The organism is Pseudoduganella sp. jia 9, assembly GCF_055502615.1.
Genome location: NZ_JBUPWE010000015.1, coordinates 1 through 57671, shown reverse-complemented (window position 1 = coordinate 57671; position 57671 = coordinate 1). Strand labels below are relative to the sequence as shown.

Below are 57671 nucleotides of genomic sequence, written 5' to 3'. Positions count from 1 at the left end.
CGATCGCCGCTTTGCGGACGAAGTGTTCCTGCCCTCGATGACGGCGCCGAAAGGATTGCCCCGGCTGGTCATGCAGGTCAACCTGTGGCTGAAAAAAGGCTGCGACGAGGCTCCCCGTGGCGCCTGCCTGTACACCGCCGGCGCCTTTGAATTCGACGACCTGGCGGGCCCGCTGCGCGACCGGCTGGAGCAGGGAGTAGCGCGCTGGCGCGCATCGCTGCGCAAGACCGTGCTGCAAGCCATGGAGGCAGGCCACCTGCGCCCCGATACCGATCCCGAACAGCTGGTATTCGAGATCTACAGCCTGATCATCGGCGTGATGCACGACGTGCGTTTCCTGCGTGACGCAACGGCGCCGCGCCGCATGGGGCGCGCGTTCAACCGCCTGATTTCAACCTATAAAAGTTTCAGCGAAGTGGAATAGCACCATGGGTGGACGGGCTGTGCCCCGCCTTTTTTCGATTTATTTTCGCACACGTGTGCGAAATATCCTGCGCAAGGAGGCTGTCATGGCCGCGTTATGGTTGCTGGTGCTGCCCGTCGCCGGGCTGGTGTGGTATGTCGTGGCCGATGCCGTGCGTGCAGTCCCCGCATGCAACGAAGACTTCATGTTTTACTGAACGGTAGCCCCGGGTCATCCGGCCGGCGATATTGCCTGGAGAACAGGCGGTCCGGCGTCCCGGTCCGTGTCCATTTTGTATTGCCTGGAAAACAGGGTCCGTCCCCATTTTTGGGGTCCGTCCCCATTTTTGTCCCCATTTTTCCAGCCGTCGTACCGCTCCGTTTTCGGGCAATAAAAAGCCGGCTGGAAGCCGGCTTTTCGGGGACGATGTGCTTATTTCTTCTTCAGCAACGGCACCAGGTATTTCCCGGTCACGCTGTCGGGATTGGCCGCAACGTCTTCCGGCGTGCCGGTGGCGATGATGCGCCCGCCGCCGGCGCCGCCTTCGGGGCCGAGGTCGACGAGCCAGTCGGCCGTTTTGATCACGTCCAGGTTGTGCTCGATGATCACGAGCGTGTTGCCCTGGTCGCGCAGGCGGTGGATCACCTTCAGCAGCAGGTCGATGTCGTGGAAGTGCAGGCCCGTCGTCGGTTCATCGAGGATGTACAGCGTGCGCCCCGTATCGCGTTTCGACAGTTCCAGCGACAGTTTCACCCGCTGCGCTTCGCCGCCGGACAGCGTGGTGGCGCTCTGCCCCAGCTTGATGTAGCCGAGGCCCACGTCCAGCAGTGTCTGCAGCTTGCGGGCAATGGTCGGCACGGGCTTGAAGAACGTGTGCGCGTCTTCCACCGTCATGTCCAGCACTTCGGTGATGCTCTTGCCCTTGTAGTGCACTTCGAGCGTTTCGCGGTTGTAGCGCTTGCCGTGGCAGACGTCGCACGGCACGTACACGTCCGGCAGGAAGTGCATCTCCACTTTCAGCACGCCATCGCCCTGGCACGCTTCGCAGCGGCCACCCTTGACGTTGAACGAGAAGCGCCCGGCGCTGTAGCCCCGTTCCTTCGAAGTCGGCACCGTGGCGAACAGGTCGCGGATCGGCGTGAACAGGCCGGTGTAGGTGGCGGGATTCGAGCGCGGCGTGCGGCCGATCGGTGCCTGGTCAACGGAAATCACCTTGTCGAAGTGTTCCAGGCCGCTGATCGATTCGTGTTCCGCCGGCTCGGTCTGCGAACCGTACAGGTGGCGCGACAGGGCAGGGTACAGCGTATCGTTGACCAGCGTCGACTTGCCGGAGCCGGAAACGCCCGTCACGCAGGTCAGCAGGCCGACCGGCACCGACAGGGTCTGGTTCTTCAGGTTGTTGCCCTTGGCACCCGTGATCACCAGCTGGCGGTTCGGGTCCGCGGCCTGGCGCTTCTTCGGTACCTCGATTCTCAGCGAGCCGTTCAGGTATTGCGCGGTCAGCGACTCCTTGTTCTTCAGGATATCTTTCAGCGAACCGGCCGCGATCACGTCGCCGCCATGCACGCCGGCGCCCTTGCCCATGTCGACGATGTAGTCGGCGGTGCGGATCGCATCTTCGTCGTGCTCCACCACCAGCACGCTGTTGCCGATGTCGCGCAGGTGCTTCAGGGTGTCGATCAGGCGGTCGTTGTCGCGCTGGTGCAGGCCGATCGACGGCTCGTCGAGCACGTACATCACGCCCGTCAGCCCGGAACCGATCTGCGACGCCAGGCGGATGCGCTGCGCTTCGCCGCCGGACAGCGTATCGGCCGAACGGTCGAGCGACAGGTAATCCAGGCCCACGTTGTTCAGGAAGGAAAGACGCGCCACGATTTCCTTGATGATGCGGTCGGCGATGTCGCGCTTGGCACCTTTCAGTTTCAGCTGTTCGAAGAACGACAGCGTGTCGCGCAGCGGCTTTTCGGCAATCTCGTAGATCGCTTTTTCCTGCTTGCCGGTGCCCACCTTTACATGGCGCGCTTCCACGCGCAGGCGCGCGCCTTCGCATGTCGGGCACTTCTTTTCGTTGATGAACTTCGCCAGCTCTTCCTTCACGGCCATCGAATCCGTTTCGCGGTAGCGGCGCGCCAGATTGTTCACCACGCCTTCGAACGTGTGTTCCTTGATCACGGCGCGGCCGCGCTCGTTGACATACGAGAACGGGATCGCGGTCTTGCCCGAGCCGTGCAGCACGGCGTTCTGCGCGCTGGCGTTCAGTTTTTCAAACGGCGCATCGAGGTCGAAACCGTAATGGTTCGCCAGGCTTTGCAGCATCGAGAAATAAAACTGGTTGCGGCGGTCCCAGCCCTTCACGGCGCCGGAAGCGAGGGAAAGGTTGGGGAAGGCCACGATCCGTTTCGGATCGAAGAACTCGATGTGGCCGAGGCCGTCGCACTCGGGGCAGGCGCCCATCGGGTTATTGAACGAGAACAGGCGCGGCTCCAGTTCCTGCAGCGAATAGCCGCAGCTGGTGCAGGCGAACTTGTTCGAGTACACATGTTCCGTGCCGGCATCCATGTCGTAGGCGATCGCGCGGCCGTCGGCCAGGCGCAGCGCCGTCTCGAAACTTTCGGCGAGACGCTGCTTGATCTCGGGATTCACCTTGACGCGGTCGATGACCACGTCGATCGAGTGCTTTTCCGTCTTCTTGAGCTTGGGCAGGTCGTCTACTTCATAGATTTTTGCATCATGCGTGCCGCTCTGCACGCGGAAGCGCACGAAGCCCTGGGCCTGCATCTGCTCGAACAGGTCCGCGTGCTCGCCCTTGCGGTTCGCCACCACGGGCGCCATGATCATCAGCTTCGTGCCTTCCGGCATGGCCAGCACGGCATCGACCATCTGCGACACCGACTGCGCCGACAGCGCGTGGTCCGGATGGTTGATGCAATACGGCGTGCCCACGCGGGCATACAGCAGGCGCAGGTAATCGTGGATTTCCGTCACGGTGCCGACGGTGGAGCGCGGATTGTGGGATGTGGCCTTCTGCTCGATCGAGATGGCCGGCGACAGGCCTTCGATCAGGTCCACGTCCGGCTTCTCCATCAATTGCAGGAACTGGCGCGCATACGCCGACAGCGATTCGACATAGCGGCGCTGGCCTTCGGCGTACAGCGTGTCGAACGCCAGCGACGACTTGCCGGAGCCGGACAACCCGGTGATCACGATCAGCTTGTTGCGGGGCAGGTCGAGGTTGATGTTCTTCAGGTTATGGGTACGCGCGCCGCGAATGCGGATTTCTTCCATGTATGTATGTGCCTTGAGTATGCGAGGAAACGACGAGAGACGGCCAGCCTGGAACGATCGCCGCCTCCACGGCTGGCGATCAACGCGATAAAGTGCGGCGTCCGGAAATCAAACCTAGCCACTATGCTGGCGTTCGATTCGATTTCAAGGCCCCGCCCCATCGAAAAGGCTTCATGCCACTTTGATGGCAGTCAGGACAAGAACGAGCCGCAGCCGGCAAATACTGTATATAATACCAGTATTCAAAATCCGCTGCGCATCGCACGCGGTAAACCTCTCCAACTTGCATTGAAAAATTCATCCGGCGCGTGGTGTCTCGTCCACAGGCGCTGTCTTATAATGATCGTTTGGTAAATATTCACGCAGGAGTACTACATGGCATCTGTCAATAAAGTCATCATCGTCGGCAATCTGGGCCGCGATCCGGAGATCCGCTACATGCCTAGCGGCGATGCCATCGCCAATATTGCCGTTGCCACGTCCTTCAAGTCGAAGGATCGCAACACGGGCGAGCAGAAGGAAATCACCGAGTGGCACCGCATCTCGTTCTTCGGCCGTCTGGCGGAAATCGTCGGCCAGTACCTGAAGAAGGGTTCGTCGGTCTACGTCGAAGGGCGCCTCCAGACCCGCAAATACACCGACAAGGATGGCGTTGAAAAATACGCAACCGACATCATCGCCCAGGAGATGCAGATGCTCGGCGGCCGCCAGGGCATGGGCGGTGGCGACGCAATGGGTGGGGACGACATGGGCGGCTACGATGCGCCGCCGAGCCGTCCGGCGCCGCGTCCGCAGGCTGCCGCTCCGGCACCACGGCCGGCACCGAAGCCGGCGCCGAACTTCTCGGACATGGATGACGACATTCCATTCTGATACCGGCCGGCGCGGCGGTGCAGCAGCAAGGCGGGACTGATTTTCAGTCCCGCTTTTTTTGGGGGGCGTGCGCACGGCCCGGACCGGTGCTACGGCGCGACGGCCCGCACCACGTACTGGTGGGGCAGTGCATCCTGTTCGGCCAGCAGCGGGTCGCCACCGGTTGCCATGGCCAGCTGGCGGATCGCGGCCAGTACTTCAGGCGGTGGCTGGTGGGCGTTGACGACCGTGATGCCGGCGATTTCAAAGCCGCATTCGCTCAGCATGGCCGTCAGCGAGGTACGCGTGAACAAGTGCAGGTTGCGGCGCTCCGGCAAGCCGGCGGGCTGATAGTGAAGGTTGCCAGTGGCAAGCAGCGACTGCATGAGCCAGTTCTGCCCGTTATTCACGCATGCAACGATCTCCACCGCGCCCAGCGCTTCGCGGCGCAGCCGTTTCAGGAAAGCCCATGGATCGCGCAGCCGCTCCAGTGTTTCCGGGAACAGCCAGCATTGCGCCGACGCGGCCTGCCGCCACTGTGCGGTGTCCATCGATTCCGGCTCGGCGGCAATCCTGGCCGTGTCCCAGCCTTGCGCTTCGGTATCGGTGGCGATCGCGATGAAATGCGATTTCGGCTGGCGTGCGCGCCACGCCTGCGCCAGCGTGGCACCGCCAATTTCGACAACACTGTGCATGCCGGGCCGCATCAGTTCCAGCATGCTGTCCTGCTGCGCGCTGAGCTGTCCCGGCGAGGGATGCGGCACCGCATGGGCGCGAATCGGATCCGGTTCGTCCGACAGCGGCACGCCGGCCGGGCGCTTGACCACCGAGGCCAGCAATTCTTCGAAATCGCGCACGAAACGGGGCGTGTCGAACAGCGGGCTGGCATCGCGGTTGGCGGCCAGGCGGGCGCGCAGCCCGGCCATGCGCTCCCGGTCCGTGGCCAACGCCACGGCGGTTTCCTCGTAGTCGGCCAGCGTGTGCGTGACCAGTTCCGGCAGGCCTACCGCATGCAGCAGGCTGCCCGCCATCCGCGCGCCGAACGCCTGGCCGGCGCGGGTCAATACGGGCAGGCCGGCCCACAAGGCGTCGCTGGCGGTGGTGCCGCCATTGAACGGATGCGTGTCCAGGAACAGGTCGGCGAGCCGGAAGCGCGCCAGGTACTCGGCTGGCGGCACGCGGGCCGAGAACAGCAGGCGGGCGCCATCGATGCCGCGCGCTTGCGCCTCGCGCAACAGGTTTGCGCGCGTGGCGTCGGCATCGGCCACGATCCACAGCACACTGTCCGGCACCCGATGCAGGATGCGCATCCAGGCGTCGAACATGTCCGGCGTGATCTTGAAAATGCTGTTGAACGAACAAAAGACGAATCGGTCATCCGGCAAGCCATTCGCCGCACGGCTGTCCGTGACGCCGATGGCGCGCTGGCGATCGTTGACCTGGAACGTATGCGGCATGCGCAGCGGCTTCTCGGTGAAGTGCGGTTCCAGCCCGGGCGGCAGCACGAAGGCGTCCGCCACCACGTAGTCGACGCCGGGGATCGCCGTCGGCCCGGGAAAGCCCAGCCACGTCAGTTGCACGGGTGCCGGCCGCCAGCCAAGGATTGCCGGGCGTGCGCCCGGCGTCAGGCCGTGCAGGTCGACCAGCACGTCGATCTCGTGTGAACGGATGCAGCGGGCCGCTTCCTCGTCGGTCATGCGATCGATGCGGATATAGTGGTCCATCGCGCCGACCACGCGGGCGCGCAGCGGCGAATTGTCTTCGCGGCTCCAGGAAAAGGCGTAGACCTCGACGCGCGAGCGGTCGTGCAGCTCGTACAGTTCAGCGGTGAGGAACGATACCGCGTGCGAACACAGGTCGGAGGACAGGTAGCCGATGCGTATGCGCTTGTGCGGATAGCCCGCAGGCGCGGCCAGCGCGGCGCCGGCTTCGGCTACCTTTTCATCGATGAAGTGCCGCGACGCGGCCAGCTGTTCTGCCGGGTCGGGCGACGCGCCCAGCATCGCCAGCGGCGACGCGTGGCGCCGCATTGCATCGGCCGTGACGCCGGCAAAGGGCTGGAACACCGGCCAGTGGCACAGCTTCTGACGCAGGTGTACCCAGTGCGCGAGCACGCCCGGCTGTTCCGGATGCAGTTCCAGGCTGCGCGTCAGGATTTCCTCGGCTTCTGCCAGGCGCTGGCGGATTTCAAGCAGGCGGCCCAGGTTGTTCAACGCCTGCACGTGCAGCTTCGGCTGCGCGGCCAGATCGGGGACCTCCGTCAGGATCGCATGCCACGTGGCCAGCGCATCGTCCGGCCGGCCCAGGCGTTCGTACAGCGTGCCCAGGCTCAGGCGCGCCTCGATGAAGCGGGGATTGACGGAAATGGCCTTGACGTAGCCTCGTTCCGCACTGGTGTCGTTGCCGATGCCGCTGTATGCAATCGCGAGGTTGAACCAGACTGCATAGTCCAGCGGTGAGCGAGCGTGTTCCAGCCACGTCTCGTACAGCCGGATAGCCGCGTGCGGCGCGCCTTCGTCGATCAGCGTTTGCGCCCCTTGGAACAGTTCACCGAGCGGCAGCACGCCCCGTTCGGCCTGGCTGAACAATATGTCGGGAGTCGCGGGTTCGCTCATTGGTGGTATTGCCTCTCGAGTCGACTGTCAGTGCAGCGTAATCATATTCTCGCGACGCTGGCGCCAGCGTGGATTCGATAGCCCTTCAGCAATTGTGACGCACCGGCGACGGGGCCGAACCCGGTAAGATGAGCCCTTCAATGGACAACCGACACTGACATGCTCCAGACGCCCTCGGCCTTCACACCCCTGATCGATCCGCCCGCGGGAGACCCGGGCCATGAACCACCCCTGACATTCATCTTTTATCGCGGCAAGCTGCTGTTGCGTGGTGTGGAGCCGGGTCCGTCACCCGAGCTGGCGCTGCCTTCCAATCCTGCGATCCTGCGCATCCCACCCGACCGCCTGCATCCGGTCGGTCTCTGGCAAGGACGTTACTGCCAGGCCGCCTGGGTCGACGACGAAGAACTGCCCGACCCGGAGCATGCCTGGCATCACCTGCGCACGCTGTTCGGCGTCCTCGACGACGGCTTCCTCGGCCTGGCGGGCCGCGCCAGCCAGATCGCCGAGTGGGCGCGCACCCACCAGCATTGCGGCGTGTGCGCCGCGCCGATGCGGCGTGCCACCGGCGAGCGCGCCTACAAGTGCGCCGCCTGCGGCTTGACCGCCTATCCGCAGATCTGCCCGGCGATGATGGTGCTGATCCGCAAAGGCGACCAGGTGCTGCTGGCACTGCATACGAACTCGCCGGTGCGGCGCTACACGGCGCTGGCCGGTTTCCTGGAAGCGGGCGAATCGATCGAGGAGGCGGTGCACCGCGAGGTGTACGAGGAGGTGGGGTTGCGCGTGCACAAGCTGCAATACTTCCACAGCCAGTCCTGGCCCTTCCCCAATTCCTTGATGATCGCGTTCACCGCCGAGTACCTGGACGGCGAGATCCGCGTCGATCCGGCCGAGATCGAGGATGCGCGCTGGTTCGGGCCGGGCGACGCGTGGCCCGAGACGCCGCACAGCGTATCGATCGCCAGCGCGCTGCTGGCGGCGAACCGTCCGGGCAGGTTCGGCCGGTGAAGAGCGGCTATTTTATGTATACTGGCGGATACCCTTTTATTTGAGCAGCATTCATCATGTCCAAAGACTCATTTTCCGACCATGACTGGCGCCGATTCCTGACCTCGCTGGGCGAGGATCCAGACCGCCCGGGCCTGGCGGAAACCCCGCACCGCGTGGCCAAGGCCTGGAAGCACTGGACTTCCGGCTATGACCAGGATCCGGTCGAACTGCTGAAGGCGTTCGAGGACGGCGCGGAGGAATACAACGAGCTGATCGTCGTGCGCAACATTCCCGTCTACAGCCATTGCGAACACCACCTGGCGCCGTTCTTCGGCAAGGCCACCGTCGGCTATCTGCCAAACGGCAAGATCGTCGGCCTGTCGAAGCTGACTCGCCTGGTCGACTGCTTCGCCAAGCGGCTGCAGGTGCAGGAACGCATGACGGTGCAGATCGCCAATACGCTGATGGAAGTGCTGGAGCCGAAGGCGGTCGGCGTGGTGGTGAAATGCCGCCACATGTGCATGGAGAGCCGCGGCATCCGCACGCCGGGCGAAGAGACGATCACGTCGGCCATGCTGGGCGAACTGCAGCCGAACCTGGCCTTGCGCACCGAATTCCTGGCCTTGGCCCGCGACTGAAAATCCGGGACGGACCGGGGCGCCGGACCGCCTGTTTTTAGGAAGTTTCCCAGAAAACAGGGTCCGTCCCTATTTTTCGCCGGCCTCGGTGAAGGTGATCTGATCGATTTCCGCCCGGAAGTCGCCCACCTTGGTTCCCGTCGCCGGCCCGTCCGTCGATATCAGCGAACATGTCTGTGTTTCCACGTGCCACACCTGGCTGCCGGCGCGCAGCGCCCACTGGTTGTCACCCTCGCTGAACAGTTCCACGGTCGTATCTTCCAGCGGCAGTTCGGCCAGGTCGATGCGCCGCTGGCAATCGGGCTGCCGGGTGGCCATCAGCACGAAACGGCCGTCGCCGCTCCAGAAATGGTCTTGCTGGCGCCGCACCGTCAGCGTGTGCTCCTGGGTGCTGTCCGCGTAATACGTGGCGGAATCGTTGTAGCAGCCGACCAGCAGCAGCGGGGTCAGCAGAATCAGCTTGCGCATGGGTTCAGTCCTGGCGGTGGTCGTGCGGCCGATTATAACGATGCGCGCACAATTGCCCAACTGGGCAGCATTCGTTGCAATTAGGATAAACTTTACCTTTTCCCGTCCAGTTCGCGCATATGCCTCAAACCCGCATCGACGACCAAAGTTTCCGCCGCATCCTGTTCCGCAATATCACGCTGCCGCTGGGCGCGGGTATCGTCAGCGCCGCCGTTTTCATCGCCGTATTCGCCTACCTGCTGAATGCGCTGACCCTGGTCGAGCATTCCGAGCGCGTGGTCGGCAATGCCCAGGAAATGCGCAAGCTGGCCGTGGACATGGAAACCGGCATGCGTGGCTACCTGCTCACCGGCGAGGAATCGTTCCTGGCGCCCTACAAGCTGGCCCGGCCGAAATTCGACACTGCCCTGAACACGCTGAACGAACTGGTCGCGGACAACCCTACCCAGATCGACCGGCTGCGCAATATCCGCGCCCAGCAGTTGCAATGGGAGCGCGCGGCGCAGGAAATGATCGACCTGCGCAAAACCGGCGGCGATTACCTGTCGACCGTGCGGGCGCAGCGTGGCAAGGTCGAATTCGACGAATTACGCTCACTGTTCATTGCCTTCATCTCCTCCGAGGAGCGGCTGCGGATGGACCGCAACCGGGACGCCAAGAGCGTTACCTACGTCACCGTGGTCGGCTTCCTCACCGTCAGCCTGGTGCTCAGCGGCTTCCTGGCCTGGTTCGGCCGCAAGGAACTGATGCGGCTGTCCGAGGCGTATAACGTGGCGTTGAAAGAGCAGGGCACGCATGCGGAACGCGTGCAGCGGCAATCGTGGATGCGCGCCGGCCAGAGCCAGATGGCCGAGCAGGGCATCGGCCAGATGTCGGCGCCGGCGCTGTCGACGGCGATGCTGCACTTCCTGGCGCGCTACCTCGATGTGGTGGTTGGCGCGATGTACGTGCGCGAGCCGGATGGCCTGCTGCGCCGCACCGCCGCCTTCGGTTTCTCGGCCGAGGACGAAGAGCGCGGCCGCCTGCTGGCGCCGGACGAAGGCGTGGTCGGCCAGGCTGCACAGATGCGCCGCCTGATCCACCTGGAAAACCTGCCGCCCGATTACCTGAAGCTGTCCTCGGCGCTGGGCAGCGCCACGCCGTCCCAGGTACTGGTGCTGCCGGTGAGCAGCGATGGCCGCGTCAATGGCGTGATCGAGTTGGGTTTCCTGCACCCGGTGGGCGAGAAGGAAACGGAATTCCTGAACCTGGTGGCGGACAATATCGGCACCGCGATCGAATCGACCATGGCGCGCCAGCGGATGCAGGAACTGCTGGTGGAAACGCAGCAGTTGAACGAAGAATTGCAGGTGCAGCAGGAAGAGCTGCGCACCGCCAACGAAGAGCTGGAAGAGCAGTCGCGCGTGCTGGAAGAATCGCAGGCCAGCCTGGAAAACCAGAAGGCGGAGCTGGAGCAGACCAACGAGCAGCTGGCCGAGCAGGCCGTGACGCTCGACCAGAAGAACACCGCGCTGAACGATGCCCAGTCCCAGCTGGAGGAACGGGCGCGCGACCTGGAGCGCGCCAGCCAGTACAAGTCGCAGTTCCTGGCCAATATGTCGCATGAACTGCGCACCCCGCTGAACAGCTCGCTGATCCTGGCCAAGCTGCTGGCCGACAATACCCACGGCAACCTGGACGAGGAGCAGGTGCGCTTCGCGCAAACCATCTACTCGGCCGGCAACGACCTGCTGAACCTGATCAACGACATCCTCGACATCTCGAAGGTCGAGGCGGGCAAGCTGGAACTGAATCCGGAAGAGCTGCGCCTGCAGCAGGTGATGGAAGGCCTGCGCCGCACGTTCGAACCGCTGGCGCAGCAAAAGGGTCTCGGCTTCTCGCTGGTGCTGGCGGCGGGGCTGCCGGAAACCGTGTACACCGATTGCCAGCGCCTCGAGCAGATCCTGAAGAACCTGCTGTCCAACGCACTGAAGTTCACCGACCAGGGAACCGTCATGCTGCGGGTGGAGCCGGGGCCGAACGGCCAGGTGCGCTTCGCGGTCTCGGACACCGGCATCGGCATCCGCGTCGACCAGCACGAAGCGATCTTCGGCGCATTCCAGCAGGCCGATGGCACCACCAGCCGCAAGTATGGCGGAACGGGCCTGGGCCTGTCGATCTCGCGCGACCTGGCCACGCTGCTGGGCGGCTCGATCACGCTGGACAGCACGGTTGGCAAGGGCAGTACTTTTACGCTGACGCTGCCGCTGCAGTGGTCGGCGGCGCCGCATCGCGTGGAATCGTCGCTGGCGCCGGTAGCCGCGCCGGCCGCCCTGCCGGCAACGCCGCCGGCCATGCAGATCGCTTCCGCGCCGGCTGCCGCGCCAGCGCCCGCCCAGGCGCCGGTGCCGCGGGCGTTCGAGGACGACCGCGACCAGGAGGCGCCGCCCGAGCGCAGGCTGCTCGTCATCGAGGACGAGCCGGCGTTTGCCCGCATCCTGTACGACCTGGCGCATGAAATGGATTACCGCTGCCTGGTGGCGTTCGCGGCGGACGAAGGCTTGCAGATGGCCGAGCAATACCAGCCGACGGCGATCCTGCTCGATATCCGCCTGCCGGACCGTTCCGGCCTCTCGGTACTGCAGCTGCTGAAGGACAATCCACGTACGCGCCACATTCCGGTGCACGTGGTATCGGCCTCCGATGCCGGCGAGGCGGCGCTGCATATGGGCGCGGTGGGCTTCGCGCTGAAACCGACCACGCGCGAGGAGCTGCAGGAAGTGTTCGCGCGCCTGGAGCAGAAGTTCACGCAGAAGATCAAGCGCATCCTGCTGGTCGAGGATGACGCACGCCAGCGCGACAGCGTGGTGCAGCTGATCTCGGACGAGGATATCGAGATCGAGGCGGTGGCTTCCGGCGAGGAGGCGCTCGCCCTGCTTGAGACGACGGTCTTCGACTGCATGATCATCGACCTGAAGCTGCCCGACATGCAGGGCAACGAACTGCTGCAGCGCATGTCGCGCGAAGAGATCGCATCGTTCCCGCCGGTGATCGTGTACACCGGCCGCAACCTCACGCGCGCCGAGGAAGCGGACCTGCACAAGTATTCCCGTTCCATCATCATCAAGGGCGCCCGTTCGCCGGAGCGCCTGCTCGACGAAGTGACGCTGTTCCTGCACAAGGTGGAATCCGAGCTGTCCTCCGAGCGGCAGACAATGCTGAAAACGGTGCGCTCGCGCGACCGGGTGTTCGAAGGCCGCCGCATCCTGCTGGTCGACGACGACGTGCGCAACATCTTCGCGCTGACTTCGGCGCTGGAGCACAAGGGCGCGATCGTGGAGATCGGCCGCAACGGCTTCGAGGCGCTGGAAAAACTCGAGCAGGTGCAGGAGATCGACCTGGTGCTGATGGACGTGATGATGCCGGGCATGGACGGGCTGGAAGCCACGCGCCGCATCCGCGCGGACGGCCGCTGGAACCGCCTGCCGATCATCGCGATCACCGCCAAGGCGATGAAGGACGACCAGGAGCAGTGCCTGGCCGCCGGCGCCAACGACTACCTGGCCAAGCCGATCGACCTGTCGCGCCTGTACTCGCTGCTGCGCGTGTGGATGCCGCCGCTGGACCGCATCTGAGGACGAGCCATGATCGACCGAACGAGAGAGATGCAGCCGATCCGCCCGCAGCAGAGCGATACCGACATCGAGCTGAGAATGCTGGTGGAATCGATCTACCTGAAGTACAGCTACGACTTCCGCGACTACACCGGGGCATCGCAGAAGCGGCGCGTGCTGCATGCGATGCGCGAGATGGGCTGCGCCACGATCTCGCAGCTGCAATCGCGCGTGCTGCACGAGCCGGCGGCGTTTTCCGAGCTGCTGCAGTACCTGACGATCCCCGTCACCGAGATGTTCCGCGACCCCACCTATTACGCGGCGCTGCGCGAGCACGTGATGCCGGTGCTGTCCACCTATCCTTCGCTGAAGATCTGGGTAGCCGGCTGCAGCACGGGCGAGGAAGTGTTTTCGCTGGCGATCCTGCTGAAGGAAGAAGGGCTGCTGGAACGCAGTATCATCTACGCCACCGACATCAATCCGCAGTCGCTGGAAAAGGCCAAGAAAGGGGTTTTCCCGCTGGAGAACATGCGGGCCTACACGGAAAACTACCAGGCCGCCGGCGGCCGGCGCGCGTTTTCGGATTACTACACGGCGGCGTACAATGCCGCGTTGTTCGACCGTTCGCTGGCCGAGAACGTGACCTTCGCGGACCACAGCCTGGCGACCGATGCCGTGTTCGCGGAAACGCAGTTCATCAGTTGCCGCAACGTGATGATCTACTTCAAGAAGAAGCTGCAGGAGCGCGCGCTGGGACTGTTCCACGAATCGCTGTGCCACCGCGGCTTCCTGGGCCTGGGCAGCAAGGAGAGCATCGACTTTTCGCCCTATGGCCCGCTGTTCGAACCGATCGTCAAGCGCGAACGGCTGTTCAGGAAACTGTAATGGATGACGCCACCCTCGCTCAGGCCCTGGCGGGGCGCCGCATCGCAGCGATCGTCATCGGTGCTTCCGCCGGCGGCGTCAACGCGCTGATCGAGATCCTGCCCGGGCTGCCGCGCGAGTTTCCATACCCGGTGGTGACGGTGCTGCACGTGATGCGGGCGCGCCAGAACCAGCTGGTGGACGTGTTCAGCCAGCGCCTCGACCTGCGCGTGGAGGAAGCGGCGGACAAGGGGCAGCCCGCGCCCGGCACGCTGTATTTCGCCCCGGCGGACTACCACCTGTCGCTCGAGGAGGACGGCACGTTTTCGCTGAGCCTGGAACCGCCGGTGCATTTTGCCCGCCCGGCGATCGACATCACGATGGAATCGGCGGCCGACGTGTATGGGCCGGAACTGATCGGAATCCTGCTGACCGGCGCCAACCACGACGGCGCCGCCGGCATGGCCGCCATCGGCGCCGCCGGCGGTCTGACGGTGGTTCAGGACCCCGCGGAGGCTCAGGTGAACGTGATGCCGAATGAAGCGATCCGGCTGCGCACGCCGGACCTGGTGCTGCCGCTGCGCGGTATCCGCAGGCTGCTGCAACTGTCGATGGAGAACTTGCAATGAATAGTGTGCCCAACAAGGAATGCAGCATGGGATTGACAGGCGGCCCCGTTGGAAGCCCCGCCGGCAACGTCACGAAACTGCTGATCGTCGACGATCTGCCGGAAAACCTGCGCGCGCTGAACGCCATCATCCGCGACGACAACCGCGCCGTGTACCAGGCCATGTCCGGCGAGGAAGCGCTGGCGCTGCTGCTCGAACACGATTTCGCGCTGGCGATCCTGGACGTGCAGATGCCGGGCATGGATGGTTTCGAGCTGGCAGAGCTGATGCGCGGCACGGACAAGACGCGCCATATCCCGATCGTGTTCGTCAGCGCGGCCGGCAAGGAACTGAACTACGCGTTCAAGGGCTATGAAACGGGTGCCGTCGATTTCCTCTACAAGCCGCTCGATCCGGACGCGGTGCGCAGCAAGGTCAACGTATTCGTCGACCTGCATTGCCAGCGCATGGAGATCCGCCGCCGCGTCGAGGAACAGCATGCCATGATGAACGAGCTGCGCGGCGCGCAGGAAGAGCTGCGCTACGCGCTGCGCATGCGTGACGAATTCATGTCGATGGTGGCGCACGAACTGAGGACGCCGCTGAACACGCTGTTCCTGGGCACGCAGATGCGCAGGATGCAGCTCGAACGCGGCAACCTCGAAGCGTTCGGCAAGGAAGCGCTGGAAAAGATGGTGGAAGGCGATGGCCGCCAGATCCAGGCGATGATCCGGCTGATCGACGACATGCTGGACGTCTCGCGCATCCGTAGCGGTGTGCTGTCGATCCGCCCCGCCTGGACCGAGCTGCAGGCCATGCTGCACCGGCTGACGGACGACCTGGCGCGCCAGGCGCAGGATGCCGGCACCACGTTCGAGCTCGAAGCACCGGATACCGTGAGCGGCTGGTGGGACGAATTCCGCATCGAGCAGGTGATCGTCAACCTGCTGACGAACGGGCTGCGCTACGGCGGCGGCAAGCCGGTGCGCATCCGGCTCTCGGCCACCGAGACCACGGCCCGCATCGACGTGATCGACCAGGGCGCCGGCATCGACGAAGCGATGCAGGCACGCATCTTCCTGCCCTATGAGCGGGGCGCCGGCAATGGCGTGCCTTCCGGGCTGGGCCTGGGGCTGTACATCTCGCGCCAGCTGGCCGAGGCGCACCGCGGCACGCTGACGGTGGCCAGCCGGCCGGGCGAGGGTTCCGTGTTCACGCTGGTGCTGCCGCGCGAGGAGCAGCCGGCCTGAGGGCTGCCCCGCCACGCGCATGCCGTGCGTGGCCTTTCGTTCTTTCGTTATTCTTTCTTTCGTTATTCGTTCTTTCGTGCTGACGGCTTTTGCCGCCTTTCGTACAATGCCGGGAAGGAGGGCGCACGGTGAAACGCGATTTGCCCATCGACGGTGGCAGGCGGGAATGGCTGGTGCGGCGCAACTGTTCGCTGACGCCACGGCAGACCGTGGCCGTGTGGGCTGCGCTGCTCGCGCTGTCGCTGGCCGTCGGGCTGTTCTTTGCCGTGCAGGGCGCCTGGTATGTGCTGGCCTTCTCGGTGCTGGAAATGGCCGCCGTGACCGCCGCCTTCGTCGTCTACAGCCGGCATGCCACCGATTCCGACCGCATCGTCCACGAGAACGGCATGCTGTTCGTGGAAAAGATGCGCGGCGGCCGAAGCTCCACCATCCGCCTCGACACCTGCTGGCTGCGCATCGTGCCACCGGCGCGGCGGCGCGACCCGATCCAGCTCATCGCACGCGGCATCACCGTCGAGATCGGCACCTGGCTGCCCGAGGAGCCACGGCGCGCGCTGGCCCGGGAACTGCGCAAGGAACTCGCCCAGTAAAATGCGTACCCCAAAACTGGGGACGTACCCCTGTTTGCAGGCAATAACGCAAGAGTGCAGGAGTTTCCTGAAAACCAGGGTACGTCCCCAGTTTTTCCTGTTTGCGTAAAAAAACCTGCCGCCGGCGAACCGGGGGCAGGCAAAAGGCTTGGAGATACTCCAGGTTGAAACGCTGTCTTCGCTCCCTCAGAAGCGGTATCCGATGCCGGCGCCGAGCAGTACCGGGTCGACCTTGACCTTGCTGGCCTTCGCGCCGCCGATCAGCACATCGCTGCGCAGTTGTATCTTCTTCACATCCACGTTCAGCGACCAGTGCCGGTCCAGTTTGAAATCGATGCCGGCCTGCGCGGCCAGGCCGACGCTGTCATGCTCCAGGCTGCCCTGGCCGTCCAGCAGCCTGTTCTTTGAAAATGTCGTCCAGTTGACGCCCAGGCCCACGTAGGGGCTCACCGTTTTACCGGGTGTGAAGTGGTACTGCGCGAGCAGCGTCGGCGGCAGATGCCGGAAGCTGCCGATGCCCTGCCCGTCGAGATAGACCTCGTGCTTTTGCGGGTAGGTGAGCACCAGCTCGGCGGCGATATGCGGGGTGAAGAAATAGGCGATGTCGATTTCCGGAATCGTCCGGCTTTCGACGCCGATGCGGTCGGCCGCGCCGCTGCCGGCAAGCGGCGTGGACTTGTCGGCCGGGTCGATATGCACTGCGCGGGCGCGCACCAGCCAGTTCCCGCCGTTGTCCTGTGGTTGCGCAATGGCCGGGCTTGCGAGCATGGCGGCCGTGATGGCGATGACTGCTAAGACTGCTTTTTTCATGATGATTCCTCTTCTCTGTTCACTGTGTCAGCGGCGCCAGTGTAAAAAAGCTCATCCGTAAAAACATTGATCCAAATCAAAATTGCCGGAACGAATACAGATAGGCAAAAAACACGTAATATATTTGCGCGAAGCACCCAACCTCTTCAGGAGACAAGGCATGAAGCTGAACGTAAACGGACAGGTCCGCGAGTTCCAGGCGGAAGACGATACCCCGCTGCTCTGGGTGCTGCGCGAGCAGCTTGGCCTGACCGGCACCAAGTACGGTTGCGGCATCGCCCAGTGCGGCGCCTGCACCGTGCATATCGACGGCGAGGCGATGCGCAGCTGCGTGCGCCCTGTCTCCACCGTGACGGAGCAGATGAAGATCGTCACCATCGAAGGCCTGTCGCCGGACGGCTCGCACCCGGTGCAGAAAGCCTGGGCCGCGCTGGACGTGCCCCAATGCGGTTTCTGCCAGAGCGGCATGATCATGGCCGCCACCGCGCTGCTGAAGGAAAAACCCAGGCCCACCGACGCCGACATCGACATGGCGATGACCAACATCTGCCGCTGCGGCACCTATAACCGCGTGCGCAAGGCGATCCACGTGGTGGCGCGCGGCGGCGATGCGAAGAGCGCCGGCCTGGCGATCGAACACCGCGAAGGGAGCAAGGCATGAGCACTGTCACCAGCCCGGCCGACGCCCCCGTCGCCAGCCCCGCACGCCGCCGCTTCCTCGGCCAGTCGGCGGGCCTCGTCGTGGCCTTCCACATCCCGTTCGCCGCGCAGGCACAGGCCGCGCAGCCGCCCGAGATCAATGCCTGGGTCGTCGTGAAGCCGGACGACACGATCGTCATCCGCATCGCGCGTTCCGAGATGGGCCAGGGCACGCTGACCGGCCTGGCGCAGCTGGTGGCCGAAGAGCTGGATGCGGACTGGAGCAAGGTGACCACGGAATACCCCACGCCGGGAACCAACCTGGCGCGCAAGCGCGTATGGGGCAGCTTCTCGACCGGCGGCAGCAATGGCGTGCGCGGCTCGCATGAATATGTGCGCAAGGGCGGTGCCGCCGCGCGCGCGATGCTGGTGCAGGCCGCGGCCACGCAGTGGGGCGTGCCGGCCAGCGAATGCAGCGCGGCGAAGAGCGTGATCACGCACGCGCCCAGCGGCCGTACCGTCACGTACGGCAAGGTGGCCGAGGCGGCCGGCAAGCTGGAAGCGCCCAAGGACGTCACCGTCAAGGATCCCAAAGACTGGCAGATCGCCGGCAAGCGCCTGGCCCGGCTCGACACCGTCGACAAGACCACCGGCAAGCAGGTCTACGGCATGGACCTGGCGATGCCCGGCATGCTGAACGCTGCGATCAAGGATTGCCCCGTGTTCGGCGGCAAGGTGAAAAGCTTCAATGCCGACGCGATCAAGGACAAGCCGGGCGTGAAGAAGGTGCTGCAGGTAGGCGACTCCGCCGTGGCCGTGGTGGCCGATACCTGGTGGCGCGCCAAGACCGCGCTCGACGCGCTGCCGATCGAATGGGACAAGGGCCCGAACGCGAACCTGTCCAGCAAGGACGTGGCAGCCACGCTGAAGGCCGGGCTGGATGCGCCGGAGGCGGCTGTCGGCAACGCGAACGGCGATGTGAAGGCCGCACTGGCCGGCGCGGCGCGGCGTATCGAGGCCGTGTATTCGTATCCGCACCAGAACCACGCGACGATGGAGACGATGAACGCCACCGCGCGCTGGACGCCGGAACGCTGCGAGGTATGGACGCCAACCCAGAACGGCGAAGCGGCACTGGCCGCCGCATCGGAAGCGGCCGGCCTGCCGCAGGAGCGCTGCGACGTCCATAAAATCCACCTGGGCGGCGGCTTCGGCCGGCGCGGCGCGGTACACGACTGGGTGCGCCAGACGGTGCAGATCGCCAAGGAAATGCCGGGCACGCCGATCAAGCTGATCTGGACCCGCGAGGAGGACATGCTGCACGGCCGCTACCACCCGGTCACGCAGTGCAAGCTGACGGCCGGGCTGGACAAGGCCGGCAACGTGACAGCGCTGCACATGCGCATCTCGGGCCAGTCGATCGTGGCGGCGCTATTCCCCGGCAATATCAAGAACGGCAAGGATGGCGCCGTGTTCCAGGGGCTGAATGCGCCCGGCACGGATGCGTCGATCGGCTACACGGTGCCGAACCTGCTGGTCGACCACGCGATGCGCAATCCGCCGGTGCCGCCGGGCTTCTGGCGCGGCGTGAACCTGAACCAGAACGCCATCTACCTGGAATGCTTCATCGACGAGATCGCCCATGCGACGAAGCAGGATCCGCTGGCGCTGCGCCGCAAGCTGATGAAGGACAGCCCGAAGCACCTGGCCGTGCTGAATGCGGTGGCCGAACGGATCGGCTGGAGCAAGAAGCCCAGGAAGGGTGTCTATCGCGGCCTGGCGCAGACGATGGGCTTCGGCAGCTACGTGGCCGCGTGCGCCGAAGTCTCGGTGGACAAGGAAGGCAAGCTGAAGATCCACCGCATCGTGGCAGCCACCGATCCGGGCCATGCCGTGAATCCGCAGCAGATCGAGGCGCAGGTGGAAGGCTCGTTCGTCTATGGCCTGTCTGCCGCGCTGTACGGCGAGTGCACCGTCAAGGACGGCCAGATGGAGCAGACCAACTTCGATAGTTATCCGGTGATGAAGATGGACGAGATGCCGGCGGTGGAGACGATCATCGTTCCGTCCGGCGGTTTCTGGGGCGGCGTCGGCGAGCCGACGATCGCCGTGGCCGCACCGGCCGTGCTGAACGCGATCTTCGCGGCCACCGGCAAGCGCATCCGCGACCTGCCGCTGAAGAACCACAGTCTCAAGAAGGCGTAGCGGGCGATGGCCCGCGGCCAGGGGGGAGCATGACATCTATGGCCAAGGTGGCCGAGGGGACTGACCCCGCTATTGTTGCCGCTTCCCCGTGGCTACTAACGGTGGCCAGGGGTCTGTCCCCGGTGGTGTTGGCGCTGGCATCCCATGCCCATGCGTTCGACGGCATCCCCAACCCGCTGCCCGGCGCCACGACCGGCGACCCGCAGCGCGGCCGCGCCATCGTGGCCGACCGCCATGTCGGCCTGTGCCTGCTGTGCCACTCGGCGCCGATTGCCGAGGAACGCTTCCAGGGCGACCTGGCGCCCAGCCTGGCCGGCGCCGGCGCGCGCTGGACAGTCCCGCAACTGCGCCTGCGCATCTCGGACTCCTCGCGCCTGAATCCGCAAACGATCATGCCGTCCTACTTTCGCACCGAAGGGCTGGCGCGCGTGGCACCCGCCCATGCGGGCAAGACGATCCTGAGCGCCCAGCAAATCGAGGATGTCGTAGCCTACCTGTCCACGCTGAAGGATGCTGCGCCATGAATTCGACAAATGAGCCGCGGAACAAGCTTCCGAGCCGCCACCGCCGCCAGCTGCTTGCCGCCGGCACGCTGCTGGCACTGGTGCGCCCGGCTGCCGCTACGCCGCAGCAGATGGCGTCCGCGATCTCGGCCTACACCGGCAACAAATTGCCGCAGGCCGGCCGCGTGACCTTCGAGATCGCCCAGCTGATCGACAACGGCAACGCGGTACCGGTGACGATCCGCGTCGACAGCCCTGTGACGCCGCAGGATCACGTGATTGGCATCGCCATCTTCAACGAGAAAAACCCGGAAACCGATGTGGTGAAATTCACGCTCGGTCCGCGCGCCGGCAAGGCGGAGGTGTCGACCCGCATCCGCCTGGCCACATCGCAAAAGCTGGTGGCCGTGGCGAAGATGAGCGATGGCAGCTGCTGGCAGCAAACGGTGGACGTGATCGTCACGCTGGCCGCCTGCATCGAAGGCGAGGTGATGTAGTGGCGCGCGCCTTGATCCATATGCCGAAGACGGCGAAGGCGGGCGAGGTGATCGAGATCCGCGCGCTGATCGCGCATCCGATGGAGTCGGGCTATCGCCCGGGCGCCGACGGCAAGACGGTAGCGCAGGACATCATCCGCCAGTTCACCTGCCGGTACGACGGCGAGCAGGTATTTGCCGCCGAGCTGCATCCGGCGATTTCCGCCAATCCGTACATCGCGTTCTTCACGGTGGCGACAACGACCGGCACGCTGGAATTCACCTGGTCCGGCGACAACGGTTTTTCCCAGGTGGAGCGCATGGCGCTCGCCGTCGCGCCATGAAAGCGCTGCTTGGCGCCATGGCATTCGTGACCTTGGCCGCGGCTGGACAGGATGCACGCAAGTCCGGTTCGGAGTTCATGGGCGAGTCCACCCGCGCGATGCAGCGCGACGATACGCAGAATCCTGCCATGCTATGGGTAGCGAACGGGGAGGCTGCCTGGCAAACGGGCGCGAAAAACAGCTGCGCCTCCTGCCATGGCGATGCGAAGACGAGCATGCGCGGCGTGGCGGCGCGCTTCCCCGCGTTCGACAAGGGTGCCGGCCGGGTGATCACGCTGGGCCAGCGCATCGAACAGTGCCGCGTCGGCAAGCAGGGCAAGCCGGCATCGGCACCTGATGCGGACGAACTGCTGGCGCTGCAATCGTATATCGCGCTGCAATCGCGCGGCATGCCCGTTGCGCCGCCACGCGATGCCGGTACCCGCGCGGCGGCCGAACGGGGCAGGCAACTGTTCGGCCAGCGCATCGGCCAGCTGAACATGTCCTGCGCCCAGTGCCACGACGCCAACTGGGGCCGCAAGCTGGCCGGCGCCACGATCCCGCAGGGCCACGCCAACGCCTACCCGATCTACCGGCTGGAATGGCAGGGCATGGGCAGCCTGCAGCGGCGGCTGCGCAACTGCATGACCGGCGTGCGCGCCGCCGTGCCGCGGCCCGATGCGCAAGAGCTGGTCGACCTGGAAGCGTGGCTGGCCTTGCGCGCGGAAGGCATGCCGATGGAATCCCCGGGAGTACGCCCATGAAGATGATGACGCTGATGGTGCCGATGCTGCTATGCGCTCCGGCGCTTGCCGCCGAACCGGTGAGCGCTGGCGAGCGGCTGGCCGCCACGTGCACCGCCTGCCACGGCACGCGCAGCAACACCGCGGGCTCGGCGCTGCCACCACTGGCCGGCCAGCCGAAGGAAACGCTGCTGGCCAGCCTGAAGGCATTCAAGGATGGCAGCCGCCCCGCCACGATCATGACGCAGCTGGCCACGGGGTACACGGACGAACAGCTGGAACAGATCGCCGCCTGGTTCGCCGCGCAGAAGGGAGGCCGGCCATGAAGCGCCGCGACCTGCTGCAGGCGGCCGGCGCGGCCGTGGTGCTGGCCGGCTGCGCGACCGTGGCGCCGCGCGCGAAAGCGCACGTGGTCGTCATCGGTGGCGGCTATGGCGGCGCGGCCGCGGCGCGCTACGTGCGGATGTGGAGCGCTGGCGAAGTGGACGTGACGCTGGTGGAGCCGAATCCGGCTTTTGTCTCCTGCCCGTTGTCGAACCTGGTGCTGGGCGGCTCGCGCCGCATCGGCGACCTGACCCATGGCTACGATGCACTGGCCAGCCGCCACGGCATCCGCATCGTGCGGGACAGCGCCACCGGCATCGATACCGGCAAGCGCACGGTGGCGCTGGCCGCCGGCAGCCGGTTGACGTACGACCGCCTGATCCTCTCGCCCGGCATCGAATTCCTGTTCGGCGAACTGCCGGGCATGACGGCCGACGGCCCGATCCTGCATGCGTGGAAGGCCGGCGCACAGACCGTCGCGCTGCGCGCGCAACTGGAAGCGGTGCCCGATGGCGGCGTGTATGCGCTGACGGTGCCGCCCGCGCCCTATCGCTGCCCGCCCGGCCCCTACGAGCGGGCCTGCCAGGTGGCGCATTACTTTAGCCGCCATAAACCGCGCGCGAAGGTGCTGCTGCTCGACGCGAACGAAGACGTGGTGTCGAAGGGGGCACTGTTCAAGCGAATCTGGAAGGAACGCTATGGCGGCATCGTCGAATATCGGCCCGGCTTCCGCACGGTGGAAATCGATGCGGCCGGCAGCACTGCCATCTCGGAACTCGGCGAGAAAGTTCGGGCCGATGTGCTGAATGTGATTCCGCCGCACCGCGCCGGCGAGATCGCCTCCGGTGCCGGCCTGGCCAACGTCAACGGGCGCTGGTGCGAAGTCGATTTCCTCACGTTCGAATCGGCGCGGGCGCCAAACGTGCACGTGATCGGCGACGCGATCCAGACTGCGCCGCTGATGCCCAAGTCCGCCCACATGGCGAACCAGCACGCGAAGGTCTGTGCCGCCGCGGTGATCGATCTGCTGGCCGGCCGCGCACCGAATCCGGCACCGATGCTGACCAACACCTGCTACAGCTTCGTGTCGGACCGCGACGTGATCCATGTCGCGTCCGTGCATGCCTACGATACGGCGAAGAAGACGCTGCTGGTAGTGCCGGGGTCCGGCGGGCTGTCGAAAGAGGCCAGTGCGCTGGAAGGAGCATACGCTGAGAACTGGGCGGCCAGTATCTGGGCCGATACTCTGGGCCGATACGCTGGGGTGAACACTTCGCTATAATCGCCGGCCCGCCTGTTACCGCAGTTTTTTCATGTCCATCGACTGGTTCTCGCCGGCGCAATGCGTCGGCTACGTTGCGTTCGTGCTCGGCGTCGGCTCCTTCCTGCAGACCGACGACCGCCGCTTCAAATTGTTCATGGCCGGCGAATGCCTGGCCTACGTGGTGCACTTCGCGCTGCTCGGCAACCCGACTGCGGTGGCCAGTTCCACCATGTCCCTGCTGCGCTCCTTGCTGGCGCTGCGTACCCGCTCCGTGTGGGTCGCGCTGGCGGTGGTGGCGATCAATATCTGCCTCGGGCTGTACTTCGCCAAACAGCCCAGCGACTGGCTGCCGCTCGGTGCATCGTGCCTGGGTACGCTGGCGCTGTTCCTGTTGCAGGGAATTCCGATGCGGCTGGTGATGCTGGTAGGGACCTGCTTCTGGATTGCCAATAACGTCATTTCCGGCTCGGTCGGCGGAACGGCGCTGGAGGTGGTAGTGGCCATCGTCAATCTGGTGACCATTGCGCGGATGGTGCGGCGAAGGAATGCAGCGGTCGCCTGATGTCCATCTGATAGCCACTTGATGTTGCTCGGCGTCAACGGGCGCCAGATTTTGCTGTGTAAATATTGCCTCTCGTCATTAACGGGAGGCAAGGATGGGCAAGCTCCTTCAACTGAAATTCGACCTGGCCGACGCACCGGTATCCACGCTGGATCCGGTGGTCAGGTTGCCGCAACATTCTTCCCCCTCTCTGCCTTTCTGCTCCGTGGTACAGGTGGAAAACGCAGCCAGCGGCGCGCCCTCCACCATCCCGCGTGGCACGGCGCTGACGACGAAGGCACAACCGGCCTGCCGCTTCCGTACCGTATACGAGGTGGCGCTCGCACCGCTCGCGATCGCGTCCGCGCGCTTCGTTCCACACCTCAAGGTGCCGCCCGTGCTGGGCGTACCCGACGAAACGGCTTGCGCGATCGTCATCGCCATCGAAAGCACCGACCCTGCCATTGCTCTCGATGCAGCCGTTGCCGGCCCGGTGCGGCTGTTCATCGACGCCGATCCCGCCACGCGCGCAGCCCTGCACGATGCACTGTTCATGCGCGCGCTGTACACCTGCGTGAATGTTGGCCGCGAGTGGTTCGAGCTGGCCGCGCTGCCGTTCGCGCCGGTGGGCTATGCCGAAGATGAAACACTGCTTCCCGCGCCGGTGGGCGACCCGCAAACAGTTGAACCGCAGGGTCTCACCGAGTACTTTGCATTCCCCGAAAAATTCGATTTCTTCGATATCGACCTTGCGCCTGCACTGGCCCGCTGCCCGGCCGGCACGCGCCGGCTGGCGCTGCATGTGGCGTTGCCCGAGCTGCCCAACGCCAGTGCGCTGCGTCCGCTGGCGCCTTCGATGCTGAGACCAGGCTGTACGCCGGTCATCAACCTGTTTTCCTCCGCAGCGAAACCGATGCCGGTTGCAGCGGAGCGCGAGCTGAGCAGCACAGATGGCGATACTCCCGCAAGCCTGCCGATCGGGCACCCCGATGGCGACCTGGCCATGGATGGCGCGGCGGCCGGTTATCCGGTGCGCTTCCTGCGGCGGCCGTCCATGTTACGGCCGGCTGCCTGCCTTGATGACCATTCCCGCTTTTCGAATGAACGTGGCCTGCCTGCGCTGCTGGAACTGCTGCGGCGCCATGCCCCCGCCGACAACCCGTCGGTGCAGCGGCAGCTGGCCGGCATCGTCGGACTCGATCAGCGCGCTGTGGAGGATTGGGTGTGCTTCCCGCAAGGCGCCGCCTGGATGCAGGGCACCGAGATCAGGCTGACGATCAATGAGGCGGCGTTCGGCCGGTCCAGCATATTCGTGTTTGCGCAGGTGATGACGGAGTTGTTCGCCAGCCATGCGCAGGAGGAAGGTTTTGCGCGGCTGGTGGTGCTGACGCTCGATGGCGAAGAGCGGGTGCGGTGTTACGCGCGGACGGGTTGCGCGCTGCCCTTCTAAACGTCCGCGGCAGGAGCCTTGCGTGACTCTGCAACCTGCATTCTTTTTTGTGAGACCGATCCATGGACAAACTTCTTCCGTACTTCGAGCGCGAGATGGGAATCTTGCGCCGCAACTTCAAGGAAATGATCTCGCGCAATCTCTCGCTGGCTTCAAGGCTTGGGGTATCGGCCGGGCAGGATGCCGATCCCGTGACCGAGCGCGTAATGCAGGGCACTGCCTTGCTGTGCGCGAAGAATGCGTGGAATCTCGACTATTACCACACGCGCCTGACCAACGACCTGCTGGCCATCCTCAGCCCGTTCTACCTGAACCCTGTGCCTTCCTGTTCGGTGGCGCACTTTGACGCGGGCATGCAGCGCGTGAGCGCCACGATCCCGCGCGGCACCGAGTTCCATTTCAAGTCAGAGCCGGCATGCCGGTTCCGCACCGCCTATGACGTGACCATTCCGGCGCTTGCGCTGACTGCCAGCTATACGGCCCGTGTGGATGCGCCACTATCCCTTGGCTTGCCATCGGGCGCGGGCGGTGCGATCAGGATCGTCATCGAAAGCACGGATCCAGCCATTGCACTCGACAAGGCAACCGCCGAGCCGGTACGGGTCTTCATCGACACCGATGCCGCCACGCGCACGGCCCTGTATGACGGCCTGTTCGCCCGTACGCTGTGCACCTGCGTCGAGTCGGAACAACAATGGTGGAAGCTCAGTAAATCGCCATTGGCACCGGTGGGCCTTTCGCGCAGCGAAGCGCTGTTGCCGACGCCGAGGCGACAGGAGGACAGCCTGCGCCTGCTGGCCGAGTATTTTGCATTCCCGGAGAAATTCGACTTCTTCGATATCGACCTGAAGTCCGCACTCGCCGGATCCCCGAATGGCGCGCAGCGTGTGGTGCTGTACCTGATCGTGCCGGACCTGCATCAGACGTCCACGCCGCAGTTGCTCCGCGCCTTGCCGGCAACGGCGTTGCGGCTCGGCTGCACGCCTGTCGTGAACATGTTTTCCAGTGCATCGGAAGCAATCCGGATAAAGGAGGAACAGGACGTCTATCCGCTCATCGTGCGGCGTTCGAACGATGCGGAGATCACGATCTACAACATCGATTCGATGAAGCTCTTATGCGCGGTGGACGGCAGCAATGCGGCAGTCGACCTGGAATGGGCTGGTGAGCAATGCGTGGCGCCAACGAAACGCTGGACTTTCAAGCGGGCGAACCCCACGCTCGGTACCGAAGACACGGTGTCGTTTCTCGACCACCGGCGCAAGCCGCTCCAGCTGGCTGAAGGAACGGCGACAGCGCAGCTTACCTGCACCAATGGCACGCTGCCTGCGACGCTGCCGGTGGGCCGCGCCAGCGGCGACCTGGTCGGCAATGAATCGGCTGCGACTTGCACCATCCGCGTGCTGTGCACGCCAACCACACCGCTCGTCCTGGCCGACAAGCCGGACGATCACTTCGAAGTGCTCGGCGCCGGTAATGCCGGCGGCCGAGCCATGGCCCAGTTCGACCTGGCAAGCCTGCTCGGGCTGCTGCGCCTGCACGCGAGGCCCGATTGCGCGGTAACGGAACGTCAACTGGCCGGCATCGTCGCGGTGGATCGCCGCGAAATCAAGGGGGCGTTGCCCCACGACTATGGTTCGTCGCTGGCCTATGGCTACCAGATACGGCTGACAGTCGATGAAGCAGCGTTCACCCATCGCAGCATTTACGCGTTTGCCCAGGTGATGGATTACGTCCTCGGTTACTACATCGCCTGGAGAAATTTCACCCTGCTCATCGTGCAAACGGCCGACGGCCGCGAGCTGGTGCGATGCGCCCAGCGCCAGGGTTCCCAGTCGCCGGCTTAGGAGGCCTTGATGGAACTTCTCAATGCATTCGTCAATTTCCTGGTCTCGCATCGCGACCTGGTCACCAGCGACCGCCCGGTGCGGCTGCGTCTCGATCATCCGAAGGTGATGATGGAGGACGTGCTGCTGCCACAGCGCGTGGAAGGCCATGAATCGCTGTGCGGCGGCTTCGAATACCGCGTGCTGTGCGTGGCGCTGGACGCCCGCCTGCCACTCAAGGAATTCATCGCGCTGCCGGCCGCGATCGACATCGTCACCGATCGCGGCAAATTGCGCACCGTGTGCGGCGTGGTCACCGAAGCGCGCGCTGGCGACAGCGACGGCGGCCTGGCCAGCTACCAGCTCGTAATCCGCGACATGCTTGCGGTAATGGAAAAACGCACCAACACGCGCGTATTCCGCAACCTGAATGAAGTGGAGATCCTGTATCGGCTGCGAGATGAATGGCATCACAGTAATCCTGTCGTGGGGCCTTGCTTCGATGTCATCACGGACAACATCTTCGACGACATGCAGTACCCGAAGCGCGAATTCACCATGCAGCACAACGAGTCGGATGCCGCGTTCATCCGGCGGATCCTGCGCCGGCGCGGCATCTCCTGGATCTTCGAACCGGACGTGGAAAAGCACTATCCGTCCCACCGCATGCGCCTGTTGAACCGTTTCGAAAGCGTGCGTGCAAATGCCGCCGGTACCGTGCGCTATCACCGCGACGCATCGACGGAGGAGCGCGACAGCATCACTGCCTGGACCGCCGTGCGCACGCTGCAGCCGACGACTGCAACACGGCACAGCTGGAACTACAAGACGCCGTTGTCGCTGGATGGCATGCGGGTGGAAATGCTGGGCCAGTTGACGCAGGGGCCTATCGAACGAACCCTCGCCGCCACGCTGGACGACTACCAGGTGTGGGCGCCGCATGCGGGCGACGACCGCAAGGACTTGACGGCGCTCGGCGAACTGGCCATGGACCGGCATGACTTCGAGACCAAGTGCTTCATGGGCGAAGGCGCCGTGCGCGATTTCCGCGCCGGAGAACATTTCGCGCTGACTGGCCACCCCGAGATCGACCGCCACGAGGCAATCGACCGCGAATTCGTCATCACCGAGCTGCAACTGGCCATGCAGAACAACCTGCCGCGCGACCTCGCCGACCGTGTGGCCAGGCTGTTCACGCGCAGCGGCTGGGCCAACGACGACCTGGGCAAACACCCGGTCAAGATGCGCTTTACCGCCGTGCGCCGTGGCGTTCCCATCGTGCCTGCCTATGACCCGCGCACCGATCTGCCGCCGGTACACATGCAGAGCGCGCTGGTGGTGGGACCTGCCAAGGAAGAGGTGCACTGCGATGCCATGGGCCGCGTGAGAATCCGCTTCCCCGCCACGCGGGAGCGGGACCATGCGCATGCATCCGGTACTGGCGCGACCCACACTGATCGCGATTCCGCCTGGGTGCGCGTGGCGAGCAGTTGGGCAGGCAATGGGCCGGGATACGACCAGTGCGGTGCGGTGATGCTGCCGCGGGTCGGCAGCGAAGTACTCGTAGCGTTCCTGGGGGGCGATCCTGACAAGCCCGTGATCGTGGGGCAGATGTACAACCAGGTGGCCACGCCGCCTGAACTGAGCAGTGGCGGCGGCCTGCCGGGGAACCGGCATTTATCGGGGATACGCAGCCGAGAGGTGCTGGGCGGGCGGCAGGGGAATCAGTTGCGGTTCGACGATACCAAGGGGCAGATCAGTGCGCAGTTGAGTAGTGACCATGGGGAATCGCAGTTGAATCTGGGGTTTTTGACGCAGCCGAAGAAGAATGGGTATGCAGAAAAGCGCGGGGAAGGGGCGGAGCTTTTTAGTGAGCTTGCTGTGGCTGTCAGAGGCGTCGAAGGTGTTCTCATCACGGCAGAGAATGGCGGTGGATCGGAAGGCAAGCAACTGGAACGTGCAGGCATGGTCAAAGTCGCGGCCGGGTTAGGGAAATTGGCTGGGCAATTGTCGAAACTTGCCGAAAGGTTTGCCAAGGATGAGCCAATCAACGCCGAGCTGAGTGCCCTCGTTGAGAAAGTGGACAAACTCGACGAAGTCAAAGGCCGGGTTATCGCCATTAACGGACCGGATGGCGTTATCGCGACAAGTGGCCAGTCGCTGGCGATTGGTGCCGCTCTGGACACCGACCTCGTCTGCAGCGAGCAAATGAGACTTTCAGCGGGAGGCAGCACATGGATACGCGCAGCCCTTGGCGTCAGCGTTTTTACGAACCAGGGGGGCGCCAAGCTTATCGCTGCAGGCGGAAAGGTTCAGGTCCAGGCGCAGAACGATGAGCTGGAAGTGCTTGCGAAAAAAGTCATCGAGATCATCAGCGCTACCGACTGGATAAACCTGAAGGCAAAAAAGGGCGTTCGCATTAACGGCGGCGGTAGCGAACTTGTGCTGAGCGCGGAAGGGATAAAAGGCTACACCAGCGGCGACAGCGAAATGTATGCGGCCGATCATCAGACGATGAAAGGCCAGGATAGAAAAGCGACCTTTCCCGGTTCGGATGCCTGTGCAATGCAGGCCAAGGGCGCCGCTGGAACCGGGGCTGCAACTGTTCCTGTGAAAGGAGAATGACGATGCTGATCGCACCGACCCAATTGCCTTTGCCTGTGCCAAATGACGGTTATCTATTGATCGAGCCATCGAATCTGTCCGCTGAGCTGAAGGAGTTATTACCGGTCACGCACCCCTGCGTACCGCCCTTCTTGTGGGCAGCGGAGGAATCGATGCCTCGTCTATTGAGACTAGACAATTTAACGCACTCAGAACAGGAGGTCGTATCTCAACTGCTAGAACAGGAAAAGTCGGAGCAATACCCGCCAGTGGTATGCGCATGGCTGCAAACCGATAGCGGTACGGAAGAGCTGGCAAATTGCGTGGCCAGATTTATCAATGGCACCGGGGAAGATTCACGTGAGGTGATATGGCGATATTACGATCCTCGTGTGTTCATTCTTACGGCTTACCTTTTTTCAGAACAAAAGGGAAATGCACTTCTTGGCAATGTTCAACGCTGGAACTTTCCTTGGCGTCGGCAATGGTGGTGCGTTCAGCGTACGTTGCCCTTCGTGCCATCAACCGCTGATTTGGCTCTTGGGTGGCCCGAAAGTTCTCACTGGGATTTGTTGAGCAAAAGCAGGCAATTTTTTCGACTTCATGCTCGGCTTCATATGTATTGCCCGTTGTCCGAGCAGTGCCTGGACGAGCTTAATGACTCAATTGCTGCATTTCTGGAAACGGCGAGCTACCTCCATCGTGAAGATGATGAACAGCGATCGGAGTTTGCCTATATTTCTACGCGTTACGGAACTATCTTTCGTGAGTGCCACGAACTGATACCGAGTTGGGAAAAGTTACGAAAGCGCGAAATTACCTTGCAGCAAATGATGTCAAGTATTACTTCCGCCGATATCAATATCATGGAAAGAAGAATTAACGAAATAAGGAGATATAAATGACGAATGCTGCCTGTAGCTATTGCGGAAGAAAAGGGATCCTTATATATCCAGTAAGATATGCTGTTGCTTGTCCAAACGGTAAAGATGATGTGCCTGGTTTGTCTGGAAACTTCAAGATCGTTGGGGCACCAGCTGATATATCGCCAGCAAAATATACACTTAGAGCGCTAAGAACTGGCTATCTCTACACTTATGAAGAGAAGCGAAAGCGGCTTAAAGCCTACATTATTCTTCCTAACTCCGCGCTTTGGGAGTTTCCTGTCGAGTACGTTCCAACCGTAAATCCAAATTCAATGGATTCTTGCTGTCTGGACCGTGTTAGCGTGGCATTGTCCTACTGTATAGACATCGAGCCTCTACCTTGCGAAATGATGGGAAATATCTGGATTGGGTGGTCTAACGTTTTGTGGACAAAATCCACTATTTCGAAAGTGCCAGATTTGAATTGGCGGAAGAGACATATGCAGTGCATTGACGGTCAAGCTATGATGCGTGGCACTGCTGTTCATGCTGCTAAATTCAAAGAGTATGTGTCAAATGTGCCCTATTTTTCTAGTAGCCAGGCGGATATGAGAAATGCATTTGACTTCAGTAATTCACCATTGAAGCGAGAATTGCGTTTGCAGGATGCAGCAAAGAGTGTAGCAAGTGTTTTGCATGAGAAATGCCCATACGGCGGATTCATCGTTGCTGTAAATGATCCGGTAGGAATTTGCACCGATCTGAGTGATTTAACGCTTCCAACTGATGATGCTGGATTTGACGAAAAATGTTACTGGGGTCAAGTAAGTAGCACTTTGCTTGATTATGTTGAGAATGCCGTTAATTCCAATGAGCGAGAAAAGGAAGCTAAGCGGATAAGTCTTGAAAAAAGTGCTGAAAGAAATCCAACTTTAAGTACATATTTACGCTGGGCTAAGTATCCCAAAAAAGACTCGCATCATAATATTAAAGGCGATAACGTGCGGAGGCCTGGTGCGGATTGGAGGAAATTTGCGTCTCCAGAGGGAAAGTCTTTAATTGATATTGATAAAAGAAAAAAATTTCTTTCAGCTGATTATGAGGCCGCGCTTCAAGCTTTCCAACCGATTGCTACTTGTCTCGATACACATCATACGGCATGGCTACGTAGTGACCAGTTGAGTAATTGGATGCAGGGTGTTCATGATTCTGCTGATATACGCAGCGGCGAGTGTTACCGCGAGTCACTAGCACAGTGTATAAGTAAATCTGCTGGAAATCAGAAATGCGCAGAGCTACTTAAAAGATGGCTTGCGGAAGGGGAGCCCTCTAATGAAAAGAATCTATATCTACGCGCGCTCTTGTTCAATCAAAAAGAAATAATAGACGCAGTCGAGCCACATCTAAAAAGTAGTGATGTGCCCATGGAGTCAATTTTCAATATATATAAGAGGGCGGTAGAGTTAGTGTCGAATAGGCGGGAGTTGAATTCATTTGACCGACTGGCTTTGTCAACGGTAAATGTGATAATTGCAGGGCTTGCTAGAGGATCATCTATTATTGCGCGTAATGCTGTTTTGGTTGGGCTATCTCTTACAGGAGGAGTCATAATTAAGCCGAGTTCTGCAAACGCAAATGAAATTAGGAAATGGATAACCAATGAGTGCCAGAAGGCTGGTGTTCAATTCAGTGAAAACCACTTAAAAACGACGGTTGCCGCGGCCAAGACTGCGAGACTAGCACTTGAAGAGTATAAGAATAGCTCGGCGAGCGTGGCTCTAGAGCTTGATATAGACCAATTACACCGGCAAGGATTGATTACGCCGGATGTAGTTCGCGTGGTAAAAATTCCTGGTGTTGAGCAAGCAAAACGATGGATCTCGTCTAATTCGCCAATGGAATTCAAGCTTGGAGTAGTTGCAATAGTATTGCAAATGGTGGCATTAAGCTTTGCCATGCGAGACTTGGCGGAAAATGATGAGACTAATCGTTTTGAAACGCGATGGAAAGCTGCATTCGGCACTGTAACTCTTCTTTCATCTATTTCTGAGACTGCAATGGCTACTCTTGCTGTAAGATCAACGCATCCGCTATCTGCCTTTATAAATTCTCATTGGGGAATCACTCGCGAAACCGCATTGAAATACGTGTTTGGAGCTAGGGTTGTCGGCTTTATAGCGGGCGTCGCAGTAGCGTGTTTAGATATTTGGAAAGCGTTTCTGGCCTTTGAAGAGGAAAATTACGTTAAGAGCCTTTTCTACGGAGTTGTTGGTGTAACTACAATCGGGTTATCAGTTTCAGTACTCGTAGGTGCTATAGGATTTTGGTGGGTCTTGGTCGCCGCTGTAATTTTCGCCCTAGTTTCGCCGCTACTGAACGAAGTCGCTCTTCAGCAGTGGGTTGGCAGATCGTTTTTCGGTACAGGCAACGAAAAATTTCCGAATCTGGAATCTGAACTGAAGGCCTATAAAAGCGCGGTTGGAGGCTAATATGGACGAACGCCTGAATGGTTATAAGATTGGAAATCCAATACCTGAAACGGATATCGTACGCAGGCTTGATATAGGAAAGTATGTTGCACCTATTGCCATGGATTCTGCGACAACATATCGGATTAATGCAACATTCATGGATGTAACAGACCAGCCATACCTGAGGCGACATCTTATCTCATCAGCTTCTTTGATATCGGTTTCTGGAGTTTTACTTGGAATATATCTGTGGGTATTGCCGGGAATACTTGAAAAACCCGTCATAGAATTTGCCCATACAGTCCTGAGATTGTTATCGCTTGTTTGCGTCATTGTTTTCGGAGGGCTGGCAATATGGTGTGGTCGGGAGGAGTTGTTTTCACTCTCCAGAAGACCTATCAGATTTAATCGGCGGTTAAAGAAAATTTACGCAGTGCGTCGCCGACGATTTTTTGGTGGCGCGGATAAAGGCGACGTCGTATGGGAAATTCCATGGTCAAAGGATACTGTATTTTGTCTAAGTCCCGGCAAGGATGGATGGGGGGAATACTACCATATCGTGTGTTATCAGCTGGATACGAATGGCAACGTGACACGTGCTCTTGCACTCGGTCGCCGTTGGGAGTCTTATGAATTAGAGGCTCTTCTAGCACAATGGAATTACTGGTGCATGTACATGAACGATGGGCCTGATAGACTTCCGCCACCAATGTTGTATCTTGCTGAGAATGAGAGTTTAATAGAGTCGTTCTTTATTTGTATGTATACGTTTGGTTTCTCGCTACCTGGTTTAGTGAGGATTATTGCTATGCCATTCATATTGCCAACATTTATCGGCCGGCGGCTTTCCTTGGCTACTTGTCGACATCCACAGTGGCCAAGTGAAATATGTCAGGCTAATGAAATCTCTATAATGGATTTCAACGAGCCGCAGGGAGCCACTCCTGTAGGGTGGAAAGCCACTATTGATGCGAGGCTTCGTGGAGCCTGGCCTACCAATCCGCATGTCGAGGTCGCAAATTGGGCGGGGCTGGATGCTCAAAAAAATGCTCAACATTGGGCTGAGAGATAGCTAAGAATTTTCAAGGAGGTAACTGTTATGAAAGACAGCAAAGGCCGCGGCATCATCCGCCTGGGAGATTCCACCACCCACGGCGGCAAAGTTCTCTCCGCCAGCACCGATTTCAAAGTCTACGGCAAGCCGGTGGCACTCGAGGGGGACACAGTAAGCTGCCCCCAGTGCAAGGGAGTCTTCCCGATTCAACCCGAGCAGGGCGACAGGAAACACAACGGAAAGCTGGTCGCCTACGACGGTGACAAAGCCGCCTGTGGCGCCAAGCTGATCTCATCGGTGTAACGAAAATCCAGGCAATAAAAAAGGGGCCGCAAGGCCCCTTCCCATTTACCAGCGCAACAACATCAGACGTCGATATTCCCCGCCCGCAGCGCATTCGTCTCGATGAAGTTCCGCCGCGGCTCGACATCGTCGCCCATCAGCGTCGTAAAGATCTGATCCGCCGCGATCGCATCCTCGATCTGCACCTTCAACAGCCGGCGCACGGTCGGATCCATCGTGGTTTCCCACAGCTGCTCCGGATTCATCTCGCCCAGACCCTTGTAGCGCTGCTTCGACACGGTACGTTCCGCTTCATCGCGCAGCCACTGCATCGCTTCGTGGAAGTCCCGCACGGCGAATTCCTTGGTCCGTTCGCCTTCACCACGGCGAATAATGGCACCCTCGCCGATCAAACCGGTGAAGGTTGCAGCGGCGGTGGACAAAACGCCGTAGTCGGCGCCGCTGACGAAGTCCTCGTCGATCGTCGACACCTTCACGTTACCGTGATGCAGGCGCTCGATCCACAGCAGGTGCTTGTCCGACAGGTCGTCCGAACGGACCGAGACGGTAACGGCCGGGTCGTTGATATTGTCGGCCAGCGCCTGCGCGGAGGCGCGGGCGGCGTCGGTGGTCGACAGGTCCAGCGTCACGCCGGTCATGATGGCGGTCAGCGCGGCGCGGTCGATCACGCGGGTCAGGCGCAGCATCACGGCGTTTGCCAGGTTGTACTGGCGGGCCAGTTCGGTCAGCGGCTCGCCGGTGATCAGGTCGGCGCCGTCGCGCGGGGTCAGCACGGCGGTGTTCAGCGCCACCGTCATCATGTAGCTGGCTTCTTCCGTGTCGTCCTTCAGGTAGCGCTCGTCGCGGCCGGCCTTCACCTTGTACAGCGGCGGCTGGGCGATGTAGATGTGGCCGCGTTCCACCAGCTGAGGCATCTGGCGGTAGAACAGCGTCAGCAGCAGGGTGCGGATGTGGGCGCCGTCGACGTCCGCGTCGGTCATGATGATGATGCGGTGGTAGCGCAGCTTGTCGGCATTGAATTCGTCCGGGCCGATCGAGGTGCCCAGCGTGGCGATCAGCGTGGTGATCTGTTCGGAGGACAGCATCTTCTCGAAGCGCGCCTTTTCCACGTTCAGCACCTTGCCGCGCAGCGGCAGGATCGCCTGGAATTTACGGTCGCGGCCCTGCTTGGCGGAGCCGCCTGCCGAGTCACCCTCGACGATGTACAGTTCGGCCAGCGCCGGGTCGCGTTCCTGGCAGTCGGCCAGTTTCGACGACAGGCCCAGGCCATCCATCACGCCTTTGCGGCGAGTCAGGTCGCGGGCCTTGCGGGCCGCTTCGCGGGCGCGCGCGGCTTCCACGATCTTGCCGCAGATGATTTTGGCGTCGTGCGGCTTCTCCTGCAGGAAGTCGGTCAGCGTCTTCGCCACGATCTCCTCGACCGGGCCGCGTACTTCCGAGGACACCAGCTTGTCCTTGGTCTGCGACGAGAACTTCGGTTCCGGCACTTTCACGGACAGCACGCAGGTCAGGCCTTCGCGCATGTCGTCGCCGGAGATCTCCACTTTCGCCTTCTTGGCGAAATCGTGTTCGTCGATGTACTTGTTGATCACGCGGGTCATCGCCGCGCGCAGGCCGGTCAGATGGGTGCCTCCATCTCGCTGCGGAATGTTGTTGGTGAAGCAGAGTACCTGTTCATTGAAGGCATCGTTCCACTGCATCGACACGTCCACCGAGATATTCGTGTTCTGGTCCGACATGCGGTCGCCGGTGGCCTGGAACACGGTCGGGTGCAAGACCGTTTTCGCCTTGTTGATGTACTCGACGAAGCCGCGCGTGCCGCCTTCGAATGCAAAGATTTCATCCTTGCCGGTGCGCTGGTCGGACAGCTTGATGTTCACACCGTTGTTCAGGAACGAGAGTTCACGGATGCGCTTTGCCAGGATCTCGTAGTGGAATTCCACGTGGCTGAAGATCTCTTCGTCGGCCCAGAAGTGCACGTCGGTACCGCGCTTGTCGGTTTCGCCGATGACCTTGATCGGGGAAACGGCCACGCCGTCGCGGATTTCGATTTCGCGGTTCTGCGGCACGCCGCGCACGAATTCCATCTGGTGCACCTTGCCGTCGCGGCGCACCGTCACGCGCAGCAGTTTCGACAGCGCGTTCACGCACGATACGCCCACGCCGTGCAGGCCGCCGGATACCTTGTACGAGTTCTGGTCGAACTTGCCGCCGGCGTGCAGTTCGGTCAGCACGATCTCGGCGGCGGAGCGCTTCGGTTCGTGCTTGTCGTCCATCTTCAGGCCGACCGGGATGCCGCGGCCGTTGTCGGTGATCGAGATCGAGTTGTCCGAGTGGATCGTCACGTGGATCTCGGTGCAGTAGCCGGCCAGCGATTCGTCGATCGAGTTGTCCAGCACTTCGAAGACCAGGTGGTGCAGACCGGTGCCGTCCGAGGTGTCACCGATATACATGCCGGGGCGCTTGCGGACTGCTTCCAGGCCTTCCAGGATCTGGATCGAGGAGGCGCCGTAATCCTCGGAGTTGACCTGCACTGGTACTAGGTTTTGGCGTTCGGACATGGACTACTTTCTCAAAAAACGATTACTGGAACCTCGATACCCCTGCCGCGCGGCGCCGGCTGGCGGCGCCGCGCATTCGGTTTGTCGAAGCCCTCTGCAGTTAAAACGCGGTTCGATCAGATCCGCATCGGCATCACGACATATTTGAAGTCGGGATTGTCCGGAATCGAGATCAGGGCGGACGAATTGGAGTCGCCCAGTGCCACGTTGACCTGGTCGCACTTCAGGTTGTTCAGTACGTCCAGCAGGTAGGTGACGTTGAAGCCGATGTCGAGGCTGTCGCCGCCGTAGTCGATCTCCAGTTCCTCGACCGCTTCTTCCTGGTCCGCATTAGTGGACGAGATCTTCAGCGAACCCGGGCTGATGATGCAGCGCACGCCCTTGAACTTGTCGCTGGTCATGATGGCGGCGCGCTGCAGGGAGCGTAGCAGCTCGTCGCGGCTGATCGTGAAGTCGTTCTTGTAGCCCTTCGGGATCACGCGCGTGTAGTCGGGGAACTTGCCCTCGACCAGCTTGGAGATCAGTTCGATGTCCGTGAAGCCCAGTTTCACCTGGTTGGCGGCGATGTCCAGCTGCACGGCTTCATCGTTTTCTTCCAGCAGGCGCTGCAGCTCGATGATGGTCTTGCGCGGGATGATCACTTCCTGGCGCTCGAAGGCCTGTTCGGTCTTCACCTGGCAGAAGGCGAGGCGGTGGCCGTCGGTGGCGACGGCGATCACGTTCTCGCCGTCGAGCACCAGCAGCAGGCCGTTCAGGTAATAGCGGATGTCCTGCTGGGCCATCGCGAAGTGCACCATGTTGAACAGGTGCTTCAGCGTTTTTTGCGGCAGCGTGAACGAGGCGTTGAAGGTTTCCGCTTCCTGCACGGTGGGGAATTCCTCGGCGGCCAGCGTCTGCAGCGCGAAGCGCGATTTGCCGCTTTGTACCGTCAGGCGCTTGTTCACCAGCGTCAGCGACACGTCGCCCGATTCCGGCAGCGCGCGCAGGATGTCCAGCAGCTTGCGCGCGGCGACCGTGGTGCCGGTCACTTCGGCGCCGGAGCCGATGTTGGCGTTCGTGGTGATCTGTACTTCCGTATCGGTGGACAGGAACGAGACTGCTTCGCCTTCCTTGCGGATGAGGATATTGGCCAGAATCGGCATCGTATGCCGACGCTCGACAATACCGCTCACGATCTGCAGTGGCCGAAGTAGCGTATCTCGGGTGGTTTTGACCAGTTGCATGGATATCCTCGATAAAAGATTAATGACTCAATAATTGGTAATGCTAATTGTTGCTGGGCCAGAAGGCAAAGCGGCGCTGCAGACCCATGACAGAGGCGCGCGCCGCATGCAAATGCCTGCCCATCAGCCTTTCAGCGTCTGCTCCAGCACGTGCAGCTCGTGGTTGCACTCCGGGTTCTTGGTGCGGTCCTGCGCGATCTTGCGCACGGCGTGCAGCACCGTAGTGTGGTCGCGGCCGCCGAACAGCTCGCCGATCTCCGGCAGGCTCTTCTGCGTCAGCTCCTTGGCCAGGTACATCGCAATCTGGCGTGGCCGCGCGATGTTGGCGGGGCGGCGCTTCGAGTACATGTCCGCGACCTTGATGTTGAAGAAATCGGCCACCGTCTTCTGGATGTTCTCCACGCTGATCTGGCGGTTCTGCACGGAGAGCAGGTCCTTCAGCGCTTCCTTCACGATATCGATGGAGATGTCCTTGCCGTGGAAGCGCGAGTACGCCAGGATCTTGCGCAGCGCGCCTTCCAGCTCGCGCACGTTCGAGCGCAGGTGCTTGGCCACGAAGAAGGCCACGTCGTCCGACAGGGTCACGCCTTCCGACTTGGCTTTCTTCAGCAGGATCGCCACGCGCATTTCCAGTTCGGGCGGCTCGATCGCCACCGTCAGGCCGGAATCGAAACGCGAGATCAGGCGGTCGTCCATGCCGGTGATCTCTTTCGGATACGTGTCCGACGTGATGATGATCTGCTTCTTCGCGGCGATCAGCGCCTCGAACGCATAGAAGAATTCTTCCTGCGTGCGGCTCTTGCCGCCGAAGAATTGAATATCGTCGATCAGCAGCATGTCCAGCGAGTGGTAGTAATGCTTGAAGTCGTCGAAACCCTTGCGCTGATAGGCGGTCACCACGTCGCGCACGTACTGCTCGGCGTGGATGTAGCGGATGCGCGCGCCGGGCTGGTCGGCCATCACCTGGTTGCCGATCGCGTGGATCAGGTGGGTTTTACCGAGGCCCACGCCGCCATAGAAGAACAGCGGGTTGTACGACACGCCCGGGTTGTTGGCGACCTGGATCGCGGCGGCGCGCGCCAGCTGGTTGGCCTTACCGGTCACGAAGCTTTCAAACGTGAGGTCGGTATTGATGCGGCTTTGCTCGCGGCCACGCTGGTTCGCGTATTCGTTGCCGGCCGGCGGCGTGACCGGATCGCCGGTGCGCACGTCCGCCGGATGCATGGCCGGTGCGCCGGCGCCGTTCGGCACGCTGGCAGCGGTGCTGGTGCTTTCGGTCGGCCGGGCGCGTGGCGGGTTCAGGCTCGGGTTCAGCACGAACTGCACCTCGATCGGCGCTTCCCAGTATTGCGATGCAAGGGAAGTAATGCGGCTGGCGAACTGGGACTTCACCCAGTCGAGCTTGAAGCGGTTGGGCGCCGCGATGCGCAGCTTGCCGTTCTCGTAATCGAGCGGCACGAGTGGTTTGATCCACGCGCTGAATTGTTGCGGCGTCAGCTCCAGTTCCAGTTGGGCGGAACAGGTCTGCCAGAAATTTTCCATGAATCGTCTATCTGCAAAAGCTGTGGGAGGGCAGCATGTGTCGGCCGCGAGGTACCGTGAGGGTATACCGTGAGGTATACGACAACTGCATGGCAACTGCATGGCAACTGACGCATATGCGCCACACGTAACACGCTATTCTAACTCCGAATCCCACAAGTTATCCACAGGGTTGTGCTGGTAAACATGGAAAAATCGCCCCGCAAGCGCCTTTGCAACCCGGTTCCGCTGTTGACAAGGCATGCCTGAATGCTGATAATTCAGGGTTCCCCGCCCGTACTCCGTGTTTTTTCAGTTTACGATCAGCGCGGATCCTTGCGGGCGATGAGATTGGCCAGCTTGTGCCGGACGTGTGGGCATAAGTGCGCGAAATGTCATTGGCACCAATAACTGAAGGGACTACCTGACGTCCGGCCTGACTCGTCAGCGGTGCGGCAGCCCGATTTTGCATTTTTTTGCTTCTTTAGCGAGACCAACATGAAACGTACTTACCAACCTTCCGTCGTGCGCCGCAAGCGTACCCACGGTTTCCGTGCACGTATGGCTACCCGTGGTGGCCGTCAGGTTCTGAACGCACGCCGTGCCAAGGGCCGCAAGCGCCTGGCTGTATAAGCCATCGCTTGTTCGCTGAGCGTGGACAGCAGTTCCGACGGCTCGACAGGCGAAGGTTCACTCGACTTCGCGCGCGCTCGGCGCATCGTTAAAACGGATGAATTTTCATCCGTTTTTCGTTTGCGCCCAGCCCAGAAAAGCGCGCACTTCGTGCTTTATACCCGCCCGAATCAGCTGCCTCATGCGCGGCTGGGCGTTGTCGTTGCCAAACGCCTGGCACCTCGCGCGGTGACGCGCAATACCATCAAGCGCCTGACGCGCGAACTGTTCCGCACCACGGGCTTGCCGGCCATCGACTGCGTCGTACGGCTGTCCAGGGCGGTTAACACGAAGGCCGATCCAGCCACCAATGCCAAGCTGAAAGCCCTGCTGCGCATCGAACTGGCGCGCCTGTTCGCGGCGCAGTCGAAAGCACAGCGATGAAACGGGTGCTTCTCAAGTTCGCCATGCTTCTGCTGCGTGGCTACCAGATCGCCATCAGTCCGCTGATGCCGCCTTCCTGCCGTTTCTTCCCAAGCTGCTCGAATTACGCGCTCGAAGCGCTGCGCGAGCATGGCGCGGCGAAGGGCGGCTGGCTGGCCGTGCGCCGTATCTGCCGCTGCCACCCGTGGAACGCGGGCGGATTCGATCCCGTTCCGCCGAAGCATTCCTCAACGACCGCTTGCGGTTGCAACCACTCCTGATTTGACCCAATGGATCTCAATAAACGCACAATCCTGTGGATCGTCTTCGCTGTTTCACTGGTCGCCCTGTGGAACGAGTGGATGATCTCCACCGGCCGGCCGTCCATGTTCTCGGCTCCGCCGAAGACCGCGCAGGCCGATGTCAAGACCACCCCGGCCGGCGTTCCCGCTCCTGTCGGCACCACGACTGCCGGCGCCGCCGCGGTACCCGGTACCGCGGCTCCGTTCCAGAGCCAGGTCGTGACCATCACGACCGACGTGTTCAAGGTGGACATCGACACGCTGGGCGGCCAGATCAAGCGCCTCGAACTGCTGAAGTTCAAGGATGGCTACGATCCGACCAGGAACCAGCAGCTGTTCCAGCAAGTGGGCGACCGTGTATACCTGGCGCAGACCGGCCTGGTGGGCGCGGCCAACCTGCCGAACCACAACACCGGCTTCACCGTCCGCCCGGGCCCGCGCGTGCTCGACAGCGGCAACCAGGTGCAACTGGTGATGGATGCGGAGCAGGGCGGCGTGCGCCTGACGAAGACGTTCACGTTCAAGCGCGGCGACTATGTCATCGACGTGCGGCACGACGTGACCAACACCGGCGCGGCGCCCGTGAATCCGGAGCTGTACCTGCAGCTGGTCCACGACGGCAACAAGCCTGAAGGTTCCTCGTGGTTCAACCCGAGCTTCACGGGTCCCACGCTGTACACCGATGCCGACAAGTACGTGAAACTCACGTTCGAGAAGGTGGAGAAGGAAGACGCTTCGAAGCGCACCAACCCGAACTTCGTGCCGGACCATCCGGTCAAGGCCGACAACGGCTGGGTGGCGATCTCGCAGCACTTCTTTGTATCCGCGCTGGTGCCGCAGGCGAAGCAGATGCACGACATCTTCACGCGCAAGGTCGGCCACAATACCTATTCGATCGGCGTGGTGCAGCCGCTGGGCGCGCTGGCACCGGGCGCCACGGTGTCGAACACCGCCAAGCTGTATTCGGGCCCGCAGGCAGAACAGGCGCTGGAGCGCGTGTCGCCGGGCCTGGAGCTGGTGAAGGACTACGGCATGCTGACCATCATCGCCAAGCCGATGTGGTGGGTGATGGAGCATATCAACAGCGCCCTGCATAACTGGGGCTGGACCATCATCGCCTTCACGATCCTGATCAAGCTGATCTTCTTCCCGCTGTCCGCCGCCAGCTATCGCAGCATGGCGAAGATGAAGGTGGTCACGCCGAAGATGACGTCGATCCGCGAGCGCTACAAGGGCGATCCGCAGAAGATGAACCAGGCAATGATGGAGCTGTACAAGACCGAGAAGATCAACCCGCTGGGCGGCTGCCTGCCGATCGTGGTGCAGATGCCGGTGTTCATCGCGCTGTACTGGGTGCTGAACTCGTCGGTGGAGATGCGCGGCGCGCCGTGGCTGGGCTGGATAACCGACCTGACCAAGCCGGATCCGTTCTTCATCCTGCCGGTGCTGTATGCGATCTCGATGTACGTGACGATGAAGCTGAACCCGCAGCCGGCCGATCCGATGCAGGCGAAGATGATGCTGTTCATGCCGCTGGCGTTCTCGGTGATGTTCCTGTTCTTCCCGTCCGGCCTGGTGCTGTACTGGGTCGTCAACAACCTGTTCTCGATTGCCCAGCAGTGGGTGATCACGAAGAAGATGATGCCCGACGCGAAGTAAGCGCTAACCGGCTCGTGTCCAGCCTGCTGGATACGAGCCCGGCAGTAAAAATCGAAACCCGTGCGCGACACGGGTTTTTTTTCGTTCCAGTAAAATTTGCCCATGAATCTCGATACCTTCCCCATCGCCGCGATCGCCACAGCCCCGGGCCGCGGCGGCATCGGCGTCGTGCGCGCGTCCGGCAAGAACCTGCGGCCGCTGGCGCACGCGCTGTTCAACGGCACAGAGCTGAAACCGCGCCATGCCACGTATATTCCGTTCACCCAGGCGGACGGCACGCTGATCGACCAGGGCATCGCGATCTATTTCAAGGGGCCGCACTCGTACACCGGCGAGGATGTGCTGGAACTGCAGGGCCATGGCGGCCCCGTGGTGCTGCAGATGCTGCTGCAGCGCGTGCTCGAGGCGGGCCACGATGTCGGCCTGCGGCTTGCCGAACCGGGCGAGTTCACGCGCCGCGCCTACATGAACGACAAGCTCGACCTGGCGCAGGCCGAGGCGGTGGCCGACCTGATCGATGCATCCACCGAGGCGGCGGCGAAGTCCGCCTCGCAGTCGCTGTCCGGCGCCTTCTCGCAGGCGATCCACGCGCTGGTCGACCGTGTCACGCATCTGCGCATGCTGGTCGAGGCCACGCTGGACTTTCCTGAAGAGGAAATCGACTTCCTGGAAAAGTCCGATGCGCGCGGCCAGTTGCGCGGCATCGTCGAGGCGCTCGATCACGTCTTCCGCCAGGCGTCGCAGGGCGCGCTGCTGCGCGAAGGGCTGAACGTGGTGCTGGTGGGGCAACCCAATGTCGGTAAGTCCTCACTTCTCAACGCGCTGGCGGGGGCCGATGTCGCCATCGTCACACCGATCGCCGGCACCACGCGCGACAAGGTCAGCGAAACGATCCAGATCGAAGGCATCCCGCTGAACATCATCGATACGGCGGGCATCCGCAGCCATGACGAAGCGGTGGATATCGTCGAACGCATCGGCATCGAGCGCACCTGGGGCGAAGTGGGCAAGGCGGACGTGATCCTGCACATGCTCGACGCGAACCACGGCCCGACCCGCGCCGACGAATCGATCCTGGCCGGCTTCCCGGCGGGCGTGCCGGTGCTGCGTATCTGGAACAAGATCGACCTTTCCGGCCACAAGCCGTCGATCGATGCGAGCGGCGCTGCCACGCACATTTACCTGTCGGCACACGATCACGCTGGTATCGACCTGCTGCGCAAGGAATTGTTGCGCATTGCCGGCTGGCAGCAGACCGGCGAATCGCTGTACCTGGCCCGCGAGCGGCACCTGGTCGCCCTGAAATCGGCCGCGCGGCACCTGGACCATGCCGAACAGCATGCCGCGCAGACCGACCAGTCGCTCGACCTGTTCGCCGAGGAGTTGCGGCTGGCGCAAGTGCAGCTGGCCACGATCACCGGGGCGTTTTCGTCGGACGACCTGCTCGGGGTGATTTTCAGCCGCTTCTGTATTGGCAAATAGCAGAGGCTGCCATCGTTGGGAGAGTCGGTGCCGGTCACGGCTTTCCCAGCGCATGATGCGCTGGAACTATCAGCCGCTTCGTTTCCATTAAAAAATTTTCAGTCACTTCCCGTATCGTAGCAACCGCGCCGCGAATGCCCCAGTTACGTGTGCTGGCGCACGTAACCCTGCCAAATGGCCTGATTTAATGCTGCTATGATTGATTTGAGCAACAGACTCTAGCGCGGCAAGCGACAAGTTTTAAGGTGTTGATTTTCGTCACTTCCGCTTACATCCACTGACGTAATCTGGCTAGCAGTTGATGTGTCTGAATAGGGGAAGATCATGGAAACGACTGAACAAGTGGCGCCGGACAGTACGGTGTCGATGATGCCTGCGCTGATGCCGGCAATCGCCACCGCGCCGCAGCCGCGACAGAAGTTGCCGCCGAAGGGCTCATGCTGGTACTGCGAGAAGCCGCTCGACAGCGTTAAGCGCTTCTGCGGCCGCGACTGTGCATCGTCTTTCGACGAAGAAACGCAATACACCGGCTGACGCCGCTGCCTGCTATTCCCCACGCACTCATCCGTGCCGTTCGCGCTGGCCGGTAGCGCAGCCGGGCGTTTGGCCTATGGCTGCCGAACGGGCGGTTTGCAGCGCGGCGAACGCCCGGTCGAAATCGTCATCCCGTGCCGCCGCCATGATGGTTTCCCAAGTGGCAGTATCCAGCGCCTTTTCCAGCACCATTCCGTATTTGTCCAGCATGTCGAGTGCCGCGCTGTTACCTTCGTCAAGTAGCGAGCCCAGACGATCGAGCAGTTCAGGCACGCTGCGCATCGTTTCCCCCCGTATGAAAGAAGAGGGGGCGCCGGCACCTTTCGGCATAGCCAGGGCGATGCATGCCTGCAAGCGCTGCAGGGCCGCTTCGAGTTCGCCCAGCAGCCCATCGGCTGCTTCTCCGCGTGCCAGCGCTGTTTCCAGTGCGCCGGCAATCGCATGGACTTCACCCGCGCACAGAAGGCCGGCTGCTCCTTTCAGCGTGTGGATGGTGCGGCCGGCACCCGCTTCATCGCCGGCTGCCAGTTGCGCCGTAACGGCACGCGCGGCGTCGATATGCGTGGCGAAGCGCTTCAGCGCGCTGAAATAGATGCCGCTGTTGCCCATCAAGCGCGCGATACCGCGCTCGACGTCGAGTACCGTCCCGCACGTTCCACCTTGCGCCGTCATTGCGTAGTAAATGACCAGTTGCGGGTCACGCTCACGCTATCGACAATGCCGCTGAATGCGACATCGTAGGTGGTGCCGGCGTTGAGCCGGGCAAGAGGAACGATGGCGGCCGCCGACTTCGGCGTGTGCGTGTCCACCGCGTCGGCCAGCAGGCGAACCGCCAGGTCGGAACCGCCGCGTGGCCTGACCGTGAAGCTGGTGACTTCCAGCGTGGACGAAATATTCGCATGCACGCTGATCGGATAGCCTACCTCGTTCAGGTTCGGCACCGGGTCCGGCGATTCGCTGTCGCTCATGAAGTTGACGGGCACCGCGGTTTGCCCGCTGGCCGGGTAAACCGCCACGCTGCCGCGCGCGACGCCGGCGCCATAGCCGTTGCTGGCGGCGAAATTTGCCGTGAAATACGTGTAGTTGTTCGCGGTGGCGGCGCCCGCACCCATCTCCCGGAACACGGGTTCGAAGACCAGGAAGCGGTGATAGATCGCCGTGATCAATTCCTCGGCGTGGAAAAACCCGGAACGCTCGCCCGCGGCCGAAATCACTTCGCCGAAAGCATATTGACCCGTCGGGGTATAACCTGCGGCAACCAGCCGGTTGCCCAACGAGATGCCGGTAAACCCGGCGCTGCCGGGCTCCTGGTCATGCGACACGGTGTTATTGAGGCGCAGGTAATTCGAATGGCCCGCGGCGGCGGCGTCGATCAGCGCGTTGCGCGTCAGCGGGGCCAGGCCGACCTGGCTGCGGCGATAGTTGAACCACGCGAAGCCATCCGCCGCGGTATCGCCCGTAAGGGCCGGCGCGCCCGGCTGTCCGGCAGGGGCAACAGGAGTAACTGGAGGGAAGTTCTCGGCCGACGAGACGCCGTCACCACCACCGCCGCCGCCGCAGGCAGCCAGCGCCGCTGCCATCAGCAGGGCCGGCAACCTCGCTTGCAGCCGCTCATTCCACCGCATGTGCCATCGCACGTGCCATATATCCGTCGAGCACATGATCAGCTCCCCGCCTCGCCCCGGTCAGCCCGGCCATTGGGCGATTCTATGCCAATTCCGTCCAGGCGGGGCCGCTGCCGGACTTGCCGTTACGCTCGTTACCATTGAACGATACGGCGCGGCGGGTTCGACGCCGGCGTTACAATAAGGTCCACCCAACACAGGCCAGACTAATTGAACAACACGCGCACCCGGCGCATGCAGCGCGCCAAATTCGCCTTGCCCAGCTTCGTCACGCTGCTGTCGATCGCCTGCGGTTTCGGCAGCATCGTGATCTCGGTGGACAATGCGCACGTCGGCTTCCCCCAGGATTACCGGCTGGCGGCGGCGCTGCTCGTCCTGGCCGGCATTTTCGATGCGCTCGATGGTTTCGTCGCTCGCGCCACCGGCACCAGTTCGGAATTCGGCGTGCAACTCGATTCGATCGCCGACGTGATGAACTTCGGCATCGGCCCGGCGATACTGCTGTATTGCTATGCGTTCGTGCAGATCGGGCCTGCCGATCCCACGCTGCTGCGGGTCGGCGGCCTGGCCGCGTTCTTCTTCGTGGCCTGCGGCGCATTGCGGCTGGCGCGCTTCAACGTGAGCGTGGGGCGCACCGATCCGAAGTATTTCGTGGGCATGCCGATCACGGCGGGCGCTGCCTGCGTGGCGTCGGTGGTGGTGGCCTGGCCCTTTCCACCGGAGACCAGCCTGCATGGCTGGCTGGTGGTGGGGCTGCTGTTCGCCGTGGGCAGCCTGATGGTCTCCACGATCCGTTTTCCCAGCTCCAAGCAAAAGAAAAGCGTGGCCGCGCTGGTCCTGCTGCTGGTGAACGTGGGCTTGCTGGTCTGGCTGCGCTTCTACTATTTCGTGCTGTTCTTCGTGATCTACATCGTGGGCACGCTGGCACTGAATCTCGCCTGGAAGCGCGGCTGGAAAGGTGTCCCGCCGCCGCTCGTCTACGAGGAGGAGTAAGCCGGAACTGCCGGTCAGGGCACTTCGTGGCCCTGCGCGGCGCGCAGGATCTCGAACCACTGGCTGCGCGACAGCTTGATCTGCGTTGCCCGCACCGCTTCCTCGATCGCCTCGATGCGGCCGCTGCCAGTCAACGGCAACGGCCTGGATGGCAATTGCATGATCCACGCGAAGACCACGCTGCCGAACGGCTGCTCCGTTTCGCCGGCGATGCGGGCAATGGTGCTGCGCAGCGCTTCGGTAGCCGGATCGTCGCAGAACAGGCGGCCGCCGGCCAGCGGCGACCAGATCATCGGCGCCACGCCCAGATCCTGCAGGCCGTCGAACGTTTCATCGTACATCGGCGCCGTATGCAGCGGCGAGAACTCCAACTGGTTGGTGACCAGGGGAATGCGGCGATGCAGGCACTCGAACTGGTGGCGGCTGAAATTCGATACGCCGAAATGCTTGACCTTGCCCGCTGCGCGCAGTTGTTCGAAGGTTTCGGCGATTTCGTCGAAATCCATCAGCGGATCGGGGCGATGGACCAGCAGCAGGTCGAGGAAGTCGGTGCGCAGCGCTTTCAGCGAATTGTCCACGGAAGCGGTGATGTGCGCAGCCGACGTGTCGTACTGCTTGATCGTGTGCGCCGGGCGTGCCGGCGACACGAGCTGGATGCCGCATTTGCTGACGAGCTGGATCCGCTCGCGCAGAGCCGGCCGCAAGGCGAGCGCCTCGCCGAACAGTTCCTCCACGGCGTACTGCCCATAGATGTCGGCATGATCGAAGCTCGTCACGCCCAGCTCGATGCATCCCTCGATCAGTGCCAGCCGCTGCTGCGGCGACATTTTCCATTCCGCCATGCGCCACATGCCGGCAACGATGCGCGACAGCGCGGGACCAGTTTCGGAAGTGCGGACGGCGGGGCAGGAGGTCATGGCAGCCTTCTTTCAAGTTGAATGGAACGACGATTATAGTGCTGTGCGAAAGCAAAAAGCCCGCCGGAAGGCGGGCTTTTTGCAGCTCAGGAGCAGCTTATTTCAGCCAAAGGCGCATCGAATCCCATGCGCGGCCGAAGATCGAAGCCTGTTCCACCGTTTCCAGCGCAACCACCGGCAATTCCAGCAGCGGTTTGCCGTCCACCATCATTTTCAGCTTGCCCACGTTGGTACCGGCCGGAATCGGCGCCACCAGCGGATCCTTCCGCTCCAGCACAGGCTTCATCTTGGCGGCCACGCCTTTCGGCACGGTGACCATCACATCCTGCCGGAAGCCGATCTTCATCGTGTTTTGCGAACCCTTCCAGATCTGCGGCGTATCGACCGCCTGGCCCTTCGCATACAGCTTCACGGTATCGAAGTTCTGGAAGCCCCAGTTCAGCAGCTTCTGGCTTTCGGCCGTGCGGGTCGCATCGGAATTGGTGCCCATCACCACCGAGATCAGGCGGCGCTCCAGGTTGCCGTTCGGGCGCTTGGCCGAGGCCACCATGCAGTAGCCGGCCGATTCGGTGTGGCCGGTCTTCATGCCGTCCACGGTCGGATCGAGCCACAGCAGGCGGTTGCGGTTCTGCTGGGTGATCTTGTTGTAGGTGAAGCTCTTGACGGAGTCGATCTTGTAGTACTGCGGGAATTCCTGGATCACGTGCTTGGCCAGGACCGACAGGTCGCGTGCGGTGGTGAAGTTGTCCGGGCTGGGCAGGCCATGCGGATTGGCGAAGCGCGTATTCGTCATGCCGAGGCGCTTTGCCTCGCGATTCATCAGCGTGACGAACGTGGCTTCGTCGCCGGCCACCGCTTCGGCCAGTGCCACGGCGGCATCGTTGCCCGATTGGACCATCAGGCCGTGCAGCAGGTCGTCGATCGACACCGGCACGGCCGGATCGATGAACATCTTCGAGCTGGAAGAGTCGACCTTCCAGGCACGCACGGAGACATTGACCTTCTGGTTGATGTCCAGCTTCTTGTCTCGCAATGCCTCGAAGGTGAGGTACGCGGTCATGATCTTGGTCAGCGATGCCGGCTCGACACGCAGGTTAGGATCCTGTGCGGCGATCAGCTGGCCGCTGGTGGCATCGAGCAGCAGCCAGGACTTGGCGGCAATGGTCGGTGCAGGGAGGGTTTGCGCAACGGCGGAAGAAAGTAACAAGACACTGGAAGCCAGTGCCGCGAGCAGTTTTTTCATGGATCTGGAATCTCTATGTGAGGCATAAACCGGGAACCATTTTGTTCGGGGAAAAAAATGGCCCGGTCATTATAGGCGCTCAGGCGTCTTCGGAGTCGTCCCGTTGTTGCGCTTCCTGCGCCCGGCCCAGCCACAATGCGATCACCCAGCTCTTGATGTGATTGAGTTTGCGGTGGAAGAAGTGGTCGGCGCCAGGGATGACCAGCACCGGCACATCCTGCGGACGGGCCCAGTCGAGCACGGCCTGCAGGGGAATCGTATCGTCGTTCTCGCCGTGAATCAGGATCGTGTTCGGTGCAATGTCGGCCATCTGCCATTTGCCGGCAGCGGCGCCCACCAGTACCAGGCCCTCGACCGGCGTGCCGGCGGCGGCCAGGCGCTGCGCCAGCTGCGACTGCACGTAGGTGCCAAACGAGAACCCGGCCAGTGCCACCGGCAGGTCGGGAAATTTCTCGACCATGTGCCGGTACAGCAGTTCCATGTCGTCCGTTTCGCCATGGCCGCGGTCATGCTCGCCCTCGGACTGGCCCACGCCGCGGAAGTTGATGCGCGCCACCGCGTAATCGAGCGCCACGAAGGCGCGCGCCAGCGTTTGCGCGACCTTGTTCTCCATCGTGCCGCCGTACAGCGGATGCGGGTGCGCCACCAGGGCGATGCCGCGCGGCTTCCTGCCGTCCAGCGGCAGGTCGATCAGGCCTTCCATCAGGCCGGCATTGCCCTGCATCGTGAAATGCTTGGTGTTCTTGTTCATCATTACTTGATCTTCAGCCTTTCCACGGGTGTGCCACCGACCAGGTGGCCGTCGATGATTTCATCGATGTCGGAAGTGTCCACGTAGGTGTACCACGTGCCCTCGGGATAAACGACCAGCACGGGGCCGTGCTCGCAGCGGTCCAGGCAGCCGGCCTGGTTGATGCGCACGCCGCCCGCGCCGTTGATGTCCAGCTGCTTGCAACGCTTCTTCGCGTGCTTCTGTGCCTGCTCCGCGCCACGCGGGCCGCAGCTCTCGCGGCCGTCTTCCCGCGTGTTCATGCAGAAGAACACATGGTGCTTGAAATAGGGGGTCTCGCTCATGCCTGCCTCGCTTGTTTGCTTCGCTGATGCCTCGATTGAAGCCAAGCCGTAATGATACCCGCGATCAGGATTTATTGAGTTTATGAGACGGCAGCCACAGGAACCACAGTGCGCAGAAGGGCCACAGCAGGGAGAGGAACTGGGCTGCGCCATTAAAATTGAGGAATTTCCCCTGTACCCAAGCCTGCATGGTGGCGCTGAAGTAGGGATTGACGGGCGTGCTGTTGACCACCACGATGCCGAGCAGGATGGTGGCGATCGCCAGGCGGCGCTGCGCCGCCAGCGGCGCGAACGCCAGGCCGGCTACCATGATGCCGCCGATCAGGAAGCCGCCCTGCGCGCCGGGCGTGACCCAGGCGAACGCATTCTCGGGCGTGAACAGCAGCGCCGATGCCAGCGTTTTCGTCAGCACGACCGTGGCCAGCAGCGCTGCGGCCAGCAACACGCGCGGTGCGGGGCGCCGCATCAGGCACAGCAGCGTGAGCGCGCCGCCCACCATGCCGCACGCGGTGATCATGGTTTCGGACAGCCAGTACTGCTCCACCGTCAGCTCCGGATCGGGGCGCACGTAGGCCAGCAGGTCGATATCCATTTCCAGCAGGGAGCTCAGCCAGCCGGACAGCGTCGGCAACACCTGGCCCTGGCCGAACAGGAACGAGGTCGGGTAGATCTGCGCCAGGGGCCACAGGGCCACCAGCACCAGGCCCTGGCTGGCGTGCAGCGCGAACCAGCGCTGCCTCAGGCGATACAGGTGGCTGGTATCGAGCAGTTTGCGCGCCGTGAGTACGCCGATCAGCCCGCCCAGCGCGCAGCCCGCGGTGTTGGTATAGAAGTCGAGGTTCGATGACACGCGGCTGGGCAGGAAGGTCTGCACCGCTTCCATCAGCCCGGATATGAATGCACCGAGGATGGCCGCGGCAATGAACGCCAGGATGCCGCGCAGTGCAGGATGCAGCGCATAGGCGATCAGCATGCCGAACGGGATGTAGCCGATCACGTTGACCGTGGCGTCGAACTTCGTCCAGTAGCGCGGCATCGACGTGTGCTCGAGGAAGATGAGCGGCGACAGCCCCTGGTTGTGCCAGCCGGAGAACGGGTACCAGCTGGCGTAGATGATCAGCAGCAGGTAGGCAAGCAGGCTGGCGCGGGCCACGGGCGAGCCGCGCTGTGGCCGCGTTTCCGCCGCGTGGACCGGCAATTGCCCGTCCGGCGCCGGTACAGGCGCGGGCGGTGGTGGCGTGCCTGCCGCCGTACCGGCGCGTTCGTCCCCGGTCATGCTCAGCGCGGCGGCAGCGTGGCCAGCCAGGCGAGAAGATCGGCCGCGATCGCGTCCGACGTGGCGGCGAGCGCGCTGGCGCCGCCGGCTGCGTCGGCGCTGGGTGCCGGGGCCGAACGGGTGAACGTGCGCTGGTCCACCAGCTGGTGGCCACGGAACAGCGAGGCGCGCAGCGAGATGTTGGCGGTGCTTTGCGTGGCACTGGCGAAGTTATGGGAAAACTCGTCCATTTCCAGGCGCAGTACCGGCAGGCCACCCGTTGCATCGGTGGTGGACAGCACCTTCACCCCGCCCTGGGCGATGCGCGCCTTCAGCCGCTGCGACAGCAACTGCAGCGGCGTGGCGGCCCAGCGGTTATAGGCATAGGGCAGGGCCTGCTGCGCGTTGGCATAGGTGAGGCGGTAGAACATGCGGTCGGAATCGAGCGTCGCCGGGCCGCTCACGTCCGCCACGATCAGTGCGGGGAAGCTGGCGGCGGCCGGCGTCGGTGTCACCGGGGCGGCGACCGGACCGAAGTCGAAGCTGCTGGGGGCCGGGCTCTTGGTCGTGGCGCAGCCGGCCAGCAGGGCCATCGCAGCCAGCGCGAGGGCGGCGGTTTTGCCCAGGCCGGGCCGGGAGCGGAACTGTTTCATGGTGTGGTCGTTCATCGCGTGGTTTTCACTCCATCGTCACTTGGCCGGCGCCGTGAAGCCGGGTTCGCCGGGGCCTGGTGCGACGTCCGGTGCGCCGAACAGGATGCTCTGCGGACGGTCGTTCAGGGTATTCATCGTACGGCGCACGGCGCGCATCGACGAGCGTGTCTCATCGGTCAGCGCCGTGATGCTCGGCAGCGTTTCCAGCTGCGCGCCGGTGGTCACCGCTTCCACGCCGCCGACGGCACGGTCCACCGAATCGCCGATGCGCGTCAGCGTGCCTTCGGGGCCGTGCAGGCTTTGCGACAGCGCCGTTACGTCCTGTGCCAGCATGTTGACGGAATCGATCGCGGTTTCCGCTTTCGCGGCCAGCGCAGGCAGCCGCTCGAGCGTCGGCTCCAGTTGGTTGGGCAGCGCCTTGTAGCGGTTGACGGTCTCGCTGACGTCCGAGAATGCCGCCAGGATGGTCTTGCGGTTTTCATCGCTGAGCAGGTCGTTCAGCTTTTCCGTCACTTCTTCGGCCTGCGACAGGATGGCGGTGCCGCGCTTCTCCAGCTGGTCCAGCAGGCCGGGACGCAGCGGAATGCGGGCCGGGTCTTCTTCATTGGTGGCCAGGCGCTGCGAGCCCACCGAAGCATCGTCCAGCTGGATGTAGGCAATGCCGGTCACGCCCTGGTAGCCCAGCGTGGCATAGGTGGTGCGCGTGATCGGCGTGGCCGGATCGATCGACAGGTGGATCAGGATCTGGCCGGCCATCTTCGGATCGAAGTCGATGCCGTCCACCTTGCCTACCTCGAGGCCGCGGTAGCGCACGGCCGCCTGCGGGTTCAGGCCGGGTACCGCCAGCGTGGTCGCCAGCAGGTAGGGATCGTATTCCACCCGGTCGCGGTTGAACCAGATGCCGAACAGGATGGCAGCCGTGAGCAGGGCCAGCGTGAAGATGCCGGTCATGAAGGCGTGCGATCGGTTTTCCATGTGTGCTCCTTGTCTGCTTATTCTGCTTACTGTCTGCTCTCGCGCGCTACTGCAGCGCTTCGAGTGCCCGCTTGCCGCGGTCGCCGAGGAAGAATTCCTTGATGAACGGATGGTCCACGCTGATCACGTCGCGTGTCGGGCCTACCGCGATCACGTGCTTTTCGGCCAGTACCGCGATACGGGTCGACAGCGCGAACAGCGTATCCAGGTCGTGCGTTACCATTACCACCGTTAGCCCCAGTTCGCGGTGCAGCGACTTGATCAGCGAAACGAAGCTTTCCGAGCGGTCCGGGTCCAGGCCGGCCGTGGGCTCGTCCAGGAACAGCAGCTTCGGCTCCAGTGCCAGCGCGCGTGCCAGGGCCACGCGCTTGACCATGCCGCCGGAAAGGTCGGACGGCATCTTGTTCGCATGCTCGGGGCCCAGCCCCACCATGTTCATCTTCAGCAGCACCGCATCGCGTACCAGCGCATCCGGCAGCACGCGCAGCTCGCGCATCGGCTGCGCGATGTTCTCGAACACGGTCAGCGCCGAATACAGCGCGCCTTCCTGGAACAGCATGCCCCAGTGGTTGCGCAGCAGCTGCAGCTGGGCGGGCTTGGCTTGCGTGATGTCCTCGCCGAATATGCGCACGCAGCCCTGCGACGGACGTTCCAGGCCCAGCATCTGGCGCAGCAGTACCGTCTTGCCGGTGCCGGAACCGCCGACGATCGACATGATTTCGCCATCTTCGATGGTCAGGTTCAGGTCATTGTGGATGACGGTCTTGCCGAACCTGGTCTGCAGCTTGGTGATCTCGACGACGGGCACGCTGCCGTCCAGCGTCAGCTCGTTCGGTCCCGCCGGACAGCTGCGGTCGATGTCTTCTTCTTCCGCCATCAGAATCCCACCCCGTTGAAGACGATCGCGAATACGGCATCGGCCAAAATCACAACGGTGATCGCGGTAACGACGGAGGTGGTGGTGCCGCGGCCCAGGCTCTCGGTATTCGGCTGGATGCGCAGGCCGAAGTGGCACGACACCAGCGCGATCAGCATGCCGAACACGGCGCCCTTGCCCAGGCCGATCATGTAGTTCGCCAGCGGCACCGCATCGGGCAGCTTCTGGATGAAGTAGCGGGCCGAGAGATTCAGTTCCAGCTTGGCCGATACCATGCCGCCGATCAGGGCCATCGTATCGGTCCAGATCACCAGCAGCGGCATTGAAATCGCGAGCGCTACCACCTTCGGCATCACCAGGCGGAAGCCGTGCGAAATGCCCATCACGAGCATGGCATCGAGTTCCTCCGTTACCCGCATCACGCCCAGCTGTGCGGTGATCGACGAGCCGGAGCGGCCCGCCACCAGGATCGCGGCGAGCAGCGGGCCTAGTTCGCGGATGATGCTCATGCCGAGCAGGTTGACGAGGTAGATATCGCCGCCGAAGTTGCGCAACTGTTGGGCGGAGAGGAAGGACAGCACCACGCCGATCAGGAATCCCACCAGCGCGGTGATGCCGAGCGCCTGGAAGCCGGCATGGAAGATGTTGGCGGAAATTTCCTTCCACGGCCCACGCTGCGGCGCGGCGGCGAAACGCCACAGGTCCTGCACGACCTGGCCGATCAGCTGCACGAAGCCTTGCAGGTGGTCGACGAAGTGCAGCACGCCGGCGCCCAGCGTGGTGATCCAGTTCATGTGCAGGCCGCGCTGGCGGGGCAGTTCCAGCTTGCCCGTGGTTTCCAGGCGCCTGAAGAACTCTTCCTGCCCGGGCGCCAGCTTCAGGGTGGCGGGCCGCTTGTAGTCCCAGGCCTGCCAGAACAGCTGCGCACCGATGTGATCCATGCTGTCGATCGCGGAAAGATCCCATTGCGCATCGGGGCCGGCCCGGTCCAGTTGCCTGGAGATGGCCTTGATGGTCTTGCGTCGAGCCAGTACATGGACCTGCCATGTGCCATCGGCGGTCACCGTCGCTCCCGACGTGCCGCCGGGGTCAAAAGTTAAGGTTGGCTCTCGTGCAATGGGCATGTCGCCAGTGTAAGTGAGATTCGTTTCGTTCGCTACAGCCCCCGGCTCTACCGTGTGTCAGAGCGCGCTTACGTGCGTCGCAGCGCGTTCATGCGCCAGGTGGCGCGCCTGCCGCTGCGGCGCGGCCAGCGATGGTGCGGTTGCCGGTGCTTTCTGTTTCACGCCGTGGCCATCGCTTGCCAGCAGTCCGTCCACGTCGGCGACACCCTGCTCGCGCAGGTACTTGCCCGTCAGTGCGGCCAGGCGGTCCAGCGCGATGCGGTGGGTGGCGTCCGTGTTCGCATACAGCCAGTCGGAGAAGGCCATGAAGTTGGCGAACGGTCGTGCGCCCAGCAGCGCCGGCGTCACGTGCGTGAAGCGGCCCGAGTTCGCCACCAGGTCCCAGTAGCGGGCAAAGCGCACCAGGCGCTGCATGGTGGCGAAGTCGATGTCCCGGTTCGCCAGGATGGTGTACGGCGGATGCGGGTCGAACACGAGACCGAAGGCTTCCGTGTGGCGGATGATCGGCGTGCCGCGCAGGCGCTTCAGGATGCCGAACTGGATTTCGTGCGGGCCGAGCGTCCACAATTTGTCGAAACCCTCGGCAAAGCTCTCCACGGTTTCACCTGGCAGGCCGGCGATCAGGTCCACGTGCATGTGTACATGGGAGTGCTCGCACAGCCAGCGGATGTTGGCCGCGGCCTTGTCGTTATCCTGCTTGCGGGAGATATTGGCCTGTACCGCAGGATTGAAGCTCTGGATGCCAATTTCGAATTGCAATGCGCCGGGCGGGAACTTGGCGATGCCTTCCTTCAGCGCGTCGGGCAGGTGATCCGGTACCAGTTCGAAGTGGGCGTAGACCGGGTCCTCCGGGTTCGCGGCCAGCTTGTCGAGGAAGAACTGCATGATCTTCAGGCTGGTCTTGATGTTCAGGTTGAAGGTGCGGTCGACGAACTTGAATACGCGGGCGCCGCGCGCATGCAGCGCTTCCATCTCGGCCAGGAAGGTATCGATATTGAATGGCCAGGCAGTCTTGTCCAGCGCGGACAGGCAGAACTCGCACTTGAACGGACAGCCGCGCGAGGCTTCGACATACAGTGTGCGGTGCGCGATATCGTCGTCGCTGTAAATGGCGTAGGGCAGTGCGATGTCGGCCATCGGCGGCTGCACCCCGGCGTGGATCTTCATCAGTGGCTTCGGTCCGCGCAGGATCTCGCCGCACAATTTCGGGAACGTGACGTCGCCCCAGCCGGTGACCACGTAATCGGCCAGGTGCACGATCTGCTGTTCGTTCGTTTCATGCGAGACCTCGGGGCCGCCCAGCACGATCACGATGTGCGGCGCCACGCGTTTCAGCGTGGCGACCAGCTTCGTGGTTTCTTCCACATTCCATATATAGACGCCAAAGCCGACGATCTTCGGGCTGTACGCAAGAATGCGTTCCACCAGTTCAGTTGTCTTCGCACCGATGACGAATTCCTGGATATGCGTTTCATTCTTGAGCTCGCCCATATTGGCGAGCAGATAACGCAGGCCCAGCGATGCATGGGTATAGCGGGCATTGAGGGTGGAAAGCAGGATGGTCATGAGGCTTCTGGGGCGAATTCGCGGAATGGGGCATTTTACCTCTTGCGCGACTGCTGGCCTTTCGTTATAGTTCTGTCCCTCGCAGCGAACAACGACGCAGCGAGCAGTGGAAAGCCCGGCGTAATGCAAGCCGACGCTGGAAACTGAGGGGTTGACGAGATGCATGAAACACCTGATAATCTCGCTTCTCTGCTGCTGACAAACACAACGATTTGTCGCCGGGTCCAAGGGATCCGCAGCAAGCCTTCAAGGGCAGAATTCTTTAACAATCAACAGTCGATAAGTGTGGGCGTTTGATGTGATGTGCCCCGGACTTCGGTCCGGAAGCTCAAAATATATAGCATCAAACGCTTACACAAGAAATAAACGTAATCATCTTCGGATGATTCGTCAGTATCTTGAGTGAGTGACCCCGACAGCAATGTCGGACAACAGAGATTGAACTGAAGAGTTTGATCCTGGCTCAGATTGAACGCTGGCGGCATGCTTTA

General features: G+C 62.4%; 51 protein-coding genes (1 of these 51 running past the window's edge). 32 read left to right on the top strand and 19 right to left on the bottom strand.

Translation table 11 applies throughout. The annotated features are described in order from the left end of the window. Positions 1-424, top strand: the 3' portion of a protein-coding gene (locus ACY34H_RS20625; RefSeq protein WP_464979334.1) for a TetR/AcrR family transcriptional regulator. Its footprint begins 200 nt before the window's first position; only the last 424 of its 624 coding nucleotides appear in the window; its start codon lies beyond the left edge, outside the window; it ends in the stop codon at positions 422-424. A gap of 411 nt (positions 425-835) precedes the next feature. On the opposite strand, the gene uvrA is transcribed toward ACY34H_RS20625, so the two are convergent. Continuing rightward, positions 836-3688: an excinuclease ABC subunit UvrA gene (gene uvrA, locus ACY34H_RS20620; RefSeq protein WP_464979333.1), complete on the bottom strand. Its 2853-nt coding sequence runs from the start codon at positions 3686-3688 to the stop codon at positions 836-838. Between the two features lie 375 nt (positions 3689-4063). Between uvrA and ssb the strand changes: the two genes are divergently transcribed. After that, positions 4064-4561: a single-stranded DNA-binding protein gene (gene ssb, locus ACY34H_RS20615; protein ID WP_464979332.1), complete on the top strand. Its 498-nt coding sequence runs from the start codon at positions 4064-4066 to the stop codon at positions 4559-4561. Between the two features lie 89 nt (positions 4562-4650). On the opposite strand, the gene ACY34H_RS20610 is transcribed toward ssb, so the two are convergent. Next, positions 4651-7155, bottom strand: coding sequence for an O-linked N-acetylglucosamine transferase, SPINDLY family protein (locus ACY34H_RS20610; RefSeq protein ID WP_464979331.1), 2505 nt, complete (start codon positions 7153-7155; stop codon positions 4651-4653). 159 nt (positions 7156-7314) lie between these two features. On the opposite strand from ACY34H_RS20610, the gene nudC reads away from it, so the two are divergent. Together nudC and folE are read left to right on the top strand one after the other, a co-directional pair. After that, positions 7315-8166, top strand: a complete 852-nt coding sequence (gene nudC / locus ACY34H_RS20605) for an NAD(+) diphosphatase (protein ID WP_464979330.1) — start codon at positions 7315-7317, stop codon at positions 8164-8166. A 56-nt stretch (positions 8167-8222) separates the two neighbouring features. After that, on the top strand, positions 8223-8786 hold the full coding sequence (gene folE, locus ACY34H_RS20600; RefSeq protein ID WP_464979329.1) for a GTP cyclohydrolase I FolE: 564 nt from the start codon (positions 8223-8225) through the stop codon (positions 8784-8786). A gap of 69 nt (positions 8787-8855) precedes the next feature. Here the strand turns inward: folE and ACY34H_RS20595 are convergent, their stop codons facing one another. Next, positions 8856-9254, bottom strand: coding sequence for a hypothetical protein (locus ACY34H_RS20595; RefSeq protein WP_464979328.1), 399 nt, complete (start codon positions 9252-9254; stop codon positions 8856-8858). 119 nt (positions 9255-9373) lie between these two features. Here ACY34H_RS20595 and ACY34H_RS20590 point away from each other — a divergent pair, with 119 nt between their 5' ends. The 5 genes from ACY34H_RS20590 (at position 9374) to ACY34H_RS20570 (ending at position 16159) form a co-directional block, all read left to right on the top strand. Next, positions 9374-12868 (top strand): response regulator, encoded by a 3495-nt coding sequence (locus tag ACY34H_RS20590; RefSeq protein WP_464979327.1) that lies wholly within the window; start codon positions 9374-9376, stop codon positions 12866-12868. 9 nt (positions 12869-12877) lie between these two features. Next, complete coding sequence (locus ACY34H_RS20585; protein WP_464979326.1) at positions 12878-13732, top strand: CheR family methyltransferase; 855 nt, start codon at positions 12878-12880, stop codon at positions 13730-13732. Next, the gene (locus tag ACY34H_RS20580) at positions 13732-14340 is read left to right on the top strand and encodes a chemotaxis protein CheB (protein WP_464979325.1); all 609 of its coding nucleotides are present in this window, start codon (positions 13732-13734) and stop codon (positions 14338-14340) included. Before ACY34H_RS20585 ends, ACY34H_RS20580 begins: the two co-directional genes overlap by 1 nt. Before the next feature lie 26 nt (positions 14341-14366). After that, entirely contained in the window at positions 14367-15569 is a 1203-nt protein-coding gene (locus ACY34H_RS20575; protein ID WP_464979482.1) for a hybrid sensor histidine kinase/response regulator, read from the top strand. Positions 15570-15697: 128 nt separating this feature from the next. Then, complete coding sequence (locus tag ACY34H_RS20570; RefSeq protein WP_464979324.1) at positions 15698-16159, top strand: DUF2244 domain-containing protein; 462 nt, start codon at positions 15698-15700, stop codon at positions 16157-16159. Between the two features lie 186 nt (positions 16160-16345). Here ACY34H_RS20570 and ACY34H_RS20565 read toward each other — a convergent pair whose 3' ends face one another. Further along, on the bottom strand, positions 16346-16969 hold the full coding sequence (locus tag ACY34H_RS20565) for an OmpW/AlkL family protein (RefSeq protein WP_464979323.1): 624 nt from the start codon (positions 16967-16969) through the stop codon (positions 16346-16348). 160 nt (positions 16970-17129) lie between these two features. Between ACY34H_RS20565 and ACY34H_RS20560 the strand changes: the two genes are divergently transcribed. From ACY34H_RS20560 to ACY34H_RS20485, 16 genes are all read left to right on the top strand, one after another. After that, on the top strand, positions 17130-17630 hold the full coding sequence (locus ACY34H_RS20560) for a (2Fe-2S)-binding protein (RefSeq protein ID WP_464979322.1): 501 nt from the start codon (positions 17130-17132) through the stop codon (positions 17628-17630). After that, the gene (locus tag ACY34H_RS20555) at positions 17627-19813 is read left to right on the top strand and encodes a xanthine dehydrogenase family protein molybdopterin-binding subunit (RefSeq protein ID WP_464979321.1); all 2187 of its coding nucleotides are present in this window, start codon (positions 17627-17629) and stop codon (positions 19811-19813) included. Before ACY34H_RS20560 ends, ACY34H_RS20555 begins: the two co-directional genes overlap by 4 nt. Before the next feature lie 29 nt (positions 19814-19842). Further along, a complete protein-coding gene (gene soxX, locus ACY34H_RS20550) occupies positions 19843-20337 on the top strand; it encodes a sulfur oxidation c-type cytochrome SoxX (protein ID WP_464979320.1) in 495 nt (164 codons plus the stop codon). After that, positions 20334-20813 carry a SoxY-related AACIE arm protein gene (locus ACY34H_RS20545; protein ID WP_464979319.1) on the top strand — a complete coding sequence of 160 codons (480 nt, stop codon included), beginning with the start codon at positions 20334-20336 and terminating at the stop codon, positions 20811-20813. Before soxX ends, ACY34H_RS20545 begins: the two co-directional genes overlap by 4 nt. Then, positions 20813-21136, top strand: a complete 324-nt coding sequence (gene soxZ / locus ACY34H_RS20540; protein WP_464979318.1) for a thiosulfate oxidation carrier complex protein SoxZ — start codon at positions 20813-20815, stop codon at positions 21134-21136. Before ACY34H_RS20545 ends, soxZ begins: the two co-directional genes overlap by 1 nt. After that, on the top strand, positions 21133-21879 hold the full coding sequence (soxA, locus tag ACY34H_RS20535) for a sulfur oxidation c-type cytochrome SoxA (protein ID WP_464979317.1): 747 nt from the start codon (positions 21133-21135) through the stop codon (positions 21877-21879). Before soxZ ends, soxA begins: the two co-directional genes overlap by 4 nt. Continuing rightward, positions 21876-22184 carry a c-type cytochrome gene (locus ACY34H_RS20530; protein ID WP_464979316.1) on the top strand — a complete coding sequence of 103 codons (309 nt, stop codon included), beginning with the start codon at positions 21876-21878 and terminating at the stop codon, positions 22182-22184. Before soxA ends, ACY34H_RS20530 begins: the two co-directional genes overlap by 4 nt. Then, the gene (locus ACY34H_RS20525) at positions 22181-23464 is read left to right on the top strand and encodes an FCSD flavin-binding domain-containing protein (protein WP_464979315.1); all 1284 of its coding nucleotides are present in this window, start codon (positions 22181-22183) and stop codon (positions 23462-23464) included. The genes ACY34H_RS20530 and ACY34H_RS20525 overlap by 4 nt, the downstream gene beginning before the upstream one ends. Positions 23465-23495: 31 nt before the next feature. After that, the gene (locus ACY34H_RS20520; RefSeq protein WP_464979314.1) at positions 23496-24008 is read left to right on the top strand and encodes a YgjV family protein; all 513 of its coding nucleotides are present in this window, start codon (positions 23496-23498) and stop codon (positions 24006-24008) included. Positions 24009-24102: 94 nt separating this feature from the next. Further along, positions 24103-25437, top strand: a complete 1335-nt coding sequence (locus ACY34H_RS20515) for a type VI secretion system baseplate subunit TssF (protein ID WP_464979313.1) — start codon at positions 24103-24105, stop codon at positions 25435-25437. A gap of 62 nt (positions 25438-25499) precedes the next feature. Beyond that, on the top strand, positions 25500-27284 hold the full coding sequence (gene tssF, locus ACY34H_RS20510; protein ID WP_464979312.1) for a type VI secretion system baseplate subunit TssF: 1785 nt from the start codon (positions 25500-25502) through the stop codon (positions 27282-27284). Positions 27285-27293: 9 nt separating this feature from the next. Next, positions 27294-29888 carry a type VI secretion system Vgr family protein gene (locus ACY34H_RS20505; RefSeq protein WP_464979311.1) on the top strand — a complete coding sequence of 865 codons (2595 nt, stop codon included), beginning with the start codon at positions 27294-27296 and terminating at the stop codon, positions 29886-29888. Positions 29889-29890: 2 nt separating this feature from the next. Then, entirely contained in the window at positions 29891-30772 is an 882-nt protein-coding gene (locus ACY34H_RS20500) for a DUF4123 domain-containing protein (RefSeq protein WP_464979310.1), read from the top strand. Then, entirely contained in the window at positions 30769-33222 is a 2454-nt protein-coding gene (locus tag ACY34H_RS20495) for a T6SS effector BTH_I2691 family protein (protein WP_464979309.1), read from the top strand. Before ACY34H_RS20500 ends, ACY34H_RS20495 begins: the two co-directional genes overlap by 4 nt. Position 33223: 1 nt before the next feature. Next, positions 33224-34276: a DUF6708 domain-containing protein gene (locus ACY34H_RS20490; protein WP_464979308.1), complete on the top strand. Its 1053-nt coding sequence runs from the start codon at positions 33224-33226 to the stop codon at positions 34274-34276. Positions 34277-34303: 27 nt separating this feature from the next. Then, positions 34304-34561 (top strand): PAAR domain-containing protein, encoded by a 258-nt coding sequence (locus tag ACY34H_RS20485; RefSeq protein WP_464979307.1) that lies wholly within the window; start codon positions 34304-34306, stop codon positions 34559-34561. Positions 34562-34623: 62 nt separating this feature from the next. On the opposite strand, the gene gyrB is transcribed toward ACY34H_RS20485, so the two are convergent. From gyrB to dnaA, 3 genes are all read right to left on the bottom strand, one after another. Next, positions 34624-37122, bottom strand: coding sequence for a DNA topoisomerase (ATP-hydrolyzing) subunit B (gene gyrB, locus ACY34H_RS20480; protein ID WP_464979306.1), 2499 nt, complete (start codon positions 37120-37122; stop codon positions 34624-34626). Between the two features lie 116 nt (positions 37123-37238). Beyond that, a complete protein-coding gene (gene dnaN / locus ACY34H_RS20475) occupies positions 37239-38345 on the bottom strand; it encodes a DNA polymerase III subunit beta (protein WP_464979305.1) in 1107 nt (368 codons plus the stop codon). A gap of 123 nt (positions 38346-38468) precedes the next feature. Further along, a complete protein-coding gene (dnaA, locus tag ACY34H_RS20470; protein WP_464979304.1) occupies positions 38469-39887 on the bottom strand; it encodes a chromosomal replication initiator protein DnaA in 1419 nt (472 codons plus the stop codon). Between the two features lie 477 nt (positions 39888-40364). On the opposite strand from dnaA, the gene rpmH reads away from it, so the two are divergent. The 6 genes from rpmH (at position 40365) to ACY34H_RS20440 (ending at position 44878) form a co-directional block, all read left to right on the top strand. Continuing rightward, positions 40365-40499 carry a 50S ribosomal protein L34 gene (gene rpmH / locus ACY34H_RS20465; RefSeq protein ID WP_040378179.1) on the top strand — a complete coding sequence of 45 codons (135 nt, stop codon included), beginning with the start codon at positions 40365-40367 and terminating at the stop codon, positions 40497-40499. Positions 40500-40520: 21 nt separating this feature from the next. Beyond that, positions 40521-40922 (top strand): ribonuclease P protein component, encoded by a 402-nt coding sequence (rnpA, locus tag ACY34H_RS20460; protein WP_464979303.1) that lies wholly within the window; start codon positions 40521-40523, stop codon positions 40920-40922. A gap of 23 nt (positions 40923-40945) precedes the next feature. After that, a complete protein-coding gene (gene yidD, locus ACY34H_RS20455; protein WP_464979302.1) occupies positions 40946-41182 on the top strand; it encodes a membrane protein insertion efficiency factor YidD in 237 nt (78 codons plus the stop codon). Positions 41183-41191: 9 nt separating this feature from the next. Then, the gene (gene yidC / locus ACY34H_RS20450; RefSeq protein WP_464979301.1) at positions 41192-42862 is read left to right on the top strand and encodes a membrane protein insertase YidC; all 1671 of its coding nucleotides are present in this window, start codon (positions 41192-41194) and stop codon (positions 42860-42862) included. Between the two features lie 102 nt (positions 42863-42964). Then, entirely contained in the window at positions 42965-44344 is a 1380-nt protein-coding gene (gene mnmE, locus ACY34H_RS20445; protein ID WP_464979300.1) for a tRNA uridine-5-carboxymethylaminomethyl(34) synthesis GTPase MnmE, read from the top strand. A 324-nt stretch (positions 44345-44668) separates the two neighbouring features. Then, positions 44669-44878, top strand: a complete 210-nt coding sequence (locus ACY34H_RS20440) for a hypothetical protein (protein WP_464979299.1) — start codon at positions 44669-44671, stop codon at positions 44876-44878. A 27-nt stretch (positions 44879-44905) separates the two neighbouring features. Here the strand turns inward: ACY34H_RS20440 and ACY34H_RS20435 are convergent, their stop codons facing one another. Together ACY34H_RS20435 and ACY34H_RS20430 are read right to left on the bottom strand one after the other, a co-directional pair. Next, a complete protein-coding gene (locus ACY34H_RS20435; RefSeq protein WP_464979298.1) occupies positions 44906-45550 on the bottom strand; it encodes an Hpt domain-containing protein in 645 nt (214 codons plus the stop codon). Further along, the gene (locus tag ACY34H_RS20430) at positions 45547-46503 is read right to left on the bottom strand and encodes a CAP domain-containing protein (RefSeq protein WP_464979297.1); all 957 of its coding nucleotides are present in this window, start codon (positions 46501-46503) and stop codon (positions 45547-45549) included. The genes ACY34H_RS20435 and ACY34H_RS20430 overlap by 4 nt, the downstream gene beginning before the upstream one ends. Before the next feature lie 234 nt (positions 46504-46737). Between ACY34H_RS20430 and pssA the strand changes: the two genes are divergently transcribed. Further along, positions 46738-47496, top strand: a complete 759-nt coding sequence (gene pssA / locus ACY34H_RS20425; protein WP_464979481.1) for a CDP-diacylglycerol--serine O-phosphatidyltransferase — start codon at positions 46738-46740, stop codon at positions 47494-47496. Positions 47497-47510: 14 nt separating this feature from the next. Here the strand turns inward: pssA and ACY34H_RS20420 are convergent, their stop codons facing one another. The 10 genes from ACY34H_RS20420 to ACY34H_RS20375 form a co-directional block, all read right to left on the bottom strand. Further along, a complete protein-coding gene (locus ACY34H_RS20420) occupies positions 47511-48413 on the bottom strand; it encodes an aldo/keto reductase (RefSeq protein WP_464979296.1) in 903 nt (300 codons plus the stop codon). Between the two features lie 97 nt (positions 48414-48510). Next, positions 48511-49656: a D-alanyl-D-alanine carboxypeptidase family protein gene (locus tag ACY34H_RS20415; RefSeq protein ID WP_464979295.1), complete on the bottom strand. Its 1146-nt coding sequence runs from the start codon at positions 49654-49656 to the stop codon at positions 48511-48513. A 79-nt stretch (positions 49657-49735) separates the two neighbouring features. Beyond that, positions 49736-50407, bottom strand: a complete 672-nt coding sequence (locus ACY34H_RS20410; RefSeq protein WP_464979480.1) for an alpha/beta hydrolase — start codon at positions 50405-50407, stop codon at positions 49736-49738. A 2-nt stretch (positions 50408-50409) separates the two neighbouring features. Then, positions 50410-50730: a (2Fe-2S) ferredoxin domain-containing protein gene (locus tag ACY34H_RS20405; protein WP_464979294.1), complete on the bottom strand. Its 321-nt coding sequence runs from the start codon at positions 50728-50730 to the stop codon at positions 50410-50412. A gap of 64 nt (positions 50731-50794) precedes the next feature. Beyond that, on the bottom strand, positions 50795-52006 hold the full coding sequence (locus ACY34H_RS20400) for a VanZ family protein (RefSeq protein ID WP_464979293.1): 1212 nt from the start codon (positions 52004-52006) through the stop codon (positions 50795-50797). 2 nt (positions 52007-52008) lie between these two features. Then, positions 52009-52653: an ABC-type transport auxiliary lipoprotein family protein gene (locus tag ACY34H_RS20395; protein ID WP_464979292.1), complete on the bottom strand. Its 645-nt coding sequence runs from the start codon at positions 52651-52653 to the stop codon at positions 52009-52011. A gap of 21 nt (positions 52654-52674) precedes the next feature. Continuing rightward, positions 52675-53613 (bottom strand): MlaD family protein, encoded by a 939-nt coding sequence (locus ACY34H_RS20390; protein ID WP_464979291.1) that lies wholly within the window; start codon positions 53611-53613, stop codon positions 52675-52677. 46 nt (positions 53614-53659) lie between these two features. Then, positions 53660-54490, bottom strand: a complete 831-nt coding sequence (locus ACY34H_RS20385) for an ABC transporter ATP-binding protein (RefSeq protein WP_464979290.1) — start codon at positions 54488-54490, stop codon at positions 53660-53662. Continuing rightward, entirely contained in the window at positions 54490-55614 is a 1125-nt protein-coding gene (locus ACY34H_RS20380) for an MlaE family ABC transporter permease (protein ID WP_464979289.1), read from the bottom strand. The genes ACY34H_RS20385 and ACY34H_RS20380 overlap by 1 nt, the downstream gene beginning before the upstream one ends. A gap of 57 nt (positions 55615-55671) precedes the next feature. After that, positions 55672-57180 (bottom strand): B12-binding domain-containing radical SAM protein, encoded by a 1509-nt coding sequence (locus tag ACY34H_RS20375; protein WP_464979288.1) that lies wholly within the window; start codon positions 57178-57180, stop codon positions 55672-55674. Positions 57181-57671 lie beyond the last annotated feature (491 nt).

Bases quoted from the DNA above. Each gene is read 5' to 3' on its own strand.
- uvrA (WP_464979333.1), bottom strand. From the start codon at position 3,688: ATGGAAGAAATCCGCATTCGCGGCGCGCGTACCCATAACCTGAAGAAC.
- ssb (WP_464979332.1), top strand. From the start codon at position 4,064: ATGGCATCTGTCAATAAAGTCATCATCGTCGGCAATCTGGGCCGCGAT.
- ACY34H_RS20610 (WP_464979331.1), bottom strand. From the start codon at position 7,155: ATGAGCGAACCCGCGACTCCCGACATATTGTTCAGCCAGGCCGAACGG.
- nudC (WP_464979330.1), top strand. From the start codon at position 7,315: ATGCTCCAGACGCCCTCGGCCTTCACACCCCTGATCGATCCGCCCGCG.
- folE (WP_464979329.1), top strand. From the start codon at position 8,223: ATGTCCAAAGACTCATTTTCCGACCATGACTGGCGCCGATTCCTGACC.
- ACY34H_RS20595 (WP_464979328.1), bottom strand. From the start codon at position 9,254: ATGCGCAAGCTGATTCTGCTGACCCCGCTGCTGCTGGTCGGCTGCTAC.
- ACY34H_RS20590 (WP_464979327.1), top strand. From the start codon at position 9,374: ATGCCTCAAACCCGCATCGACGACCAAAGTTTCCGCCGCATCCTGTTC.
- ACY34H_RS20585 (WP_464979326.1), top strand. From the start codon at position 12,878: ATGATCGACCGAACGAGAGAGATGCAGCCGATCCGCCCGCAGCAGAGC.
- ACY34H_RS20580 (WP_464979325.1), top strand. From the start codon at position 13,732: ATGGATGACGCCACCCTCGCTCAGGCCCTGGCGGGGCGCCGCATCGCA.
- ACY34H_RS20575 (WP_464979482.1), top strand. From the start codon at position 14,367: ATGGGATTGACAGGCGGCCCCGTTGGAAGCCCCGCCGGCAACGTCACG.
- ACY34H_RS20565 (WP_464979323.1), bottom strand. From the start codon at position 16,969: ATGAAAAAAGCAGTCTTAGCAGTCATCGCCATCACGGCCGCCATGCTC.
- ACY34H_RS20560 (WP_464979322.1), top strand. From the start codon at position 17,130: ATGAAGCTGAACGTAAACGGACAGGTCCGCGAGTTCCAGGCGGAAGAC.
- ACY34H_RS20555 (WP_464979321.1), top strand. From the start codon at position 17,627: ATGAGCACTGTCACCAGCCCGGCCGACGCCCCCGTCGCCAGCCCCGCA.
- soxX (WP_464979320.1), top strand. From the start codon at position 19,843: ATGACATCTATGGCCAAGGTGGCCGAGGGGACTGACCCCGCTATTGTT.
- ACY34H_RS20545 (WP_464979319.1), top strand. From the start codon at position 20,334: ATGAATTCGACAAATGAGCCGCGGAACAAGCTTCCGAGCCGCCACCGC.
- soxA (WP_464979317.1), top strand. From the start codon at position 21,133: ATGAAAGCGCTGCTTGGCGCCATGGCATTCGTGACCTTGGCCGCGGCT.
- ACY34H_RS20530 (WP_464979316.1), top strand. From the start codon at position 21,876: ATGAAGATGATGACGCTGATGGTGCCGATGCTGCTATGCGCTCCGGCG.
- ACY34H_RS20525 (WP_464979315.1), top strand. From the start codon at position 22,181: ATGAAGCGCCGCGACCTGCTGCAGGCGGCCGGCGCGGCCGTGGTGCTG.
- ACY34H_RS20520 (WP_464979314.1), top strand. From the start codon at position 23,496: ATGTCCATCGACTGGTTCTCGCCGGCGCAATGCGTCGGCTACGTTGCG.
- ACY34H_RS20515 (WP_464979313.1), top strand. From the start codon at position 24,103: ATGGGCAAGCTCCTTCAACTGAAATTCGACCTGGCCGACGCACCGGTA.
- tssF (WP_464979312.1), top strand. From the start codon at position 25,500: ATGGACAAACTTCTTCCGTACTTCGAGCGCGAGATGGGAATCTTGCGC.
- ACY34H_RS20505 (WP_464979311.1), top strand. From the start codon at position 27,294: ATGGAACTTCTCAATGCATTCGTCAATTTCCTGGTCTCGCATCGCGAC.
- ACY34H_RS20500 (WP_464979310.1), top strand. From the start codon at position 29,891: ATGCTGATCGCACCGACCCAATTGCCTTTGCCTGTGCCAAATGACGGT.
- ACY34H_RS20495 (WP_464979309.1), top strand. From the start codon at position 30,769: ATGACGAATGCTGCCTGTAGCTATTGCGGAAGAAAAGGGATCCTTATA.
- ACY34H_RS20490 (WP_464979308.1), top strand. From the start codon at position 33,224: ATGGACGAACGCCTGAATGGTTATAAGATTGGAAATCCAATACCTGAA.
- ACY34H_RS20485 (WP_464979307.1), top strand. From the start codon at position 34,304: ATGAAAGACAGCAAAGGCCGCGGCATCATCCGCCTGGGAGATTCCACC.
- gyrB (WP_464979306.1), bottom strand. From the start codon at position 37,122: ATGTCCGAACGCCAAAACCTAGTACCAGTGCAGGTCAACTCCGAGGAT.
- dnaN (WP_464979305.1), bottom strand. From the start codon at position 38,345: ATGCAACTGGTCAAAACCACCCGAGATACGCTACTTCGGCCACTGCAG.
- dnaA (WP_464979304.1), bottom strand. From the start codon at position 39,887: ATGGAAAATTTCTGGCAGACCTGTTCCGCCCAACTGGAACTGGAGCTG.
- rpmH (WP_040378179.1), top strand. From the start codon at position 40,365: ATGAAACGTACTTACCAACCTTCCGTCGTGCGCCGCAAGCGTACCCAC.
- yidD (WP_464979302.1), top strand. From the start codon at position 40,946: ATGCTTCTGCTGCGTGGCTACCAGATCGCCATCAGTCCGCTGATGCCG.
- yidC (WP_464979301.1), top strand. From the start codon at position 41,192: ATGGATCTCAATAAACGCACAATCCTGTGGATCGTCTTCGCTGTTTCA.
- mnmE (WP_464979300.1), top strand. From the start codon at position 42,965: ATGAATCTCGATACCTTCCCCATCGCCGCGATCGCCACAGCCCCGGGC.
- ACY34H_RS20440 (WP_464979299.1), top strand. From the start codon at position 44,669: ATGGAAACGACTGAACAAGTGGCGCCGGACAGTACGGTGTCGATGATG.
- ACY34H_RS20435 (WP_464979298.1), bottom strand. From the start codon at position 45,550: ATGACGGCGCAAGGTGGAACGTGCGGGACGGTACTCGACGTCGAGCGC.
- ACY34H_RS20430 (WP_464979297.1), bottom strand. From the start codon at position 46,503: ATGCGGTGGAATGAGCGGCTGCAAGCGAGGTTGCCGGCCCTGCTGATG.
- pssA (WP_464979481.1), top strand. From the start codon at position 46,738: ATGCAGCGCGCCAAATTCGCCTTGCCCAGCTTCGTCACGCTGCTGTCG.
- ACY34H_RS20420 (WP_464979296.1), bottom strand. From the start codon at position 48,413: ATGACCTCCTGCCCCGCCGTCCGCACTTCCGAAACTGGTCCCGCGCTG.
- ACY34H_RS20415 (WP_464979295.1), bottom strand. From the start codon at position 49,656: ATGAAAAAACTGCTCGCGGCACTGGCTTCCAGTGTCTTGTTACTTTCT.
- ACY34H_RS20410 (WP_464979480.1), bottom strand. From the start codon at position 50,407: ATGAACAAGAACACCAAGCATTTCACGATGCAGGGCAATGCCGGCCTG.
- ACY34H_RS20405 (WP_464979294.1), bottom strand. From the start codon at position 50,730: ATGAGCGAGACCCCCTATTTCAAGCACCATGTGTTCTTCTGCATGAAC.
- ACY34H_RS20400 (WP_464979293.1), bottom strand. From the start codon at position 52,006: ATGACCGGGGACGAACGCGCCGGTACGGCGGCAGGCACGCCACCACCG.
- ACY34H_RS20395 (WP_464979292.1), bottom strand. From the start codon at position 52,653: ATGAACGACCACACCATGAAACAGTTCCGCTCCCGGCCCGGCCTGGGC.
- ACY34H_RS20390 (WP_464979291.1), bottom strand. From the start codon at position 53,613: ATGGAAAACCGATCGCACGCCTTCATGACCGGCATCTTCACGCTGGCC.
- ACY34H_RS20385 (WP_464979290.1), bottom strand. From the start codon at position 54,490: ATGGCGGAAGAAGAAGACATCGACCGCAGCTGTCCGGCGGGACCGAAC.
- ACY34H_RS20380 (WP_464979289.1), bottom strand. From the start codon at position 55,614: ATGCCCATTGCACGAGAGCCAACCTTAACTTTTGACCCCGGCGGCACG.
- ACY34H_RS20375 (WP_464979288.1), bottom strand. From the start codon at position 57,180: ATGACCATCCTGCTTTCCACCCTCAATGCCCGCTATACCCATGCATCG.